Genomic DNA, 57,671 nt, shown 5'->3' with positions numbered 1-57,671 from the left:
GTTTCATCTGCCGATCGTGGCTCATGATACGCGCTCCAGTTCAGCGGCCGGGTAGAACGGGCGCGAGAGGCCGAGGCGGTCACGCAGGGTGAAACCGCTCTTCGTCTCGATCAGTCCGCGGCGCCGCAGTTCCGGCACCACGTCCGAGAAGAACAGGTTTCCGATCGCGACCGTCGGCGGCAGGATCGTGAAGCCATCCACCTGTCCGGCACCAAGCCATTGCGCAAGCGCATCGGCAATCTCGACCGGGGTCCCGACGAGGCGTGCTGCGGACAGCGGCTGCATCGCCCGATCCGCCTCGCTAAACCGAAGCGCATGACTTGCCGCCTGCGCAGCCTCCGAGCTTTCGCCGATAACCGGCACGACATTGGCGAGAATCCGAACGTCCTCCCGTCGCCGGCCGTTTGCTTCGAGCAAATGGGCGAAGTCGTCCGCTGCCTCGTTCGCGTTTTCCGGCGTCGCCTCCTGAAGCAGGATAAGTTCGGCGTGATGCGCGGCTAAAACTCTGGCTTCGCCGTTTAGAAACTGAGCGACGACCGGCCTGCCCTGCGGCGAACGATTGACGTTGAGCGGCCCACGCACCGCGAAATGCTCGCCCTTGTGCCCAAGCACGCGCATTTTGCCCGGCTCAAAGAAGCGGCCTGCGGCCTTGTCGTAGATGAAAGCATCATCCTCCCAGCTGTCCCAGAGGGCGCGGACCAGCCCGAGATATTCCGCATCGCGGCCAGGGTCGCCTGCTGTGGGAAGGGCAACCCAGCCCGTTCGCCCCCGGCTGATCTGATCCAGCGAGGCGAAACGGCGAGCGAGATTGTAAGGCTCGTGCTGGGCAGTGGCAGCCGCCGCGAGGAAACCGATCCGGCGCGCCCGTGTCGCCAAAGCTGCAACAAGCGTCGTCGGTTCAAAGGGTGTCGCAACTGGCGAGAGATCGTCGGTTGGCCGCTGGCCAAGGCGATCGGCGAGCAGGACGAAATCGAAACCCGCCTCCTCCGCTTGCTCGACCTGGGAAAGCAGTGCGTCGAAGCCGAGCTTTTCCGGCGTTCCGCCTTCGCGCCAGGCAGACGGATGATGACCGAACGGTGTGAGGGAAAAACCGAGATGCATCAGAAACTCCTGCGCTCAGATCGCGAAGATGGCGTTGCGCGTCAGGTGCCCAGTCACGATGCCGCCGGTATCGACGACCGCAAGCACGTCGCTATTGGCCGCGACCATCAGCGACAAGGCTTCGCGGAGGTTGGCGCTGGCCGCGACGCTTGCCGCCGGCGACGACGGGGCGCCCGCCAGCATCGCGTCGGCAACGGAAAACAGGCTGAGCCGCTTAATCGCCCGATCGATGCCGACGAAATTCGCGACGAACTCGTCCGCGGGATTGGAGAGGACCGCATCCGGCGTATCGTATTGCACGATCTTGCCGGCACGCATGATGGCGATACGGTCGCCAAGACGGATCGCTTCGTCGAGATCGTGGGTGACCAGCACCACCGTCTTGCGCACCCGCTTGAGGATCTGCTTGAACTCGTCCTGCAGGCGAGCCCGGGCGATCGGATCGATGGCGCCGAAAGGCTCGTCCATCAGAAGTACGGCTGGATCAGCCGCCAAGGCGCGCGCCACGCCGATGCGCTGACGCTGGCCGCCGGAAAGCTGGCGGGGATAACGCTTCAGCATCTCTTGCGGATCGAGGCCGACGAGACCCAGCAGTTCCTCGGTGCGCTTGACGATTTTGGGCTGGTCCCAGCCGAGCAGGTTCGGCACGGCAGCGATGTTTTCGGCAATCGTCATATGCGGGAAGAGCCCGACATTTTGGATGACATAACCGATATGGCGCCGAAGCTGCACGGGATCGGCCTTGGTGACGTCCTCGCCATTGACGAAAATCCGGCCTTCCGTCGGTTCGATCAGCCGGTTGATCATCCGCATCGTCGTCGTCTTGCCGCAGCCGGATGGGCCGATCAGCGCCACAGTCGAACCTTCGGGCACTTCGAGCGTCAGGTTGTCGACCGACGGCGCGGCGCCTGCATCATAGCGCTTGGTGACATTCTCCATCCGGATCATGCGGTGGTACTTTCTGCAAACAGGTGTTTTTCGACGCGCCCGAGAATCAATTCGGTGCTGAGCGCCAGGATCGCGATCGGCACGGCGCCGACGAGGAGCCGCGACGTGTCCATCATGCCAATGCCGGTCGCGATGAAATCACCGAGCCCGCCACCGCCGATAAACGGCGCCAGCGTCGCGCCGGCCAGCACTTGGACGGCAGCGGTCCGCGCGCCGGCAAACATGGCGGGAGCGGCCAGCGGAATGCGGATTTTGCGCAGGACCTGGCTGCGGCTCATGCCCATGCCGATCGCCGCCTCCACGGCATCGGCATCGACATCGCGCAGACCGACATAGGCGTTGAGCAGGATCGGCGGAAGCGCAAGCACGGTCAGCGCCACGATCGACGGCATGATGCCGATCCCGAGCAGCGGCATCATGATTGCCAGGATCGCGAGGCTCGGAATGGTCCGGAGACCATTGATGGTGTTGATGACGCCGAAGGCGAAACGTCCGTAATTGACGATGAGGACCGCGAGCGGCAGCGCGATGGCGAGCGCAATCGCCATCGACACGCCCGACATCAGGAGATGCTGGCCCAGCGCACGGAAGAACTCGGTTTGATGATCGACGACCCAGAAGAAGGCTTTGCTCAGCATGTGCGCGCCCTCAATGCCAGCGCACCAGGGCACGCTCCGCCCGGGTGAGGATGAAGTCGAAAACGATCGCCAGCAGCGCCGTCAGGAGCCCCCCGACGAGAATCTTCTCGGCATATTCCTGGTCGATACCAATCAGGATGATCGACCCGAGTCCTCCGCCATCAATGAAGGCGGCGACCGTCGCTATGCCGATGACGGTGACCAACGCAATGCGCGCACCCGAGACGATCAGCGGCAGTGCCAGCGGCAGTTCGATGCGGAACAAACGCTGCCATGGGCCGTAACCCATGCCGTCGGCTGCATCGAGCACATCCGCCGGAACTCCTCGGATGCCGGTAACGACGTTCCGCAGCAAGATCAGCAGACAATAGGAAGACAATCCGATTAGTGCCGGTTTCATGCCAAGCCCGAAGAACGGGATCAACAGGGCGAAGAGCGCGAGGCTGGGAATCACGAAAATGACGTTCGTCACGGTCAGCGCAAAGGCATAAAGGCGAGGCCGACGGGCGCACACGATGCCGAGGACCAGCGCGATCACAAGGCCGATCAGCACCGAGGAAATCGACAGCACCAGATGCTGCCAGACGGCAAGCGCGATCTCCGGAATATGCTTCGGTGCCCAGTTCAAACGCGAGGTATCCTGTCTAAGCGATCAAGACAATACGGCGAAGCTGACAGCTTCGCCGTATTTCATGGTATGGACAAGCGATGGTTTCGGCGCTCAGATGCCCTGAGCTTTTAGGAATTCCGCCGCGACTTCCGCCGGTTCCTGCTTGTCCCGATCGACCTTGGCGTTCAGCTCGCGCATGGTCTTGTTGTCCAGACGCGGGCTGATCTTGTTGAGCACCTCGGCGATCTTCGGGTTCTTGGCAAGCGCGTCCTGACGCACGACCGGAACGAGGTAATAGGGCGGGAAGAGGTCCTTGTCGTCTTCCAGAACCACGAGCTTGTTGTCGGAGATTTGCCAGTCGGTCGCAAAGCCGTAGGAGACGTCAAGATCCTTGCTGGTCAGCGCGCTGTAGCGAATGCCGAGCTTGGCGAAAATCTTGAACTCCTTGAACTCGATGCCGTAGACCTGCTTCAGGCCCGGCAAGCCGTCCTTGCGCTCGCCGAAGCCGCCTTCGGCACCGAACGTTAGGTTCTTCGAAGCGGGGCCGAGATCGCTCAGCGTCTTCAGCTTGTACTTTTCGGCCGTTTCCGGCAGCGTGATGATTGCATAGCCGTTGTTGATCTCGGTCGGCTTCAGAAGCGTCAGCTTGAGATTCTTTTCGTAATAATCCTTGACGTCCGTGTAGATCTTCTCCGCCGAGCCGGACAGATCACCCTTCACGACGGCAGCCAGCGCCGTGCCGGTATATTCCGGATAAAGGTCGATCTCGCCGTTCATCAGTGCCGTATGGGCGACGAGCGTGGCGCCGAGATTGAGGCGGCGCTGGACCTCGATGCCGGCCTTCTCGAGAGCCTGCGCATAGATTTCGGCCACGACGAACTGCTCAGTGAAATTCTTGCTGCCGATCTTGACCGCATCGGCCTTGGCAGGCATCACGGCGGCCGCAGTTATCATTGCGCCCGTAAGCACCCCGGTCAGAGATTTCCAAAACATTCCAGTCCCCTTGAACAAACATACTGCGGATTCTTAGAGTATTTCATTCTTGTCGGCGCGAAATGGCGTACCAATTTTCATCCGCTTGAGAGAATTTGCCTTCTGAATTGGGGCTGCATCTTTCTCCGGTCAAGTCCGCCCCGGCCATCTGTGGCGCCAGCGCGCGCACGGAGAGAAAAATCGAGCAAGCCATGCGACACGCTGCTTTTGAACGCGAACGATTGGCCCACGTTGGATTGACTAGGCGAAAACGGAGCGGGCGAAGGCTCGAGGAAAAGCTTGACGCTGGAAAATGCATTCTGCGTGGTCATTTTCAGACAGAGAAACAGCGGTTATCGTTGCCGCCGAATTGACATGGCATATGAACAACCCGCGGAGCGAATTTCCTGACATGGTCACGTCCCCTTTTATCGAAACCGAACAGTTATGGCATTGGCGGAGGAGGATCGCAGATCTTTACCTCGAGATCCGTTCCAACTCTAACCCCGAAGCGGCATGGGAGCTTTGGTGTGAGACCCGTTCGAAATTGTTCCGCGACCACCCGCAGTCACCAATCGAACCGGAAGACCGGGAAACATATCGCGGACCGGAAACATTTCCTTACGACCCTTCGTTGCGCATAGAGGTGGAGCTCGGTCCAGTAGAACCGGAAAAGATAACTGTCGCAACAGGAGTGGACGGCGAGCTGTCGTTGCGTTCGTTCGCCAGGACGATTGGTCTGGAAAAAAGACTTGAAGGCGAATTGACGCTTTACTGGATTGAGGGATACGGCGGTGGAGTGTTCCTTCCGTTTGTCGACGCAACTTCAGGAACGGAAACCTACGGCGGCGGCCGGTACCTGCTCGATACAATTAAAGGAGCAGATCTGGGAGCGGTGCGCCCCGACGGCTCGCTGACACTCGACTTCAACTTCTCCTACTTTCCGTCCTGTTCTTACTCTTCTCGCTACGTGTGTCCGCTCGCGCCATCAGGCAATCGTTTGAAAGGCGCGGTGAGAGCGGGCGAACGACTACCGGTCTAACGTTTTTCTTTGCCAGTATTTGAGTTGTTGGCCGATTGATCGACTACAGCATTCTTCACCGAAGTCGCTTTGGGCGAAACATTAAATCGGTGACAAATGGGAGCTGCGTCTCGGAAGGCGTTGTGTTCTGTGACAGCAGGATCGACAAAATATCGCCAATCGGTCCTGCTACTGCGTTGCAAAAAGCTTCAAAACTGGCTTTCCGCACCTAATTTCCAGGCGCAACGCCCGATGTCACACCTTCCCGCTGCTCGGTATCGACAAGAACCGCCAACATGACCTGCGCGACAGCGTCGCGAACGAATTCGCGGTAGGCGACTATGGTGGCACAAAGCTGGCAAACGCCGCCAATTCTTGGAAAGGTCGGATTCACTCCATAGTGACCTCGCTTGCCATTGCCCTCTACGCAAGGTCTTGAACTCAAGTTGGAACGGTCAATCTGGTGATAGTGACTAGTCTCTTCTGGAAATTCCTGCGGATGACGATTTCCGCGACGATAAGGTTCGGCAGCCAGCACGACCATCCCAGAAAGCCGACCATGTCGTCGTATGAGTAACCACCTACGGCGCCAAGCCCGAGCTGGATACGAAGTGTAACGCCTGCCATTGTCAACGCCGCCGAGCGGATCATCCAGCGTTGGTGATCGCTGACCCGATGCTGCATAGCGAGCATGATCCCGTAAACAGTTGCTCCGACCCAGGCGATTGCCAGAAGCGCAAAACCCCAGGCCGCGACAGTTCCGGAGTGGGTGGTGACGGCAAGCCACAGACCGGCAATACCCGCTGCAACGATCGACAGTCCATAGATGCGCCCAATCCAGCGGTGTGCCTCAAGTCGCGTCTTGCGTAGACCGTGCCAGAACTGGAAAGGCACAAGAGCAAGCGCGATCGAAGCCAGGATGATGTGACCGAAGAAGGCAATCGGGCGTAGTTCTGCATGATATACGAAGCCGTCCATCATCTCGGCGACGCCGCCGAACAGCACGCGAGCCGTCGCGAGCGCGATGAGCGGACACAAAAGCCACAGGAGGACGAACCTGCCGGCTTGCGCGATGGATTTCAACATGGCGTTCTCCGATCGTGTTGGGGTTGCGGGCGCGCTTCGTGACGATGGCTGCGGATCGGGCACGGGAAAATGTTGCGGATCAGAGCCCGCTTGGGCCATGAAGGCTGGAGCGGCACCAGCCTTCATGGCGCCTTCGCGGCGTGTTACTTTTCTGACGGGGCGATCAGAACTTGTAGCCGACAAAGAGGGATGCGGAGGGTTGGGTCTTTTCCTTCACGACAGGGCTGTCTGCAGCGTCGCCGGTAAGAAATCCGGCGCCGGCCTCGCCCCGCACCAACCAGTTTTCCGACAGCATGTACATCGCTGACACCGATACATCCACGCGCTTCAGGCCGGCCTCGGCCTTGTATTCGGGTAGGCCGGATGCCGCGGACTGTTGCCCGTTGACACCGAAATAAGCCTGCATGTGCTTGTCGTTGGCGATGATTGCCTTGGCACCCGCACCCAGGAACAGGCGCTCCGTGACCGGCGCCATATATTCGACGCCGAATGTCCCAATCAGGCTCTCGCTGCCGTCAATGGTTTGATCGACCGAGGCATAGATTTCCAGACCCCGCCATTCATAGGCGATCTTCGCACCGACGGTTGCCGCGAAATCGATATCACCGAGGCCGCGCAGGCGGTCGTCGTCCTTCTCTTTGCGGCCCGTCTCATAGCCGATCTTGCCAGACAGGGAGAACCCGTTCTGCTCGAATGGTGTGATCGTCACGCCGCGCGGATCGATTTCGAGCCAATCACCCCAGGTGAAGACGATGAATGGGACCGGAGAAACCTCGAACTCGTCACCACCTTCATAGGTGGGCTCGTAGATTCCGCCAGCACCGACGATCAAGCTCCAGTTGCGTTCCTTTGGCTCCTTTTCGAACCGCGCGTTGTCGAACGGAGCTTCAGGCACTCCCTCGGCAGCACTTGGATCTGCCGCAAAGGCATATGGTGCCGAAAAAATCGTGAAAGTGACGCTCAGCGCGCCGACCGCAAGGCGACTTCTGATCCAACTGAGACAAGACATGGATGCTCCAACTGTTCAGGCGCGGTCAAAACCTCGCCAACGTTATTCGACATCCCAGAAGTGCCACCGATGAGCAGCCGGCAGGATTACGTTGTGTTGCGATTTGTTTCGGGACGATTGTCGGCAAATAGCGAGGATTCAGCACTGCTCCGGCTTCAAGCCGACATAAAACGTAATAAATCTGTCCATGTCAGGTCCTACCGTTGGACTGGAAGAATGACTAGCATGACGTCTTTGCGCCGGCGCAGATCGATGAAGGACAGCTCATGAGACTAAGATGGCCCGCATTCCAACTGACGATCCACAGCCAGATCACCATCATCATCGTCATCTGCCTGATCATTGTCATCGTCGGAAGCGAACGGCTCGAGCAGTGGGTGAAGCAGGATTACGACATCACGGATCTGGAGGCGATTTCAAACCGCGTGGCCGCAATCGCCTCCGTCCTGGCTGTGGCCAGACCCTCCGAGATTGATGACGTGATCGAGATCGCCAACCGCGCCGACTGGCATGTTGCGCTCGCGCCGCTGGAAACGGCGAACCGGTTCACCACGACCTCACCCAACCAGTCCTATCTCGACAGGTTCGCCGACTGGCTGTCTCCACCCGACAGCTATACGGCACCCTATGGCGGCTGGCAGACGTTTCTCGATGGCCACCGCGTCGTCGCGGCAAGGATCGGCAAGTCCGACCTCCTCGTTATGGAGCGGCTGCCGGACACATTTGTCAGCAGCGACGCACTCACTTTCGGATCGAACTATCTGTTTGCGCTCATAACCCTCATCGTCATCTTTTCCACCTTTGCGATCTGGACGATCACACGGCCGCTCCGCCGGATAGCCGCTGCCGCGATGCGAGCGGACATTTCCTCCGGGCCGACACTGTTTCCGGAACAGGGAAGTCTGGAAATCGTCGCACTGGCACGCGCGTTGAATGGCATGCAGAATCGCATCTCCGGCATGGTCGAAGCCAGAACCGCGATGCTGCGCGGCATCAGCCATGACCTTCGAACGCCGCTTACCCGAATGCGGCTTCGCGCCGATCGCGTCAGCGAGACCGATGTACGTCAGGCATTGCTTGTCGATATCGGTCACGTCGACAAGCTGCTCGAGGAAAGTCTCAACTACCTTCGGGACAGCCATAGAAGCGAAAAGCCGGAGCGCGTCGATCTGGCTTCCGTCATCAAAACGATCTGTGCCGAGTTTGAAGACACCGGTCACAATATCACCTATTCCGGCCCGGACCGCCTGGTTATGAATTTCAGGCCATTGGCGATCATGCGCGCCGTCACCAATCTTTGTGAAAATGCCTCGAAGTTTGGCACGCAGATCGATGTCTCGCTGTCGGTGAATGGCGGTTTCGCGATAATTGACGTGGAGGATAACGGCCCCGGCATACCGCTGGAGCTTCGGAAAAAGGTTCTGGAGCCATTCTACAAGGTCGATGCTTCGCGCAACAGCCAGAACGCCGGTTTCGGCCTCGGACTATCGATCGTCACGGAGGTCGTGCAGTCCCATCAGGGGCGACTGGAACTCCTCGACCGCTCGCCAAACGGTCTGATCGCCAGGATCATGTTGCCGATGGGGGACTAGAATGGTTTCCGCTGAGAAATTGGACATTGGCCAAGGGAGTATGGGCTGCCCTCACGTCGTAACAAAACTACACAAATCGAAACATATGCGTCCAGGCGGCATGCCTAGTGTGAGGTTTCAACGGGGGAGCGATCATGCAGACCAACAGCGGCAGCGCAAAAATCCTTCTGGTCGAGGACGACCCGGAAATCGCCAGGATGCTCGCTCAGACGATCCAGGAGAGCGGAATGGCGCCGACCGTTGCCGAGGACGGAAAGGTCATGCAGGCGCTGCTGAGGTCCAACAACTTCGATCTCATCGTTCTCGACGTGATGCTGCCGGGTGAGGATGGCCTGAGCATCTGCAGGCGCATCCGTGCCGACAACACAATCCCGATCATACTTGTGACCGCACTCGGAGAAGAAGTGGATCGGGTCGTCGGCCTGGAGGTTGGGGCCGACGACTACATCACCAAGCCATTCAGTCCGCGCGAAGTCGTTGCACGTATCCGAAGCCTGTTGAGACGCGCGTCCTATGGCCTGGTTGCGAATACCGTGTCGCGAAAACTGAGGTTCGACGGCTGGCAGATCGATCCCGTTCGGCGCCAGTTGCATGACCCGAGCAATGCGCGCATTGCGCTGACAACGACGGAATTCGATCTTCTGCTGGCGTTCTGTCGCAATCCGGGACGCGTTATTACCAGGGAAGAGCTTCTCTCACTGACTCATGCAGGCCTCGCCGGCCCCATCGAGCGGAGCATCGATGTCCATATCAGCCGCCTGAGGCAAAAGATCGAGGCCGATCCGAGAGAGCCTCAGATGCTGCAGACGGTCCGCCTTGGTGGTTACACATTTACGGCGAATGTCGAGGAGGCATGAAGCGCTTCGGCTTTCCTGCTCATCATAGGAGTCTTTCGTGGAAAACACCTTCTCCCGCTTGTCGATCATCATATCGACGCGTCTCGGCGTGTCGCCTGAGAAAATCGTCCAAAGCGCCAGCTTCAAAGACGACCTTGGAGCCGACTCGCTTGAGATCGTCGAAATCTTTATGGCTGTCGAGGATGAGTTCGATCTGGAGATCCAGGACGAAGAGATGGATGCGATTACCACTGTCGGGGATGCGGTGAGGTTTCTCGAAAACGCAAAAACGCGGGCGGCATAGAAGCTGAACTCGACGGCCATATCGTCCGTTGACGAAAGCTGGTCTGGTCGCTCGCTGCGATGGTTCAGAACCGCATATTTCCGAGGCCTATCTCGATGATCGGCACAGGCCTTCTTCAATATCCTCGGTCGCAGGGGCTCTGCGAATGTCGAACGCCTCAATGTTTCAGCTCACCTCCCCGCCGAAGATAATCACGTTCGATTGTTATGGCACGCTCGTGCAATGGTACGAGGCGCTTGAGCGCGAGGCTGGCCCCGTGTTGTCGAAACATAGCGCGAGCGATGTCAGCGCATCTGCGATCATCGACAGTTTTCCGCGCACTCCCGGCAACTGACGGCAGAAAGACCGCACAGTCTTTACAAAGACGTCCTACGCATCGGGCTTATCGCTGCGTTCGGCGATCACGGGCTTGTTGCGACCGTAGACGAAATCGCACGTGTTGCGTCATCACCCATGACGATGGGCCCGCATCCCGATGTTCCGGATGTCCTTCGGGCGCTTCGCAAGCACTACAACTTGCCGTCTTCACCAACTCTGACGACGATCTCATTGCGCCCACAGTAGCACGTATCGGTGTCCCCTTCGACCATGTCATCACCGCCAAGCAGGCTCGCGCTTACAAACCCTCACGACAGCTTTTCGAATACGCGTACACAGCCATGGGCGTGACGCCGGAGGAAAGCGTGCATGTGGCGATGGGCATGTATTGGGACATGAAGGCCGTCCATGAAATCGACCTGCGTGGGATATGGGTGAACCGCCGAGGTGAGACCGGCAACCCGGACTGGCTTCCCTATGCGCAAGTGCCTGACCTGACTGGCGCCGCAGAATTGCTCCTGTCATGGCAGCCTTAAGACATCCCTTTTTTGAGTGGGCCGGTCCTGGACCGGCCCACTCTTCGTCTGATCGCACCGTCAAATCTCGGCCGGCTGGAGGAACGGCCTGAAGATTCGCGCGGTCCGATCTCCGAAATCCGAAAAGATCAGGTGAAGCGAGGGAATGACGACCAGAGACAGCAGCGTGGAGACCAGAAGCCCGCCGATCACCGCGATCGCCATAGGCGCACGGAACTCGCCGCCGTCTCCCACGCCGATCGCCGACGGAAGCATGCCGCCGATCATCGCAAGCGTCGTCATGATGATCGGGCGGGCTCGCTCGGCACAGGCTTCTACAATGGCATCCCGCCGCGACAGGCCGTGCTTTTCACGCTCGATCGCGAAATCGAGCAGCATGATGGCATTCTTGGTGACGATGCCCATCAGCATCAGGATGCCGATGACGACGGGGAGCGACATGGCGCTGCCGCTCAAGAGCAGGCCAGCCGCGACGCCGGCGATCGACAATGGCAGTGATGCAAGGATTGTCCACGGCGTGAGCGCACTGCCGAACAGCAGGATCAGTACGACCAGAACCAGCATGATGCCTGCCCCCATCGCCACCGCGAAACTCGCAAAGACCTCGCCTTCCGTATCGGAATCGCCGGTTGCCTGGACGCGCACGCCCTGCGGCAGGTTTCTGACGCTCTCAAGCTGCATCAGTTTCTCAAGCCCCTGACCGGATGTCAGTCCATCGGCCATATCAGCGCCGATCTCGATACGGCGCTCCCGGTCGAAACGCTCGATGGAGGACACCGCCTCGTCGAGGCTGATATCGACCAGCGCAGACAGCGGCACCGCCGACCCGTCGGCGGTTGGCACGGTCATAAGCTCCAGCGTCGCGAGATCGTCTCGAGCGCTGCGATTGAGCATGACGCGGATCGGTATCTGGCGGGAACCGTCGATGAATTTCGGCAGACGGCTATCGACATCGCCAACGGTCGATACCCTGATCGTCCGGGCGATCTCGACCGAGGAAACACCGAGTGTCGCGGCCTTATCCATTTGTACCTGCATGCGAAGTTCCGGACGGGTCGCAGCATTGTCGGCGCTCGGATCGACGAAACTCCGCTCGGATGCCAGTTGCTGAAGAATGTCGTTTGCCGTGCGCTGCGCAAGATCGCCGTCCGCGGATAGGACCGCAAACGAAAGATCCCGACCGCCGCGCGCATTCAGGAACCGCAGCCGCACATCAGCGACGGAGGCCAGAGACTGCTCAAGCGCCGCCTGGACCGCAAACGAGGATCGGTCCCTTTCCGCCTTATGGGTGAGATCGACCAGCGTCACGGCAAAGCGGGGATCCTGCTGGCCCGTCATATTCGCACCAGCCCTTGTGAAGACGCTCTCAACGGCTGGGTCCCTGCGGATCATATACGAGACCGCATCGGTCGCCTGGCGGGTTTCGGCCAGGCTTGCGCCCGGAGGCAGTTCTACCGTCAGCGTCAGCCGCCCCGTGTCCTCTTCCGGCAGGAAGCCGGTCGGCACGGAAAGGAGAGCCACGACGCACACCGCAAACAACCCCACCGCGGCGCTGACGGTCAGCCATCGCCAGCGAAGCGTGAACCGCAGAAAGCGTTCGTAGGCGACCGTAAAACGCCCCTTTGCCGCGTGCGACCCGGCCCTGCCCGTCATGAAATAAGCGGCGAGGATCGGCGTGATCAGCCGCGCCACCAGAAGCGAGAAGAACACCGCAATCGCCACCGTCAGTCCGAATTCGCGGAAATAGAGCCCAATGACACCACTCATGAAGCCGACCGGCGTGAAGACCGCAATAATCGTCGCAGAGATCGCAATCACCGCCAGCCCGATCTCGTCGGATGCATCGATTGCCGCCTGATAGGCGCGCTTCCCCATATTGCGATGGCGCACGACGTTCTCGATCTCGACGATCGCATCGTCGACGAGGATGCCGGTCACCAGCGTGATGCCGAGAAGACTGAGAATGTTAAGCGAGAAGCCCAGGAGGTCGATGACGAAAAAGGTCGGTATGATCGAAAGCGGCAATGCTACGGCCGCAACCATCGTTGCCCGCCAATCGCGCAGGAATATGAGCACGATGACGATGGACAGAGCCGCGCCCTCCAGCAGCGTGCTCATAGCCGAATGATAGTTGCCGGCGGTATAGGCGACATTGTCGTCCACCAGCCGGAAGCGTGTATCGGGATGCTGGGCGGCGAGTGCAGAGATCGCAGCCGCGACCTCGTCCGCCACGGCAAGGTCACCGGCTGTCTGTGCACGGTAGACGGAAAAACCGACGACTTCCGTCTCGCCCAGTGTCGCGAAAGACCGTTGCTCGGCGACTGTGTCCTGGACCTGGCCCAGATCGCCGACCCTGATGCTCGCCTGCTGCGAAAGCGGGATCCGGACCTCGGCAAGGTCTGTGACACTCTGCGCCACCGCGGATGATGTCAGTGCCCTCTCCCGGCCACCTAGCGTGCTGCGCCCGCCGGATCCGTCGAACTGGCTGTCGTTGAGGCTCTGGTTCACCGCATTGGCGGTCAGCGCGAATGCCTGCAACCGGTCCGGGTCGAGTTCCACATGGACTTCTCGCTCGACGCCTCCGACCCGTTCAATCCGTCCAACCCCCTTCACGCCCTGCAGGCGGCGGGAGACAACGTCATCGACAAACCAGGAAAGCTCGGCAAGCGTCATCTCCCCGCCCGTGACCGCATAGGTCACAACCGATTGCGCCTCCTCTTCCACTCTTTCGATCACCGGCTCATCGATATCATCGGGCAGATCGGAGCGGATTTTTGCGATAGCGTCGCGAATGTCGGCGATGGCCCGGTCAGGCGAAACCAATCCCAGCTCGAACTCGACATTTGTCACCGAAAGGCCCTGGCTGACGGTCGATGTCACTTCCTTGAGGTTCGGCAGGACCGCAACGGCGTCCTCGACCAGACGTGTCACCTCCGTTTCCAGTTGGTCCGGCGTGGTGCCCGATTGTTCGACGGTGATCTTGACGGCAGGCTCGATAATTGTCGGGAAATAGGTGACCGGCAGTTGCATGAAACTGTAAAGGCCGACGGCGGTCAGAACCGTGAAGAGAAGCATGGATGGAAGCGGGTTTCGGATGGCCCAGGCCGAGATGTTCGCGTTCATTGCACTAGTGCTCCGACCAGGTTTCCGGCGACTTTCGGAGTTGCCGGGCGGCTTGCCTGAAGCTCTGCGGGAATGACGAGGATCGGCGACACACGCTCTTCGGCCTTGAGGAAAGCCCCAGCCTTCAGTGCGATGGTCTCGCCGTCGCCGATACCGTCGAGGATTTCGACCAGGCCCTCTTGTGAGGCGCCGACCCGGACCGGCCGGACATCGACCACTCCGCCGGATACGACATAGACATTGCTGGTGCCGCCGGCACTGCGGATCGCAGACCCCGGCACGAGGATGTTCCGACGCTCAGCCAGTTCGATCGTCCCACGCGCGAAAATGCCGGGAACCAGCCCTTCGTTGCCCGGAAGCTCGATATGTACCGTCCCGCTTCTGGTCTTCGGGTCGAGCCGCGCGGCATTGAGCCGGATCGTGCCTGGAATCGACAGGGAACGGCCCGGCAAGGCGATTGCAGCACGCATGCCCGGCTGCAGGCGCACGAAACTCGTTTCCGTCACCTGCGCCGTGAATTCGATATCGTCGTCACCTGCAATCAGGAACAGCGGCTCACCGGAGCCTGAGGTCATCGCGCCGACGCGCGCATTACGGCTAAGAATGCGGCCGCCACCCGGCGCGCGGATCGTGCTGCGTTCGACGGTCAGCTGGATCTCCTGTCTTTCGCGGGAAATCAGCTGCTCCTCGGCCTCGGCCAGTTCCAGCGACTGGCGCGCCAGTCTCAGTTCAGCACCTGCACGGGCATAGGCGTTCTGATGCTCTTCCAGAATGTTGTCGGCTATCGCGCCTTTCGGCTGCAGCATGCGGCTTCGCTCAAGCTTCCTGCGAGCTTCTTCTTCGCCGATCAGGGCCATGTCGAGCCGGCTGCTTTCGACCGCGACACCGGCCTTCGCCCGTACCAGCGCCACTGCGTTCTTGCCGAGCATCATCTGGGCCTCTGTGGTATCGAGCAGAGCAAGGGCCTGTCCTGCGGCGACATGATCTCCCGCCTCCACGAGTATCTGGCGAATTTCCTTGCCCAGCACCATCGGATGAACTTGGATCTCCTCGCGGGCAGCCAGCGTTCCAACGACCTCGATCCGATCGATGATCGCATTCTCCCGGGCCACCATCGCGGTGACCGGCATCCCTCTCTCTTCGGCAAGCGGCGCGGTTGGCAGGCAAAAAGCGATTGCGCTCGCTCTGGCGACCCCAACGGCCGTGAACCTCAGCATGGAAAAAAGTTTGGAAGACAAAGCCATGATGGACCCTCTGTGATGGCTGGGCGAAGGCAACACCCGGCGCCTTGAGATCCAATCTAGCGAGGCCAACAGCCCGTGCTGTTTCGTCTTTTTACGAAATGTTGCGGCAAGCGGGCCGACATCAAACGCAACCAAACGCAATGCGGCGTAACGAGTATCAACACCATCCTGTCCGAAGGACTTGTAGGCGTCTTGTCGAAGTTCCAACGGAGCCGCGACATGGTTACGATCGTCTACATGAAATGGGGCAGCCAGTTCACTGCCCGACACGTCAATGCCCTTTATGCCGGCGTCTTACGCAACATGGAGGAAGCGTTCGATTTCGTGTGCCTGACCGATAATGGCCGAGATCTGGCCGCCGGTATAAAGGTACGCCCGATCCCGCCATGCGGTTTGCCGGAAGCCGACTGGCGGCGCGGATGCTGGGCAAAGCTCGGCGTATTTGCGCCGCATCTCTTTCCCTTCGAGGACGTGGTGTTGTTCCTTGATCTCGACGTGATGGTCCAGCAGTCGCTTGCGCCACTGATCAAGCTGGTGCGCCAGCGCCGCCACCTCGTGATCCAGCGAGAATGGAATCCCGACCTTTGGAAAGTCTTGCCGCAGATTTTGAGGCCCGATCGCGGCGCGCAATCGTCGGTCTTCGGCTTTTGCCCCGAAACGGTCGGAAACATCTACGGAAACTTTCTGGCCGACGCGGCCGAAATATCCGCCACCATGAAGAATGACCAGACCTATCTGACACAGGTGGTGACAGACAGGAGCTACTGGCCTGCCGGGTTTTGTGTGAGCTTCAAGAGAAGCTGCACCCGGTATTTTCCGCTCAACCTGCTTCTGCCGGCCGTCAGGCGGCCGCGAGATGCGAAGATCATCGTGTTTCATGGAAAGCCGCGCCCCTGGGACACTCTGGTCGAGGCAGGCGAACGCTGGGGCTCCAAACGTCGCTTCGGTATCGGCCCTGTTCCCTGGATCCGGCAATATTTCGACCAGGCCGACGCCATGATGGCATCGATGCAGGGAAATCCGCTGAACCAACTCTGGTTGGATGGTAGAGCAGGTTCCCGGTTCGTTAAGTGCAAGACGGACACTCTGCCTGACTGCCATTCGTCCAGGCTTGTGGGGGCTGCTGCGCCGGCCAGTCGAAGCGACTAAGGAGGGGTTTATGAGCCATCAGGCAGCTGACCGATTGCACATCCTTCTCTACGTGCCCAATTCCCATATTTCAGCGAGGCTGGCAGAAACGCTCGCCGAGGACGGTTTCGCGGTCACATCGGCTTGCGACCGGACAGAGTTTGCCTGGGCAATGCCGCTTCACCGCTATAGCGCCATCGTGACCGGCACCCCACTGATCGGGGAGGTCCGGATAAACGTGCCTGTCCCGATCATCAACTACGAGGTGTTCGTGCACAAACGGGTTCAAGTATCCAACTCCGAGATTTCCGAGAGCACCTACTTTGATGTCGATGACTTCATTGCGCGCATCCGGTTTTGCGTAAGGACAGATCGCTCGCTCGCCTCATGACGGATGCCGGATTTCCGCCAAAAGGCAGGTGCAGGCGTGCCGGCATCGATTCCTGTTCAAAATGTCGCCGCAGGACATTGCGGCACCAAAAAGAATTGTCGACGCCACGCCAAAGAGCCGAAGGGCAGGTTCAGCCCTCTGCCGATGCGACAAACCCGTCCCAGCCGGCCATGGCAATTTCGGCAACGCCTTGAAGTTCGGCTCTTTCCGCTCCGTCACGAGCTCGGATCGCCATCCCGCTTTGAACGGTCTGGATAAACCTGCCGACCTTGGCGATACCGAAAGCCGGCGGGAGTTCTCCTTCTTCGACGGCCCTTGCCAGACGTGACACGATCACGTCGAAAGCCACCGCTCGCGTGGATCGCATAAATCCGGCGAGTTTGGTGTGACCATCGCTCCCGACCGTCCCGAGCGTCGCCATGCACCCATGAGGCAGATCGCAGTCCGAACCGGTCATGGCGGCCGCCGAGTCGTGCAGATAGGCCTTCACCGCTTCCCGCACCGTGGTCGCCTCGCGGAAACGTCCCCAGACCAAATGCTCGTAATTGGCTGCGTAGTGCCGCAGTGCTTCCGCATAGAGCTCGTCCTTCGAGCCGAATGCCGCGTAGAGGCTGGTTGTCCCCACACCCATCACCTCGGTCAGGTCCGAGATCGAAGTCGCCTCGTAACCCTTTATCCAAAACAACCGCATGGCACGAGCCAAGGCCGCGTCACGGTCGAACGCGCGGGGCCGGCCACGTCCGGAACCTGTCGAGGCAGTTTTTGCCAATGTACTTTTTCGCTCTTTTTGCATCGATCATTACATAAACCCATTGACTTACGTTTTCAACGTTCATAGCTATTCTGCATCGATCACTACATAAATGGAGTTTTCATGATTGATCTGAACGGCAAGAAAGCGCTCGTAACTGGCGGTTCACGTGGGATTGGGGCGGCGATTGCGATTGCGCTTGCGGAAAACGGCGCCGACGTCGCGCTGACATTTCAAAATTCTGCCGATCGCGCCGAAGCGGTGGTGAATTCCATCGAGGCGCATGGCCGACGCGGCGTCGCGATTCAGGCTGATAGCGCCGATCCTGGCGCAATCAAGCGGTCGGTGGATGAAGCCGTAAAAGCATTGGGCGGCCTCGACATTCTCGTCAACAATGCCGCAATCGCACGCTATGACACAATCGCCAACATCAACGTCGGCGACATCGACGCGCTTCTCGCGGTGAATGTGCGCGGCCCGATCCTCGCGACGCAGGCGGCTCTTGCACATCTTAGCGCCGGAAGCCGCGTCATCACGATCGGCTCCGCCGGGGCGGACCGGATCGTCGGGGCAACAGGCACGGTTTACTTCATGACCAAATCCGCGCTGCAGTCTTTCACTCGCGGCCTGGCGCATGAACTTGGACCGCGCGACATCACCGCCAACCTGATCCAGCCTGGTTCGACCGATACCGAAATGAACCCGGCGGACGGCGAATATTCCGAATTCCAGCGCAACCTCATCCCGTTGGGCCGGTATGGCACACCCGCGGACATCGCGGCGACCGTTGCGTTCCTCGCAAGTCCCGCCGCCCGCCAGATCAACGGAACCATCGTCAACGTCGATGGCGGCATGCTGGCGTAAATTCGAAAATGTATTCCAGAAGGTCAGGATCTGTGCAGGATCCTGACCTTCGGCAACTCGACGACCGCCACATTGCCGTTCTCAATTCACGCGATTGCGCGGCTGATGGGAACAGATCCTGGTGATCAACGATGCGGAGATGAATGACCGTGCGTCCGCTCCGGACCTGTGGCCTGAAGATCATCGATGAGCGCTTGGGGTGCTGCATTTCTTAACATCGTAAAAAGGGCGTGGTCGATGCGTGGATCCGGAAATCTCTGTCGCCTGCGCAGAAGAAGACGTGAGTGAGATCCTCGGCAATCTGATCGACAATGCGTCCAATTGGGCTACCGGCGTGATCGCCATCTCGGCGAGGATTGAAGGCAGCACGGTTGCGATTGTCGTCGAAGACGACGGACCTAGCATCGCACCGGCGACGATCTCGGACGCCTTCCTCCCGGGAAAGCGCCTGGACGAGACCGTTCCGGGTGACGGTTTCGGATTGTCAATTGCAGGCGAACTCGCCCAGCTCTATGGCGGATCGATCCGCCATTCGAAAGCCGCGACCAGCGGGCCGCGGTGTTAGGTTTCCTTGCCACGCGCGCTTCCGCCATCGACATGATCTACGCTGGCAGGCAGCCGGATGTCTGGTAGACCTGCCAGTGGACGTCGATAGCGGTCGGCCGAGGAACTCTCATGCCAAAACATATCAAGAAAGCGGATTTACCGACAAAGCCTTGCGCTGCTTGCGGCCTGCCCTTCACATGGCGACGGAAGTGGGCGAAAAACTGGGACGAGGTAAAATCTGTTCGGAGCGATGTCGCAACGCAAAGCCAGCAATTAAATGAGGCGTGCCTCCACCTTGATGAACCGACCGCCACATGCTGCGCCAGAAAAGCTGTTTTGAAACAGGCGCCGGGATCCGCCAATGACTGAAATGTCTTCACTTCCCCAGGGATACGTCGCCCTGTTGATCGGCGCGAGCGGCGGGATCGGTTCGGCGATGAAGCGGATCTTGCGCAATGATCCGCGTTGCGGCGATCTGACCGCGCTGTCACGCAGAGACGACGGACTGGATATAACCGAAGAAGCATCCGTAACGGCTTTTGCGGAGAAGCTTCGGGGCAAAAAATTCCATCTGCTCGTCTGCGCAACAGGTGCTCTGACAATCGACGGCGTCGGGCCTGAGAAAACGATCCGCCAACTCGATCCCGACGTCATGGCGGCACAATTCCGATTGAATGCCATCGGGCCTGCGCTGCTGATGAAGCACTTCCTGCCGCTTCTTCATCGAGAGGAGCGGACAATTTCTGCGTTCCTCTCTGCAAGGGTTGGATCGATCGGTGACAACCGTCTCGGAGGGTGGATCTCCTATCGCTCGTCGAAGGCAGCACTGAACCAGATCATCCGCACTGCTTCCATCGAGTTCAAGCGCACGCATCCCAACGCCGTCCTTGTTGGCATCCACCCTGGAACAGTCGAAACCGGTCTATCCGAACCATTTTCGCGTGGTCGCGAACGAATGCGACCGGAAGATGCTGCGTCGCGGATGATGGAAACGCTCGATGCACTCTCCAATGCGCAGACCGGAAGTTTTGTCGCGTATGACGGTTCGTCAATCGAATGGTAGAAGCCTAGGTCAAAACACGTCACCACGAAATCAGCGGCGATCGATGCTGCCAGGTATCGTTGCCCACTTGGTCGAGTACGAATTTTGCAACGTCCTGCCGCGATATCGTCCCACCATGGAAATGGGAGAGATCCGTCAGCGCGCGGATCGTGTCGCGCCCGGGCTTGTTGTTCAGGACCGACGGACGGACGATGGTCCAGTCGAGGTCGCTGTCCCTGATGATCGCTTCCTGCCGGTTCTTGTCGGCATAGACCTTTCGCAGAAGCAGCGGAAAAATCAGCTTGTCGAACACGAAGCCGCCATGCCCGGCGCTGTCGCCGGCACCAAGCCCGGTTATGGCGATCAGGCGCGTAACCTTTTCCGCCTTCATCGCGGTAACGAGGGAGCGCGTTGCATTGGACAAAAGAGTGACTTCACTGAACGGGCTGGCAGGCGTTCCGATTGCGCTGATGACCGCGTCGCGGCCCTTGAGAGCCTGGATCAGGGCTTTCTCATCGCGGGCATCGCCGACGACGAGCTTTGCGCCCTTGAGATCGGCGGTCTTTTCCGGTGAACGCACCAGAACGGTGACATCATGGCCTCGGCTCACGGCCTGGCTGACGAGATGGCGGCCGGTCGGCCCGGTGGCGCCCAGGATCAAGATCTTTGGTGCAACAGTCGGGTTTGTTTCAGTGACGGAGGTTGTCATGGTTTTGTCCTCTTCAGGATAGGCGCCTTTCAGAGGCCGCCCTGTCGCAGTTGATTTTTGATGATGATCAGAGCCGGCCTTCGACAACCAGCTCGCGGGTGCGCTTCAAGGTGGACAGCAAGGCGGCCTTGTAGCCCTTGTCGCTGTCGAACTGAGCTTTCTCCGCTTGTTCTTCAGGGCCATTTGACTGTTTGCCGCGAAGGCCGATGTAGCAATAGAATTTCAGCTGCAGCTCGCCGGCTTCGTCTTCGAACAGCTCGTTGACAATGGCGCCCTCGCGGGGACCGGTCGCCTGGAAAAAGGTGACCTTGCTCTGGACTTCCAGCGTGATGATCTCGCGAAGGTCGGATCCGGCAATTGTGGCTTCGCGCACGAAATGGGTGGCGCTTTCCTCCACCACGTCGCAGCGGGTGCAGAGGCCGGGCGGGAGAAACAGGCGGGCGTCTCGCGCCTTGAGCTCCAGGCCCTTCCAGACCTGGTCGCGGGTCAGCCTGGTTTCGCCTTCCGGATTCACCGGAACGGTTGCAGTCGAGTAAATCATGATACTGGTCCTTTTCTGAATTTGAGAGACTTCCTCGCCTTACGCGGCGGCGACTTCCGATATAAAGTTGCGGTAAGAGCGCAGCGGCCGCCCGAGCATTGCCGTCAGCCGCTCGGCGTCGCCGGCTTCAGGAAGCATCCCGTCTGTCAGGAAACGCTCGCCCATCATGCGCATGTCGTATGCCATCCATGGCGGCATGAACTGCCTGAGGTTCTGTTCGAAGGCCGACATATCGCCGCCGGCATAGTGGATCGGGCGGGAAAGGGCTTCCGACCAGATGGCGGCGATATCGCTTCCCTTTAAAGTGTCGGGGCCGACCAGGTTAATGCGGTCCAGGGGAGGCGGCCCATCGGCCTGGTCGCGGCGCAGCAGCTCAAGGGCGGCGATTTCGGCAATGTCGCGCACGTCGATCATGGCGAGGCCCTTGTCGCCGACCGGCATCGGATAGACACCGTAGCCCGTGATTGCGTCCTTGATCATCAGGTCGTTCTGAATGAAGTAGGCAGGGCGCAGGATGGTCGCCGCCAGCCCCATTTGCTCGATCATCCGCTCGACGCCAAACTTGCCAGCGAAGTGCGGAACATTCACGTAGACGTCGGGATGGATGACCGACAGATAGACGATCCTCTCGATGCCAGCAGCGCGGGCAACATTGAGGGCGATCAGCGCCTGGGTGAACTCGTCGGGCGCGACGGCATTCAGCACGAAGAGGGTCGACACACCGTCAAAGGCGGCGCGAAGGGAATCGACGTCGAGAAAGTCACCTTTGACGACATCAACGCCGGCTGGGAAAGCGACTTTCGCAGGATCGCGAACGAAGGCACGAACATCAGCGCCGCGGTCGACGAGGTTCTGAACAACCTGGACGCCGATATTGCCTGTGGCGCCGGTAACAAGAATGGTCATTGGGGGTATCTCCTGATGTGTTTGCTTGACACCCCGAACATGATTGGTTCATTGGCGGTCCAATAGACCATCAATTTAGACAGACCGTCTCAATAGTGGAACGAATATGGACCTGATCGCACTCGCCGATTTCAATCTCGTTGCCCGCCATGGCGGCTTCGGCAAAGCCGCACGCGCCACGGGGAGACCGAAGGCGACCCTGTCGCGACGCGTCATGGAATTGGAGGCTGCACTTGAAATCCGGCTGTTCGAGCGCGGCGCGCGCAATCTGAAACTCACCGAGGAAGGGCGCGCCCTTCACGAGCGAACGGTCGTTCTCCTTATGGAACTCGACGAAACCGCGGCCAGCATCGCATCCCGCTCAGAAAAACCGCGCGGCAGGTTACGGATCAGCGCGCCACTCCTTCTGTCACAGACGGCCATGGGCAAGATTGCGGCAGGATTTGCGTTGAAGTATCCGGACGTGAGGCTTGAAATCACCACGGATAAGGTCTCGCAGAAAGCTATACTCTTCTGGAGTAAAACTCCACTCTGCTTTTAAGCGTTGTCCGCTGTTTGGATCTAGGTATTGTGCTCTTCCTGTAATCCACGGAGAAACGTCGGCTGGCACAACACGAACCTGACCACTATCCTTAACGACTGCGCGCGGGTCGGAGGAGAGCACTTCCGGCTCGAAGCTACCAGGAAGTTCCCGGGTAACGAATTTGACGGAAAGCGTTCCAAAGCCGACTTGGAGACGGCTGGCTTCAACGATGGAATGAGCGGGAGGACGTCCCAACCAGTCTTTCAGGCCTACGTTTGTGAGGATGTGATCACGTCCCTTCGGAACGGCGGGCTTCTCGGCTGTAATGCGGAAGGGTTCGTATTCGGCGTCAAGCTGATCCTTTGTGACGATGGCTGGCGATCCGTCTTCGATGGAGTGGTTCCAGCCGAGAGCCTCCAGACTGCGGACGAGCTCAAGTGCGTCGGCAGCGGAGAGCTTACCCACAACGATGTCACCCGCGTGCTCCGTGATCAGCGCCCGGCCTTCGAGCGCCCAAGCGTCAAGCGCCTCGGCCAGCCCCTTTTCCGGCGAAATCATCTTCGACTAGAGCTTCTGATGTTTTGAACGTGATAACCCATCCGCCTCGCTCGTCCTTTGTCCGCGTGACCGCACGGTCTTCCTGCTCGCCTGCATATTCGATTAGGACGTCTTCAGCAGTCCTGACCTTGATACGCGGCGCGCGTCTAAGCGTTCTAGGATCCGGCTTGAAAGACACGCCTGTCAACTTCTGGCTCTTGAGGTGCCGTTCGAGCGACTTGTCGATCTCTGCCCTAATATCTTCAGCGGGCCGACCCGCGGCAACGAAGATTGCTTCCCTGATCGCTTCGTCATCTACCGTATCGCGGCCACTCAGCGATTCCTTGGTGACGTTCAGCGCCAGCTTCGCGTCATTCCCCGGCAGATGCTTCTTGCAGTCGCGTAGGGTGTCGCGGAGAACGGCACTCAACCTATCGCTCAGCTCCTTACTATCGCGATCACGTCGGACTTCCAAGAATTTCTGGAAGTAGTCAGTAAGATCTGGGGCTTCGCCCGTTCTATCGAACGCCGATACCTCACCATCGACGACACCATCCCTCACGCGGATGAGGCAGGATTTCTGGATCGCGCGCTTTTCCTTGATGAAAGCCTGCACGATCTGCCGGAAGGCATTCTTGCCGTCTTTTGCGTACAGTTCGACGGCCTCACGGTAGTCGTATTTGATAAGACTATAGAAGGACGTCTTTGGATCGTTCGTGCCAAGCTGGAAAACGAAAAAGGCACCGCCACTGCTCGATCCCACGTGGTCCAACTTGAAGCGACGCGCAAGTTCTTTTCCGCCCTCTTCGAACGTTCTATCGCCTGTTGCCATCTCTTTCAAAAGGGCGCTGATCGCAGATTTATCATCGAATTTGTGAACTGGGCTTACCGCAGCGTCGACGATGCGTGCAAGGAAGAAGGCAATATGCGGGTCCTCGTCAACTGGAAGCGCGGGCTGTGGAGCGAAGTCTTGCTTTCCACCTACCACATGCACGATCATCTTCTTGATCGCGATGCTTTCGAATTTGGCATCATTAAAAAACTCAAGAACGTCCTCCCGTAAATATCCGCCACTCAAAGTAAAAGACGCGGCAATGCTTTGTATACACGTGCTTCGTTCGTGTGTTTCACTACCTTGGATATCCGTTAGGTTTTCGAAACCCCCCGCATGGGTTGGCCGGGAAACCAATCGGCGGCTGAATTGTCCGGCAGCAGCCTAAAGCACTATCGAGGTTATAACGGACATGGCGGTCAGCGGGGCGGCGATAGACTCGCGGCCATTACCCAGGAAGATTGATAAGATGGCTCCTCGCCCGGCAGATGCGAATGGCTTGATCCCCTCAGTCGAATAGCGATGGTTTTGTAGTTCCCGCCGCATCGGACAACAAGCCCAGTTCTGGCGCTTCACTCAAGGCGCAGCAGATGAGCTTTCTGGCGGAAACACAACCGTGCTAGTCGTCCGAGATCAAGGCGCAAAGCGTTCCTTTGCGGCGTGACCGGAAGCCTGAACCCAATCAAATACCCGAAGGTCCATTCCCCAGACTGATCAGGTCAGCCATCACAGCCCGGATTTGCGGCCACGGGAATTCGTGGCGTGAGCCGTCTTCCTCTGCCATAGTAACCAAGGCATGGAGTTTTGCCGCTGCACCGGCAACCGAGTGAGCCGGGTGCATAAATAGGACTTCCAATCGTTCCGCCCGCATCGCAAACGCTTCTTCTTCCGCCTGCTTGGCGCGACTGTATCCGAGCCCCTCGTCAAGCGAGTCCCAGGCGGCTTGCCGCTCTGCAAAAACCGCTTTCGCACGCATCTTTGCATCGCGGTATTCCGGCGCATCGCCAAATCGGTGGTCGATCTCCTTCACTGAGAAAGCCGCGACCACGCATTCCTGGTCGGGCACGGCAAGATCAACTTGGGGGAACCCGACAGCCGCGATCAGAGCAGTTTCCAGTCGCTGCTGCCTTCGGCAGAACTTCTCGACCTGCTCATGGGCCGCGCTCCACTCCCGCCACAACATCAGCGTTTGATCGCCACCGTCAGGCGGGTCGTATGCGGGATGAAGCGCCGCATTGTCATCCCCAACCTGCGCCGCTAGCCACGCCGCCGACGTGGAAAGCAATCTCCGCCGCGTGACGATAGGCAAAGTTCTGCTATTGTCGGAATCAGCCATGATCCGAGTTCCCTATAACTTGGTTATGGTCAGGCTGTGCTGGGTGTTACGAGCACCTCGTACAGCCGCAGTGTCTTGGCCGTGGCAGAACTGGCAGCCAAACAACACTGAACCAATAAATACCATATGAACCAGAAACATTCAAACTGAAACGGACAAGATGAAACCGATAACAGGGGCTCAAATACGGGCCGCGCGGGGATTGATCCGGTGGACAGCACAAGACCTTGCCCAAGCCGCAGTGGTCGGAATCTCCACTGTTCGTCGCGCTGAAGCGGAAGACACGGCACCAACGATTACCGCCGCAAATCTTAAAGCCCTTCAGTCAGCGCTGGAAAATGCAGGGATCGAGTTTATCCCGGAAAATGGCGGCGGTGCCGGAGTTCGTTTCGCGAAGCCATCAAACGAGTAGCAGGACAGCCGAGCTGAACTATAGACCCAACCCCCGCTTCCTCGCGAAACTCCAATCAACCCCACCGCCGTCTCTCACCACTCCGCTGATGTGTTGACCGATCCCTTGGTCGAGCGCCGGTTGCCACGGCACAAGCTGGAAGCCAATGCCATCATCAAGCATGGCAAATCGCCCGCTGGCGAGAGTGACGCTGCCATTCAGTGATCCGCTGACATATTCCGCCGCCTGGCTCGGTGCGTAGGACAGACCCCGCTCCGCCGCCATCTGCCGGCCACGCGGTCGATCTCGGTTCGCTCCAGTCGCTGCAGCAGATCCTTGGGCGCTACAAGCTCCCGGTCCAGCCATGTCGCGCCGTCGCTGCCGACCTGTCTGTTGAGGTCGAGGGTAGACAACGTGCAAACGGTAAAGTCCTTGGCCTGGTCTCTGGCGTCATAGGCCATGCCGCGTTCGGGGAGATCACCGGGGACCTTCCAGTGATCGGCATCGATCCGCTCGACATGACCGGCACGGCGGAGTGCTTCCAGACAACGGACATGGGAGCGGATGAAGGCGTCGGGATCACCGCCGAGCTTCTCGATCTTTGCCCTTGCCTGCTCCAGATGTTCGCCCGGGCGGTAGATACCGTCGTTGTTGGCGGCCATGTCGCGGATGTTGATGTCCGATGCCCTGGGTTCGGTCTTCGGCGGGACCGGGTCGAGGGAGATGATGGCCGCGATGGAGATCGTCGAGCCGGCCGATATCTCCCGTCTCGACATAATGGGTATGTCCGTCCACGCCGTCGATGACCAGATGCAGACGGTCGCTCATCTCGTCGCCTGCCAGTCCCTTGGCAAGAACCCGCCCGACAATTGGCTCGGTGATGCTTTTACCGTGGGTGATGTAATCGCGGGCACCACGCTCATCGGCAAGACCGTGATCCTCCAGCGCCCGGTGCATGGTCTTGATTATATCGCCGCGCTCACCAAGGGCTCGTAGCGTCTGTTCCGCGTTGTTGCAGATTGCCCATCGTCCAGTTTCGATCTCATCGGCCAAGCCATATCGCTTCAGGCGCTTCGCCCGTCAATCAGCAGCGATCGGTTGGACCGGACGGTGTAGCTGTCGGAGGCATCGGGACGGAGGTCGATGACACCGTGTTCCTGGCTTTCCGCCATCAACATCCTGTCGAGACGGGTCAAACGTTCGGCCTCCACCTCATGGCGCAGTTTCGCCGCGACCTCCAACTCGCTCTCCTGGCCCAGTTCCAGCGTCACCAGCTCTTGTGCCCGGTGGCGGACCCCATGGGCGATATAGTCGCCGGCAATGTTGAGGATGCGGCCATCCTCAAGCACCCACGGACGATGACATGGGTGTGGGGATGACCGGTATTGTGGTGATCGACGGCTACCCAATCCAGCTTCGTACCGAGATCGCTTTCCATCTGCCTCATGAGGTCACGGGTGAAGGAACGCATGTCCGCCATGTCGGCTGCATCTTCGGGGGCGACGATGAACCGGAACTGATGCCGGTCGTCGCGTCCCCGCTCCACGAACGCCTTGCCGTCGGCTTCGTCCTCGATGGCGGAATACACCCTGCCCTTCTCGCCATCCTTCGTCACGCCATCGCGTTCCAGATAGCGCAGGTGCGCATCGACCGCTTTTGCCGAAGTCGAGCGGAATTTCGAGCCACGCGACTGCCCCCGCTGCGGGGCAAGTTTGACCACCCGTGCCTTGACGACGACACGCCGTGAACGGAACCGGGTGCCGCTGCCATCGCGAGTCCATCCGCCACCGTCTTTTGGAAAGGACGGCACCAGTTTCGCACTACGGCCTCGGGAATTGAACCGCCCGCTCCCCTGCCTCAACTCCCTGCCAATCCTGTTCGGGTTTCCGCCTGCCTTACGCACGGCGATATTCACCTGCGTGATGAATGGCTTCGAGTGTAGGTTGGCGGCACCACCTCGGCTTTTCGGTCGGCCTAGTCTGATGCGGAAATTGTTGTCTTCACGGTCGGCCATATCGGCAGATATGACGCCCATCGTCGGCCTGGCAAGCAGGAAATTGCTGTCATCGCAGGCGGGCGCAAAAAGACTTGGACCCGCGTAGATCGGCGTAGCGCACCTCGCGGCAGATGCCCGCTAACCTCCAATACCAAAGAGGATATCAGTCGGATCTGAAATTCGTCGCACATCGCTGATTGCGATGCTTCCCCGTTTTCAGGCACGGATAATAATGTGCAGACAACAGCTTACGAGTAAAGCGAGCGCGAACCCCCGGTTCGCTTTATCTTGCCTCACTTCCCACCCCGGTTGTCCCTCCCCTCCTGGATAAGCCTGAAGGTCAGCGCTCAGCCTAAATGTGCCCCCGCCGCCGCTCCGATGTCGCTGCATCCCCGTCATCAAAGCCGAGGGAACGGGTATTTCTAGGCACTCCGTTCAAGGGAAGATCGTAGCAATTCGACCAGGGCTGAACGTTGGTCCGGGTTGAGTTTGCCGAGATTGCGTTGGCGCCAACGGATGGCGGGAAGCTCCGCCACGTGGCCAATCTTCAGCAAGGACCAGTCCGGTTGCCCGCGCTCGAAGCCGATCAGAAAATCCCGGTGGTGATCCGGCATTCCGCCGACCAACACCTCGATCATTTCATGCTGGGTTTGGACCAGTTCATCGATTGCGACAGTCTCCTCGGTCATGCCTTCGAAGCCATTGCTGTATTCGTTTGCGAGGTCCTTGACGCGGCCCGAAAGCACTTCACCCATGGGGCGGTTGTGACTGAGTAGGTAAACTATGAACGCTTCTCGGAGGTCGCTGCTCAGACCTTCATGGGCAAGCAAGCCTTGCACATCGAAGAGGTCACGCGGATGCTGCCGGTCCAGCGCTGCAACAAGCTTGCCGGCAAACAGGTCTTCGAAGGATACGACGCTGGTCTCCGCAAAGCCGAACGCCTCTTCGACTGCTTCGGTGACCGGAATGGTGGAGGGCTCATGGACCACACCGCGCAATACGGGAGAGACTTCGATCTTGACCTGTGTGCTTTCCGCAATCACGAGAAGGCGAAGGATTGCACCATCGTGAATGTTTTCGGTGATGCGCGAGCCAGGCAGCTCCGCCAATGCTGCGGCCTTGATGCGCTTCATCGCGGCATCGATCCCAGCCAAAGCCTCCGGCCTGTCATGGATCGGCAGATACATCAGATCGATATCGACCGAGAGACGCGGCATGTTGCGCACAAAGAGGTTGATCGCCGTTCCGCCCTTGAGCGCGAAACAGGCTTCGCGCGCTACGATGGGAAGAAGGCGCATGAGCAGCCGAACCTGGGCCTGGTACTGGTCACGAAACGGCATCAAGGTCCTCCGGCGCGGTTATCAGATAGACCGGATCGAGCCTGCCTCCGGGGACGAGCATGCGTTTGCCCTTGCCCAGATCGATCGCCGTCTTGTCCAGACGCTTGAGCCACGCATGGCGGTGACGATCCGCAAAGAGGAAAAACAGGCGTTTCACCTTGACGCTGTCACAGTCTACCAGCAGCTTTTGCAGCCGTCTCGGGCTGAAATTTGAGGCACTTTGCATGATCATGTCGGCCTGATGGAAACTCTCATGGCGCGGCAGCTCGTCGAGCATTTCGAGATAGGCGCGCTCGGGCTGTGAAAGGGTCAGGGGCCAGTCCCATTGTCCCCATGGAAGTGACGTCAGACTGCCGCCTTGGAAGCGGCTGAGATCGCGCGGCGATCCATCCCCAATGTTCCAGCCAAGGCTACCTAGATCTTGCATGATGGGATCGTTGCGAAACAGGGTTGCGCTGTTGTGATAGACAAAGCGTTGCGGAAGGTTCAGCTTGTCCAACCATGTCGGCGGCTTATTCGGCCCATAGAGATGAACGGTCTTGGTCTCGTGCGAGAGGTAATGGGCAAAACCCTGAAGCTCCAGCGCGGTGCGCCCGCCAACATAGAGCGGCGTTCGCAAGAGCAGGGTCTGCAGCGATATGACGACTTGCTGCCAGCTCAGCGTGCCACGCGGCCTTTTATAGACGCTGCGCACCGGCTGTTCCAGCCAACCGGCCTTGACGTAGTAAGCACGCAGATTGCTGGCGATACCGTGATCTTCCAGCCAAGCGGCATCCACGACCAGCCCTTCGGGGAGGTCTTTCTCCAGTCGGTTTAACGGTGATGCAGATGGCTCAGCCATGCTGAGTATATTACCCGATTCTCAAACCATTATCAAGTTTAACAATATCGCAGAATACTCAACAGAGTTGATCATATTCGATCATCGTCAAACCTCATATATCCAGCGCCCGCCCCTGGCGGGCGCAAAATTTCCCCACCGACAGAAAGGGAACCGCCGCTCACGCGGCGGCTCCTTCCTTCGTGTCCGCAACGCTTTGCAGACCGTGCAGGAAATCGGCGGCGCGCTGCGCATGGGCCGCTGCGCTGAAGATTGCACGCTTGTCTTCCTTCAACTGTGTTTCGGCGTGCAAAATTGGGTCTGACGCAATCTCGATGACATCAGGGGGCCCCGACGATACGCGCCTCAAGCAAATCGAGCTTCCCGCGCCCATACATCTGGCGCTTGATGAGTTTGAGTTTGGTGATCTGACCCTCGGTCTGGCCGTTCGACCAAACTGAATTGATTGCATTCTGAACCGCTGCTCTGTCGCGGATGATGCCGTTGGCGAATGACGCAACCAAACTTGCTGCTGCACGGTCGATCCACCTGTCGAGATCATCTTTAGACCTACGCCGCAGTAGATCGTGGAAGCTCTCCACGACGTCTCTTGCCTCGACAAGGTCAGGTAGTTGCTCTTCGATCGCGGCGACCGTCATCGTTTGCGCCTTGGTCAAATTGTTACGCTCAAGGGTCATTAGGCGGACGATGGTGCGTACCGCCGGCGCGTGGCCAAGCCCGTTCTCGGCCTTTTCAGCCCTTCTTCGTCGTGTTGCCCATTCCGTGACAACGCGGAGACCGCCGCCAAAACCAGCCAACCGAAGCTGTCGCCAGAGTTCAGCACCGTTTCGTAATCCAGCATCCCATTGCGCTTGGAGCCACGGGAGGTGTGGTTCGAGCGAAGTTTGCCGGACGCGAAAGATATCGGTCCTTTGACCACGGACGACGCCGCGAACTAGCTTTCGGCTATGCCCGGTTCTGCGCACGATCTCCTTGATGGACACGCCTTCGCCTACGAGTCCACGAATGACAGAGTTTGTCTCTTCACGCCGCAGATATCCGTCATATTGCAAGCGTTCGGCGGCAGTCAGAAGTTTGGGATTTACGGTTGCTGTACCGACTGCCACGCGCACCTGCCGCATTGACTTGCGAACGGCGTCAAGAAAGGCGTGGCTAGCCTTTTCCATGAGATGCCAGCGGTCGGCGACCTGTTCGGCGTGTGGCAGGGCTCGTGCAGCGGCCTGCGCATACCCGCCGCCGCGATCTCTTGCCACGATTTCGATTTGCGGCTGTTGGACCAGCCAGGCCTTAGCCGTCGCCGGTTCTCGGTCAGGCAGTAGGGCGATCGTCTTTCGCCGCTCAAGGTCGCAGATGATCGTGCCATATCGATGATTGCGACGCCACGCTCAGTCATCGATGCCGATAACGCTCGGCGGCGTTGGTGGTGGTCGATCATATCGACGAACGGTTCGAAGCAGCGTGTCGTTGCTAACCGGAAACCCGAGACGATCTGCGAACCGTGCTGCCGGGCGACCACCCAATGCCAAAGCCAAATGGTGCACCAAGGTGTCCAGGCGTGCTGTCCTGCGGGCCATGGGTCGAACTATGTCATCACCGAAACGCTCGGCGAAAATCTTTCGGCAGCAATGGACGGCGCTACAGACGAAGCGTCGGACAGTCAGATGCAGTTCTATGCTCCGGCCTGCACAAGGCAGATCGGCGATCATCCGAGGGTAGCGGCTGTGAACACGATGGGAGATCGTACCGCATTCGGGACACCTGCAATCTCGGGACTGACCATGTGCGGCGACGACGATCACATCTGCGCTGTGGTGCACTGCCTTTACGTTCAACTCGGCAGGGATCAGATCGGAAAGCCGAAAATGGGCTCGCATGGCACTGATTCTCCATTGGAAACCAGACCAGTAGAATCCGAAACATCATCGAGAATGAGTCAGACCCAACATTGGACGCCGATATGGGGTCAAGTTTGCGTGCCGATTGACACCCATAGGCCATCTCTTCGGTGAAGCGGGAGTGGGCCGTGCGCTCTTAAGCTGTGTATTGTGCTCACAACCCGAGGATTGCCCCAGGATGCCAAGTGCGTGGCGATTGCTGAAGCAATTCCGTCGCCTAAATGCCCTGCGAGCCCTTGGGCAACGACAATACTTTGCGCTCTGGAGCCACCTCCTTGATTTCCAGGGCAGGCTCGCCACGCTTAGACTAGAAGAACGAACTATCGTATCGAGCGTCTTAAGTTTTTCCATGTGATCTGTCTTGAAGAAGAACGGTCTGACAGTCTCTAGCTTTCGCTCAGGGGTTCCCCAGATGCGGTACAGAACTTGGACTGGAAGCATAGTCTCGGAAACATCCGTTTCGACGGCGATGTCCTCGATGATGCCAATCGGCGAGTGGCTGCTTGCGAATTCTTTCATTAGCTTCAAATCGATGACTACGTTCATCTCGTTGTTCACGCGCTCCAACCGGCAGCACTTCACAAAAAGCCAAAGCGCGAAATCTTCATCCCGCTGAACATACACGAGGGCATACTTTCCCTTGCCCTTTGTTTTCGCGAATGCCTTCTCGAAAAGATCAAAGGAAAGCCAGTTGGCCAACCAAACGGTAGCATACTGGGACTCAGCCTGATCCCGCTTCGCTCGCAGCACCGATGCGAGAAGCGTCAGCGCCGCGGCTTGTCTTGGACTGTCGTATCTCGCAATGTCACTTACGTAATCCGACAGAAAGCGCTGGGCATTGCTCTTTGCCAATTCATGCGGGTTATGTGAGTCTGACTTAAGATCGTAAGAAACGCCACCATTACTCATGAAGAAGCTTATCCAGCGATGCCATGGGTCGTCGGGACTGAGGCGTGTCTTTGATGCGCCCTCCATGCGAAGCTGGGTCAGTAGCCGTAACGCTACGACCGACAACTGCCCCTCCAAGCCGATCAAGGCAGTAAACCACCGGTCCAGAACAGTGCGGAGGACGTCGGACTCGCAGTACCCTCCGAGCAGAAAGTTGGCGATTTCCGCGTTCAACAGGCGTAGGCAATCTAGCAAATTTGATGATTGGAATGAAGGGACAGATGAGATTTCTACAATAGCGTTCGCCACAAGGAACTCCTGCAACGAGCGGTGATTGAAAAACACGGTAGTACCGTTTTTGTCGACAAGGCAACCCTGCGTCAATTCTCGACGCAATCCCGGATCGTCATAGTCATGCTGTACTCCTTCCGCTGCGGTTGCAAACAGGGAGTTCGGGATGTGTGATATGCTGACCGTAGAGGCCCCACCCTGGCGCCAAAGCCATGCGGCAACCGATGCATTGAATCGGCGCCTGACTGGTAAGCTAAACCGGCCGTCTCGGCCGCGCTTTCTGACTTCTCGATCTAGTAGGAAGTGCACGAATTGGTCAAATAGGCCATACTTGGAAATCTGGTGAAGTTCAATCTCTGGATTGGTCGCAATCTGGCATAGCATCCGTGCGTGCACAGGTCGAACGATGAGCTCATCAAATTCGCCACTTGTTAACCTCGCGACACGTCTACTGATCCATGTAAAAATCGAAGAGACTGTGCCGGTAATGCCGGCTATGAGACGGAATGCATCCAACGCGCTTCGGACCGGAGCACCAAGATGGTCCTAACCTGTAGACAAAAGCCCCATAACGCAAAAACCGCCCCTGCGATACAGAGGCGGTGCGAGACATTGGCGGCTAACCGCCTGTTATATCGGTGTAATGAGCGAGTTATGTAAGAACTGGTTGCGGGGGCAGGATTTCATCTTAACTTGCGATCATCGCTACCGCCCAGTGGCCTGCTAGAGGCTCTTCTTACCGTCAGCCGTAGAGGCCTATTTCGTACAGCGGCGTAGGATGACTCCCAGCAAACTCCGGTTGTAGGTTTGCATGTTCCTATGCAACGATAGCGCCATGGCCGATCTTGCGATTTTACCGATTTCACTGACGCGCTTCAACGCCCTAGGAGGTTACGCCCGCCAGCCAAGTACCTTGCTGTATCTCGAAGAGCTGGAATATTTCGAGGTGGAAGGCGCTGGCGTTATCGGCATTGCGACCAAAGACATCACTGATCAGGATTTCGGCGGCATAGTCATGGCGCAGGATCGCAACCTCCGTTTCCGAGGTGTCAACGTCACGGATTTCTGCCCTACGCCCGAAGCGGCTAAGGAGGCGCTGTTTGCCGGCATGCGTGCAGCGGCCAGAGCGCAGGTAAACGACCACTATCAGGGTGATGAAACAGGCGAGCCGGTGGATTTCTTCACGCATCGCCATGAAGTGTCGCGACACAATCCGTCCTTCGTCCAGCTGACAACCAATAAAGGATACTCACCTGCTCGCTCAATCATCGAGCCGATGATGCGCTGGTATCAGGATGCGGACGGAAATTTCATCGAGCAGTTCCAGACCACCGGCTTCGATCAACGCATCTGGGAGCTCTATCTGTTCGCTATGCTGATCGAGGCGGGCTTTCTACTCAATCGAGACTATCAGGTTCCTGACTTCTGCGGTTCGGGTTTGTTGGGTGAGCTTTATGTTGAAGCCGTGACTGTCGGGCCGACGATTAAGGATGGCCAGATCGTGCCACCGCCTCCGATGGATACGCCGGAAGCACGGGAAGCCTATCTCAAAGAGTATATGCCGATCAAATTCGGCAGCCCCCTATTCTCAAAGCTGAACAAAAAATACTGGACGCAGCCGCATGTCGTGGGGAAGCCGCTCGTGTTCGCGGTTGCCGATTTCTCGGCACCGATGTCGATGGTGCATTCGCAGCCGGCCTTGGAGCGGTATCTGTGGGGATATGAGCATACTGGTGCGCTCGATGCGAATGGCGAGTTGGTGATATCACCGGTACGTATTGAACAGCATCAATGGGACAAGAAGGTCATTCCGTCGGGCTTCTTCCGCTCACCTGAATCCGAGCATGTCAGTGCCGTCATCAGCACTAATGCCGGCACGATCGCCAAATTCAACCGCATGGGCATTCTGGGAAAATTCGGCTCGAAGCAAGTTTTGCTGGTGCGTGAAGGCCGAATGGTCGATCACAATCCCAATGCGATGCACAACAAACTCTTCCGCGTTTTCGTCAATTCCGCCGGCTATTCGGAGGAATGGATCGAGGGGCTAAACGTTTATCATAACCCCTACGCCAGAATCCCGCTTCCCATGGAAATGCTGCCAGGTGCCGCCCATCATTTCTGTGATGAGACTGGTCAGGTGATAAGCCATACCCCTCACTTCCATCCGACATCATCCGTGACACACCACCACTGCCCCGTCGACGTGGACGCGGTCTTGGCCGAGATTGGCGACAAAACCCATATGGTCTGGACGCTCAAACCTGGCGAAGCTGTGCCCGACCAATCTGCATAACAGTCACCAAAGGGGACCCGCAACGCAGCTGGAATGACGGATCTGTTATGGATCGCAAGGTTCTAAAGGCCGCGGTGAAGATGCTGGCGATATGAGTTGCAGTACCGGGGGGCGGCAGACAACGGCCGCCAGCAGTCTGGTTTCACAAATCGCGCACCACCAAAACCTGGTTCAGGAAAAATGGTCGAGGACTTTTTCGAACGCAGCTTTTCGAGGCGCGGCCCCGGCGGCGTCGGAAGGTGCGAAATCGAAAAGAGAAAGGCTGTAGGAGAATATGGAAATGACCTGTTGTGCCTCATCAGCGGTCCTGAACTGACCAGCACCCGATGGAGTAAACGCGGTCTCGTACATATCGAGTGCGAAACTGACCAGCGGGTCTTCCTCGGCTGAGCGAGGCTCGGCAATAGGGCCAGGTGAGCCCGGGATGAGCGACAGGCCGATAACGCGCGGATTGAGGAGTGGGACCGCGTTAGCAGCTTTCGTCTTTGGAGGCGGGACATCAAAGGCGTGAATCGGAATGTTGTTCAGGAAACCACCATCGATCCAGTAGCCGCGCAGGTCACCCAGGACCGCATCCTTGGGATGAGCGTCGATCCATACCGGTTTGAACATGATTGGAAAGCAGGACGAAATACCGACAGCTTCAACGACCGAAAATTCTGGAGTGAGGGCAGCAGAGAAGTAGACGGACTTCCGCTGTGTAAGATTGGTTCCGACGACAACGAGATCGACGTTCGTCAGGCGTTTTAGCGCTGCAAACGATATTTCCGCGGGATCCCCGAAGCTCTTGTTCCATTTAGGATGTTTCACGAGGATACGGCGAGCAATTGATCGAAGGAAATCTCTGACTGCGAAGCCTGGGAAAATGCCTCGGTCATAAAGGATGTTCGAGGCATAAGCTGATGCGTCTTTCAGGATGGGACCAAGAAACGGATAGTCCTTAACCAGTCCCTTTAAATCGGTCATGGACCGTCCTGCCGGCGTGAGCGCCAACCAGACTGCGAAGAACATTGAGCCCTGAAGACGGGTTGAGGCAGAGCCTAAGCGACTATAGAGCGCGTCTGCACTGGCGTAGGCTTCCTCAAGTACCTTGGCAACCGCTGTCACATATGTTCGGGCGTTTGCCAGTTCCTTGATTGACCATGCTTCGCGCACGACTTTCTTTGCCTGCCAATCTCCAGAGCGAATTGCACGCACTTCGCCGCTGCGCGGAGCATCGAAGAAGCGGAGGAACTCATCGTTGCTTTTGAAGATGTCAAGCAGTTCCTTCGACGTGCAGCCCATTGTCAGCAGGAAAGCCATGATTGCTCCGGCCGAGGATCCACTGAAGCCGCGGATTGTGCCTCCAACACCATCCTTTTTGGGGAGGACCCCGAGGCGTTCGAATGCCTCGATAGCTCCAATGTAGGCAAAGCCCTTCCCGCCTCCTCCCTGGAATGCGAGATACTCGACGTCAGTCGGCTTGCGGATTTTTGCCATGGAAGGGCTAGGCCGGCTTGGGCCATTTGCCCGCAGCATTCATCGCGACAGCTGCGGTTAATGCCCTTAGGGAGCATGGGCCAAGGACGCCATCGATACCCAGGGGCCTGCCGATCAACGCCGGTATGCCTGCATCATTGGCGTTCATCTGGAATGCTCGCACGACACGTTTACCGTCTAGCGAACCCAGATAGGCAAGCGCGTTGTTGTCAACGACAACCTGGTAGCCGAGAGTTTTCAGGGCTTGAACGACGGTCTTGCGGTCGTCTGTCCATTGTGCGGCATTGTAGGGGATACCGTTGCAGAGTTCCTTCGACGGGAGAAACTCGCCCGTGGCGGTTCCTGTGTCGATTTCCCAACTTGGCAGCTTCAGATCTCTAGTTTCGAGGCAGACGAGGTTTGTCGGTACCGTTTGTTTCCATGGAGATCCCTCTGCAATCCCCGTCGTCTGCCCCTCGTCACTGTCGCGAGCTTCGACTTCGGACAACAACGACAGGTAAAACTTGTCTGTGACGACCGGCGCGCCGTCACCCTGCCAAAGTGTCCCGGTTTCCAGATAGTAGAGGAGCACGCGCTCGCGGCCTCGTCGAACGGGGACGAGGACTTTGGCAAATCCGGCGCGCAGGAATTTTGCAAAAATGGGATCCATGTCGGAAAATCCGAGCTTCTCCAGCCAGGTGTCCTTGTTGCCCCAGAAATAGGGGAGAAACTCGTAGACAATCTCGTCCCATTCAAATGCCGACTCGAAAAAATTTGCATATTGCCCTTCAATCACGGCCTCGGTCGGATCCATGAGCGGCGCCGCGTTCGCGGGTCTCTTCACGGCGTCGAACAATGAGAAATCCTGCCCCGTCAGCAGTTGGAGGCTGGACCGCTTGAGCTCAGCCTTTTCAATCGAACGGTATTCAGCCTCGGTTCGCGCTGTTACGGGCGCTCCTCGGCGTGCCTGCAGTGCCGCAAGTTTTCGCTCATAGTCCGACTTCAATGCGACGTAAGCCTCTTGAATCGCGTTGAAGGTGGTCATCTTCCAACGATCCAGTGCGTCGCTCGTGCGTGAGAGCAGCAGTTTGATGCTTACCGCATAATGCTCGACGTAGACCCCGTTGAAAGCAACCTGGGCTTCGCCTCGGACGCCGGGATAGAAGGAGCCCGGGCCCCACGAACCGACGCTGGAATCCCAGAGATGCGGAGAGATCAGCACGGTATACGAAGCGCGCCCGTTGCCTACGATCCGACATGAGGCAACGGGTGCCGCCATGACCATCTCATAGTCTTCATCTATCGTGAATTTGCCGGCGTTACTGTCGGTGTCGCCTGCACCTTGCAAGGCCATGACTTGCGATAGGCGATACGCGGGAGAAGGTGCAGACACTGCGGCACCATACCGCGCGGCCAGGGCAAAATAATTGGACTCGTCGATATCCTTGGCCGTGAAGTTTGGCTCTTCAGGCGCCTTGAACTGCGCCTCTCCGCGCGGTTTGTTGTCTACGGCATATGCGTAGAACGCGGCCGGTTCGGGCACCATCACCTCGAACATGACGCGAGCGCCATAGTTGAACGTCTGGCACCAATATTCCTTTTCTACCCACCGATAGATCCCGACCGCGTCTTTATCCTTTGCGGTGAAGGAATGCTGGTTTTCCTCCTTCAACTCGAAGGTGGTTGTGATGGTCTGCTGTTTCCGAACCCGTTTCTGGAGTTTTTCGGCTGCTTTGGAAATCGTCTCGCGTGTGTACTTACGCGCGTTCCGCTCCGCCTCCTGGACGGATCCCTCAGTGGAAAGGCCCGCATGCGCTGCCATTGTCACGGCGCCGTAACTTGCCGATACGTTGATGCCTGCGTCGGTTTTCCGGCTCTCACTCTGCTGGCGGTCGATCTCCTGCGAGAGCTCGAACCGTTCCGTGGTCTGCAGATCCTTTTCTGACGAGGCTGTTTCTTCCTCTTCATAGGTATACTGCTGTTCGACCCGTTCTGACCGTACATGGTTTCTTGCCCGCACTTCGCCAGTGAGGACGTTTTCGATATATGCGATCTCGCCGAGAGCATACCTCTGCAGCTGTTGGCGAACGACTTTGAGATCTCCGACGCCAGTCGGCTGAATAATCCCCTTGCCCCCGGGCACTTGTCCGCTGCTTTTGGATATCTGCAATGGAGAATAGGAAGAGAGCTGCAGAAACGAATCGAGGTTTTCGATAACCTTCTGGCTGTACTCCTGTGCGACGCGGTCGAGCGCTCGTGAAAACGCGACGATCCGCCCGGTTTGTACCCCGCCGAGCGCGGTAGTCACATGATCACGGAGATCGACGGAGACCCGCTCGGTCAGTCGGATGATGTCGGCCAGATTAAGGTCATCGATGGCATATTGCGTTTTGAGATAGTCTGCGACGCTCGCCGGCAGCCTTTTTGACCAGTCGATGGTCGCGACAACAGAGGCATCAGCGGATTGGTGTCTAGAGATGAGTTTCTCGTCTTCATCGCCGGCTGCGACCATGGCAGCCGGTGCTGCTGGTGGCGGGTCAGCTTCCACTTTCAGCTCGTTCTTTTGCCTGAGCTCTCTCAACAGATTGTCTGCTACACGCAGATAAACAAGCTTGCGAAAAAAGTCGGTGGCGGGATTGTTGTTGTCCTGAATTTCCGGAGCAACTGCCTTTTCACGTAAGACATCCTCGCGCTCAACGAGAAACATTGGCCTCGAGAGATCGTCTGGCGACAGGACATCGCTTTCGGGCGTTTCCTGCAGAGCATTATAGAGCCATAGATTTTGTAGGATCTTAGCGAGTGCAGGTAGGTCACCAGGAGATGAAATCCCGGAAAGGAGATAGAGATCTCCTGCGATTGCCTGAAGCTCTGCTACCTTTTCGGTATCGCTGATCCCACCAAGAAGCGACTGTAAAACATCGACCTTGATGCCAGACTGCGTGTCCAGTGCATCGAACTTCTCGCGGAATTCCTCGAGTTCCTGTGCAGCTTGCTTGTGGACAGGTTTTTCGAGGTGCTTCTGAAGCTCTGAAATTCGAGCGGTATTGAGCGCTGGATCGGCGGAGGCGAGTGCTTGCTTCGTCTCTTGGCTCGGCGTTATTCTGATTGCGAGTTTCGACGCTTCCGTAGAAGCCTCTGCTCGTGGAGAGCGCACCAACAAATAGCGTGTGACGTCCCCGACCGGCGCTGGATTTCCCATGTTGCCACTCCTTGCCCTACCGAGCAAATAACAACTTAAGGTTTTGTGCATGTCAATATGGGGCGGATGCAAGCAAGCAAATAATCTTGCGCGCCGCCCAAGGAAGTATTCAACGATGGCCCCCTGTCAGGAACGCCGACTGTTGCTGACGTTTTCCAAGGGTCGCGCGACGTGGCGGCAATGCTTGGCCGGAAACTTCATAGCGACCGAAAAGCCTTCCGCCTCGGCAATCAAGAAGAGCTGCTCTGTGGTCTTCCCGACGTGAGGAGGCTGACGCCTTTTCCGCGTTCGAGAGTTCCTGACGGGGCCTAACTTCCAAACGGACAAGAAGCTCGCGGAAAGAACCTGCGAGATCCTCAGCGCAAAGAGTGGTCATCCGCGCCAGGGCGAAGTCGTAGAGGTCCAGCGGCTGCTCTGAGGAGGCCGCCTCGAAGGTCTTGTCTGTCTTTGGCCGCTCCTGTCGTTTGCCAAAGGCCGGTCGCGGTGGTGGCGATGCATGCTCGCAGGTTCCTTTGCGACCGAAATGCCATGCGTGCCGGTTCATGTATCGGCCACCACGAACAGGAACAAAAAGCACAGAAGTGCGGAGACGACAACAAGCGCGCTTGCCAGAGATTAGTCCGCGTTCAGAAAACTTCCGAAGATCCCGAATACCCCGGAGATTGCGAGAAGAGCGACGACCGGAACGACGAGCTCCTCACGACCAGCTCCGGCAATTTCGACGACGTCCGCCGCCCCTCCAGTTTCGGTCCATAATCGTTTTCGCAAGCGTCAGCCGGTCATGTTCTTTCATGCCGATCTCGGCGGTCGCCAGAAGGCCGTGGACGATGGCCAGCAGCCGCGTCTCGCGATCGCGGCTCCGCCGCCGGTCGACCGAATGGTTTTGAGGCAGAGATTCATGGCGGCAAGATGAGCGCCGGTGGTGATCCCGGCTTCCCGCAGGATCGACGCGGCATGCAACCGGCCAAGCCAGCGCATGTGCTGCAGGACGGAAATCTCGTTCCAAGTATCGCGGGCGACGGTCGCCTGCAGCACCGCCGACAGGTTTTCGGCCTGGCGCAATCGAGAGGCGGCGTTTGGCATACTGCGACGTTGTATGTACCTCGAACATATGGCATGGACGCTGCCATGGCCCGGCCAGTCGCAAGGTTGTATCGTCACACCGTCCGAATTCGGGCTTTTTCGAGCAGTTGCATGAGGCCTCTCTGAATAGTTGCTCACGGCTTCAGTCATCACCAATAGTCGAATGTGCGCTGGGCGCAGGCCATTCCAGCCGACCATATAGGTTGACCCATGAAAAATTGCGTCAGGGAATCGCGATCATTTGGAACCGCTCGAAGACCTGTGTTCTCTTTTCGGTCTTTCGCTTTTCGCCACATGCCATCAATTTCGGCAAAGCTCAACTTCGTGTCGGCGAATGCGAGAAAATTCCATTGATAGTATTCAAGATCGACACCAAACTCGAAAACCACGAGCCGGTTGAGTAGCGATGACCAGACCTCCGGCGGCTGTCCTCGACCGAAGCCTAACTCCTCCGTTAACGCACGCCTGGCCACTGCTTGGACATCGATTTTTCCCTCTGCAACATCCGCGGTTGGTCGGATACCTTCGACGACAGCGATATCGAATTCGCCCTTGCGGAAGGTTTCATTGAGCGATCGTCTACCAACAACAATCGAGGCCCCATTGTCGCAAACCACATTGATGCAGATGCCGACGCCGGAAGCAAGATGTGGCACTGGCGTCGGTGGAAAGGACAGTTTCTGGAGAGTATTCCACCGCTCGGATGCACCAGCTTCCTGCTTTGCGATGACGTTGTAGCGATAGGTAGATTTTTTTAGATGAAGCGTCATGGTCAAGCGCTCGTCCCGATCCTCTGCGATACTATCGACAACGGATGTAGGTTGGACCTCGAACACTTCAGTGGCGCTATCATCCGGAATCTCGGCTAAGCACAGGGTCGGGTTATCTGACCAGACCCCACCGGCACCCGCTTTGCGGCGCTCCTCGTTTTGTTGGGCGGCCAAGGTGGCAAGCCTTTTGAAGTTCTTTGGCGGATTCACCTCTTCATCTTTCACGATGACTTCCACTTCGTGCGGTTCGAAGCCGCCTTCATCAGCCTTGCGAACCTCTACCCAAGTGGTCATCCAGTCGGATCCTATCCGTTCAGCGTTCGCAACTTGAGGGCCAAATTCAGCTACCGCCAAGATTGCGCCAGCACCTGTCGCGGAATGCAAATGAGGGTTTCCCGCCTTTTGACCTGAGATCAAATATTCTGCAACGTCTGCGGCTTCGGCATCGGTTAGACCATAAGCCAAGAACATCGCTTTCAGCAGTTCCGGTCGCGGGGCTTTGATTTTTGACCCCACCTCAATCCGCTTGATCGTCTCATGAGACGTTTGATAGCCCCCAACCTCACGGACAAGTACGGCCGCAAGTTCACGGCTTACAGGATCGTCGCCGATTTGAATTCGTCGAACCAACTCTTTCAAGTCATCCGGGTCGATATCGGGCGAGCTGGATTGGCCGTCTTTGGCGCTTGATAAAAGCTGACGAAACGATGGCTTCCTTTCGAGCATCGACCGGCGTTCATGCAGTGATACCCGTAACGCCAGCATCAAACGACCAAGTCGTGTTGGTGGAGTTCGAGAGGGTCTTCCTGGCCCAGATGACATCGCTTTACCCCGTGACCTTTATTGATGCCCTGTGATCGACGTCGAAAAAAATGAGATGAATTTTGTGCCCGCTAACGAAGAGGAAAATGAGATGATGTCTCGATTTCGCGCTTCCGCGTTTGCGGCATTCTGGGTATTTATCGGTATCTATAGTGCCGTGAATGCGGTGAAATACTGGTCCAATGTGTCGGGGATTGAAATATTCCGACTGCTTGAAGTGCCCTACTACTGCTCTATCAGCTTTCTTGCCTTGTATTACATTTACAAGGGCGCCCACTATCTCGACCGTTCTGGCTAGTACGACTGAATAGCAACTTATGATATGCACTACCACGAAGGTTGGCAACGGGCTCGAGAGCAAATCTCGAGCCCGTTTTTATGCTTGGGGTCGCCTGCCTCTCAAAAATATCGTGGAGTCCCTTCCCGTTTTACTGCCCAGCGGCGCAGTGTTAGCAAAGGACAGTGAGAAGGACTCATGTCAGACGAGGTCGAAAATCTTTCACGTGAGGAAGTCGCCCGGTTGCTGCACCGTCAGCGGCAGGCCGATATCGTGCGCTTGGCGGCGATCGCCGAGACTTGGGTGCGTGGCGTGCCCCGCCGTGATGCTTCCGACCTATTGAATGAGGCCTTGGCGCGAGTCCTGTCGGGGGATCGGCCATGGCCGGCTGACCTTAGCCTCCACCCCTTCCTGTCACAGGTGATGCGTAGCATCGCAAGCCAATGGCGTCGCGAGGACATGCGCGAGCCGCTCATCGGCGATGACGATGAGAAAACCAGTGAGACGGCGGGACACCTGGATTTCGATTTCAGTGATCTCGCTACTCGCATGCGCGCGGCACTTGTAGACGATCCGCCGGCTCTCGGCGTCTTCGACCATATCCTAACGCAAACCAGCCGGAAGCAAGCCTTCGACCAGCTTGGCCTTGACGCAACCGGCTACGACACGGCTCGCCGCCGTATGACCCGAACGCTTCGACGCCAATTCAAGACTGGATGGACAAAATGACGACACCCCTTGAATCCGACCAGATCCTCGCACTGATTGCAGAAGGCATCCTCGACGCCAGCGACGAAGAGATAGTTGAAACCGCGCGAGCCAATGGCGTCGATGTAGATGCTCTCGAGAAGAAGGTGCGCGAGCTTATCGCCGCCCGCGTCTCAGGAATGGAGACTGCTCAACCGCTTCGGATCGGCGAAACCGTTGCTTTGCGCTCCGATACCGCGCGGATCGGTGTCATTACAGGCATCACGCCGAGCAACCGCGAAACCCGCCTGAGCGTCTTCATCGACGGTCGCCTAGAGACACTCTACCTCAGCCAGGTTGTCCGCGCCGACCTCACCCCCGGTGCCGTGCGCGCGACCTTAGACGAGTTTAACGCGCGCTTGACCGCACTCCAGCTAGCCGAACCGAGCATCGCCAATCTCTACTCATTGCAGGCTGGGCGTATCGACTTCATACCCTATCAATTTCGGCCAGTGCTCAAGTTTATCCGCGCCGACCGGCCGCGTTTGCTGGTTGCCGACGAGGTGGGTGTCGGGAAGACCATTGAAGCTGGCTTGCTGTTGAGAGAATTGCAGGCGCGTCGTCCCTTGCGCTCTGTTCTGATCGTTTGCTCGAAGGCTCTAGTCGCCGAGGAGAAATGGCATCGTGAAATGCGGCGCTTTGATGAGGAGTTTGTAACGCTGGGCAGCGATGAGTTGCGCTACTGCCTCGATCAGACCGATCTTGAGGGCGAATGGCCCGACCGCTATTCTCGCGCGATCCTTCCGTTCTCGCTTGTTAATGATAATCTCCTGCAGGGCTATCCTCAGCGGGGCGCCGATCGAGGGCCCGGTCTAAGCACTCTAGACACGCCGCCTCGGTTCGACCTCCTGATCGTGGATGAGGCGCACAACGCACGTAATAGCGATACCGGGCTTCACCAGGGATTGAGGATTCTCGCTGACGAAGCAGAAGCGGTCGTGCTCATTACCGCGACGCCGGTGCAGCTCGGGACCGGTGACCTGTTCTCCCTTTTGAATCTACTTCGCCCCGACCTTGTCATCGACCGTCCGACATTCGAGCGGATGGCCGAACCAAACGAAACGATCAACGCCGCCATCGCCGCGATCCGGGGCGCAGCTCCCGGCTGGCAGAATGAGGTTATTGCGCATCTGGGCGAGGCTGCCGCCACTGCTTGGGGCCGTGTCATGCTTGCGCCGTCGCCGGAGTACCGTAACCTGGTGTCCTCCACACGAACTGCGGCGACAGATGATGATAGGGTTCGCCTCATCCGCCCAGCAGAAGGTCTCCACAGCTTTTCGACTATGATCAGCCGCACCCGGCGACGCGATATCGGCAACTTCACCAGCCGCAAGGCGCGCACTGTCGAGGTTCCGTTCACCCCGGAGCAGCAGGGCGTTCACGACGACCTGTTGGCATTGCAGCGCTCCATCTATCTGCGCACCCACGGCGCCGGTCCCCTCGGCTTTCTCATGACCACAATTCGGCGACAAGCGGCGAGTTCACTGCATGGGCTTGCACCCTTTCTGGAAGATATTTTGTCTCGCCGACTGAGCGACCTCGAACTTGCTGAGATCGATAGCGACGCTTTAGATCATGGCGACGATGACGTTGCGTCCGTTCGCTCCGAAATTGCTGCGCTGGTTGCGCGAGCGAAGAACTTGTCGGATGAGGACCCCAAGCTCGCCGCTTTCCTCAACATCGTCGGTCAGAAGGCCGGTATGCCCAATCGGCGCCTGCTAGCGTTCAGCTCATTCCGGCACACGCTGGCTTATCTTGACGAGGCTTTGCGCTCCCGAGGCGTGCGGATAGGCCTAATTCATGGCGGCATCCCCGACGACGAGCGGCGATCTTTGCGTAAGGCGTTCGCGCTTGCCCCTGAGCATCCGGATGCGATCGATGTCCTCCTTTCATCCGAGGTCGGATCCGAGGGCCTGGATTTCCAGTTCTGCGACGCGATCGTTAATTTTGACATCCCTTGGAATCCTATGCGGATCGAGCAGCGGATCGGTCGAATTGATCGTTACGGCCAGAAGAGCCAAACGGTTGCGATCTACAACTTCGTCACGCCAGGTACGGTCGATTTCGATATCTTCCAACGCTGCCTATTGCGGATAGGCGTTTTCGAACGGGCCATCGGCGGTAGTGAGGCGATCCTTGGCGAGATCGCCGGTCGTTTACAAGCGGTGGCAGACGACTTCCGGCTGACCGACGAGGAGCGCCAGGCGCGCTTGCAGCAGCTTGCAGATAACGAGATCCGCCAGATTATCGAAACCGATGCACTTGAGGAGCGAGAAGCTGAGTTGTTTGGTGTCCGTATCGAGCGCACCCGTATGAACGACGAGATTGCTGAGGCATCAAGCCGCTGGCTCGAGCCGGCAGCGATTGAGCGCTTAGTCGGGCTTCATCTCGAGCGCGAACTTGATGTCGGTCGCAATCCCATCAGCGGACAGGGGCCCATCAAGAGCCTGCGACTGTCGGCAGATGCCCGCCGTCGGCTTGTACCGCCACGCACCCGTGGAACGCGTCTTAGCCTTGCCGAACGCGAATGGGAAACATGGTTGCGAGGTGACCAACAGACGCTCGCTCTTACATTCGACCGTGAGGCCGCCAACGAAGACCGGTCGCTTTCCTTCATCACACCGGTTCACCCACTAACCCAGGCGGCGGCGCGGTCGTTTGCCAGTGACGAGGAGGTTCTCGTGACCTTGCGAATAACTGACGCCGCATTGCCTGCAGGGGAACACCCCTTCGCAATCTATCAGTGGCAAATGCGCGGGCTTCGCGAAGACGCGATGCTGGTCCCTGTCGTCGAGGATCCGCGGGTCGCGGCGGCATTTATGGACGTTTTCACAAGGGCTCACGATGCCTCGGACGTCGCGCCGCCAAGCAGTTCAGAAATCGAAGGTCTTGAAGGCTGGCACCACGAGATGTGGACACGGCGCCGAGCAACCCACATTGCTGAAGCAAGTGAGATCGCGCGCTTCCGGCGAGATAGCTTGGAAGCGAGCCACCGAGCCCGCGTGGCAATTCTTGAAGAGCAACTTGCCGCCGCATCGGAAGAGCGGATTCGACGTATGCGGACGGGCCAGCTGGCACGGGCAAATGCAGATTGCCGCGAGTCGCTCGATAGTCTCACCATGGCAGAACGGCGGGCGGATATCTTGCCGCGTCGCGTCGCCTCGGGAACGTTGCGAGTGGAGCATTGATATGACTGATACTTTCCAGGATTGGTTGGGTAACTTGCAGGCTAAACGCCAGCGTTGGGTCGACGCTAGCCATGAAAATGATTTCGATCGCGGCATTTGGAACGCGACCGTCGACAAGTACGCGGACCCCAGCCACTTCATCTTTGAACTACTACAAAACGCCGAAGATGCTGCGGCGTCGTGGGTCCGCTTCGAGCTGCAGCCCGACCGTATCATCTTCGAGCATGATGGGCGGCCCTTCAACCGTTACGATATTGAGGGAATTACCGGCATCGGCAACACTACCAAGCTGGACGACGGTCACAAGATCGGCTGCTTCGGCATCGGCTTCAAATCCGTATACGTCGTCACCGAGCGCCCCGAGGTTCATTCGACGATCGAAGGCTGCCCGCTCGCGTTCGCCATCGACAAGCTAGTTGTTCCAAGGCTCATCGGTTCGAACCACGTCGAGCCGACTACGCAGATTGTGCTTCCCCTCCGAGCGGACCGCGCGGCGTTGGCGATAGATCGGGCTCGGGACGGCCTAATCGCGTCAGGTGCCCGATCACTCCTATTCCTCCGCCATATCCAGCAACTTGAATGGATAGACGGCGAGCGACGCGGGACTGCAAAAGTCGTCGATTCCGGCGGTTCGATCCGTTCAATCGAGTCGACAATGCCAGATGGGCGCCCAAAACTGGATCGCTATCTGGTGCTGGCGCGCGGGGTCGAGCACGAGGTCAATCGCAAGCAATATGAGGTAAAGGCAGCATTCAAGCTGAACGGTTCCGGGGATCTTGTTGCGGAGGAAGCACCGACCCGGCTGATGGTATTCTTCGAGACGGAGGAACTTACGGGTCTGCATTTCACGATCCATGGCCCTTTTCAGCTCACGGACAATCGCGGCAATATCAAGCGCGACGATCCCTGGAACACTGAGCTCGTGGACGCAATCGCCAACATGGTGGCTGATGCGCTTCCTGACTTGCGCGAGCGTGGGATGCTTAAACGCGGCGTACTCGATCTCCTGCCCAACGCAGTAGACGAGTTGCCACCTACCTTCGCGCCAATGCTCGCGACGATCACGAAGAAGTTCGCCGAGGAGGACCTGATTCCGGTCCATGGTGGCGGCTTTACCAAAATACGGAACGCTATCCGCGGACCAGCCGACCTTCGCGACCTGCTCGGCGAGATGGGATTAGCCGAGTTCTGTAACCGAGCAAATCGGCGATGGATTGTCGTCGCCCTGCGCAACAGTCGAGCAGATCATTTTATCAGCACACTGAAGATCGAGGACTTCAGCCCGGCGGATTTCTTCGCATCCTTTCGTCATGTCTTTGGAGCCCAGACCCTATTTGCAGAGAGCGACAAGCTCTGGCGCAGCTGCGGCCTGAAATGGTTCGGCCAACGCAGCGACGAGCAGGTCCAGTTGTTCTACCTGGCACTAGACGCCGCACAGAAAGCGCAGCGGCCTTCAATATCGATCTCAGACATATCGTTCGTTCGTCTCGAAGATGGTCGTTATTACTCGCCACGACATGCGGTGTTTGCTCCGCCCGACAGTGATCTGGAGTCAGAAGTCGACCAAGGCGAGTTGTACCTCGTCAAGAAATCTTTGATCAGGCTGGGTCGCGGGCGGGGCAAAGAGGTCGAGCAATTTCTGCGGCGTGTGGGTGTCCGAGACATCGACGAGCGCGCGTTCCTAAACGCGATTCTCCGAACACGATACCGGGATGAAAGCCCGCGCCCTAACCGGGAGCAGCACCTTCAGCATATGCGCCGTTTTCTTCGATGGTGGAAGGAAACCAAAGATATCGGCCTCTTCAACGGTCTCTCATTTATCCGCGCCGGCGTCGAGGCAGGTTACTACAAGCCACACGGTGTATACTTCGGATCGCCCTATCAGGACTCGCCACTGTCGAAAGTATATGACGGGACGATTGCTGATCGAAATCGCGCTGCACTGTGGGAAGGATACAGGTCGTTATCCCGCATTGACCTAATGGCGTTTCTTGAGGCTTGCGGCGTCGAGCGGCAGTTGATGGTACTTTCGTCACGCATATCCTACGGTCATCCGAATTTCAGCTATCTGCGCCATAACTGGGGCGGCGCACGGCACACCGGGACAGGCGTCGACGTAGACTACCGTATTGACCAGTTGGCTGCTCTTTTGAAGAGGCGAGACCCGCAGATCTCAAAGCTGGTCTGGGAGGCGTCTCGTCAAGGTGGGGCCACAGCCATGGTAGCCCGGTATTCCCCAAATCAGCAATATGCGGCCCACAAGGCGCCCTCATCCATGGGCCATATTCTCCGGGAAGTGCCTTGGATTCCTACCAAAGATGGGTCTCTACGAAAGCCAAATGAGATTACATCCGTCGACCTTGCGAAAGGTTTTTCCGTCGGCGGCAACGAAGATTGGCTCCGTGCGATCGGCTTCGGCGAACAGGAACGCCTGCGTAGCGAGCACGGTAAAGCGCGGCGCGAAGCGGGTGAGCTTATAGGGCTGGCACCGGAACTCATCGATCGGCTGAACGGTCTCTCGCCAGAGGCTCTCGCAACGTTGAGCGCGGATATGATGCGCACCATCGACAGCGGCATGCTCGAACCGGTTGAATTTCCCGTGCGCGAGACCGGAAATGCCAGCCGGCGCACCGAACGCCTTTCTGCGCGCGCCAAGGCCGCGCCGGCCAAGACTTACGAAGTCCGCGCGCGATCAGTGCGAACAAGCAACGCGGAGAGCCACAAGGTAGCTCGCACTTATCTGGAAGATCAATACACCAATCCGCTAGAAGAGATGGTGTGCCAGGGGTGTCACGACAAAATGCCGTTCAACCGCCCAGATGGTTCGCCATACTTTGAGGCCGTCGAGTGCCTCGATTCCCTCCCGCAAGAACAACCGGAGAATCATTTGGCCCTATGTCCGACCTGCTCAGCGAAGTGGCGACATGCGAATCCAATCACCGACGCCAAGCTGCGTGAGAAGATCGCCGCGGCAGAAGCGCCAGAAATCTCAGTGGAGCTTGCAGGCGAATCCGTGCGGCTACGTTTCACGCAGGTTCATTTGAATGATCTTCGAACAATCGGGGACATTCTGTCATTGACGTCAAGAAGCCGCTGAAATTTACCGACTACAGTGTCCATCAATAGGTCGCCTGGAGGTGACACCTAGGGATGAACTGTTAAAATGGCTGGCGTCTTGCGTTGTTTGCTCTAGAGGCCCGAAACGCCGACCGGCAGCCCCACTCTCTTTTTTGATGAAAAATTAAATCTGGAGTTGCGATGGCCGAATCGTGCTACGCTCAGGTGACGGCGCGTCAGTCGTTTATCCTCGACGTAGATGATACGAAACGATAAGAAGCTCACCATGACCAGCGCTCGACAAATCATCGCTATGATCCGTAGCCACGCAGCGGGCGATAACGAGAAATTTCTCGCCATTGCCGAGACAATTGCAGCTGACGCAGGCAAATCGGGTAAGTCAAAGGTGGCTGACGATATTCGTTCAGTGATCACTGACGCTCGTCAGTCACCAGAACCTCGTCACACTTCGCATCCGGTTCCTATCACAGCGCCCCGTGGCGAGTTGGCGGGCCTCGTCCGAGCATCCTACCCAGAAACTTATCTCGCCGATCTCGTTTTAAATGGTGACTTGATGCGCCGCATAAATCGAGCAGTGCGCGAGCACAGAGAACGTGATATTCTAACAAGGAATGGCCTAACACCTCGAAGGAAGTACCTTTTTTCCGGGCCACCTGGAACGGGAAAGGGAATGACTGCAGCGGCGGTTGCTTCGGAGCTAAATCTTCCTCTGTTTACCATTCTTCTCGATGGTGTGATCACAAAATTCATGGGAGAAACCGCGTCCAAGCTTAGGCTGGTCTTCGACTCGATGAGGGTTCACCGTGGCGTTTATTTCTTCGACGAGGTAGACGCGCTTGCGTCCCGCCGCGACGCCGACAACGACATTGGCGAAGCGCGGCGAATGCTCAACTCCTTCCTGCAGTTTTTGGAAGATGATCAGTCATCGAGCGTAATCATCGCGGCAACAAACCACAAGGTTTTGCTGGATCATGCAATCTTCAGACGCTTCGACGCGTCGTTCCAATATTCGAAACCATCACCTGAAGAAGCGCAGCGTGTTTTGAAGTTCAATCTGACGCAATTCGACCATAAGGATATTGATTGGGACCGAGTTGTCGACATAGCAATGGGGCTCAGCCAAGCAGATCTGGTTGCGGTGGCAGCAGATGCCGCCCGCGATGCCGTATTGGATAACGATGGCCGTTTGACTGCTGATATATTATTTCACGCTATAACCGACCGAAATACTATTCACCCTGATTGACAATTTCGTAGTGACCATTGAACTCTTGCCTGTAATTCAATCAGGCGTTGATTCCACATGGCAAACTACAGACACCTCCACATTCGTGGGATTGGTAAGGCCCCCACAACGTTTAGGGCTAAGAGTGGAGGAAGCTCGAAGTTTCCTCCGGCAATCGTTGATCGGGCGCAACATGCTGCTATCCTCCTAAAGGAATTGGACCAAGCAACCCGTAACATTTCTGTAGTGGCTGCAGAACAAGCCGAGCGGGGAGTACCGAAAAACAAGCGCGGGATGGTGTTGGCGGTAGAGGGACGCCCTGATGTGGGGATACAACCGGGCAATAGTCGTGCCAGCAGCCCCGGTCTGAAGCTATACACGTTGCAGCGCGCCGTAGCAGCAGACTCGTCCAACTTACCTTCCGATCGCGCGACTTTCTTTGTCACCTCAAAGACTGTCGAAACCTTGAGCAATAATCTCGAAGCTTACAGCGAATACGATGGAAGCGACGACGACCTGACGTTGGACACGGATGACGAGGAATCCGGGCGACGCCCAAGGAACTTCAGGCTCTTCGAAAGTATCAAATCTATTCGACCTGCGCGGGTACGAGATTTTTGGACGGATCCCATTGAAGGTTTCCCTTCCAATAATAAGACCGCAAAATGGGAGGTTTGGCTCCGGAGAGATCTGAAGGATCAGTTTCTCTCGGCCGCGCGTGAGATCGGCATAAAGGCGGACCCAACGTCCACCGAGTTTATCGAGGTTTCCATTCACAACGTCACGGCCTCACCAGGCGACATGGCAAAGCTCATAAACGCGAGCCCCGCAATTATTGAACTGCGTAGCGCCTCATCCCTGAATGTCGATTTCTTACGGCAAGCACCTAACGCCAGAGCTGCGCAGGTATCGACACTCGCCTCTCGTATTCGTGGACCGGCTGCAAACGCTCCGCGAGTAGCGTTGCTAGACACTGGCGTAAATCCCTCCCATCCGCTTTTACGAACGTCTATCAATCCCGCAAGGTGCCTGTCCGCCAGCACAAGATGGCCCGTACTCGACCACTCGGACCACGGCACCAAAATGGCGGGTGTGGTCCAATATTTCGATCTTGACTACGCGCTGAATTCCCGTGAGCCCTTCCAGTTATGGACGGCATTGGAGTCTGTGGTTGTGAGCGCACCAGCTGGACAGCCGAGGCTCGCGGCCAGAGTGGCTATTCAGCGTGCAGTGACCCTTCTAGAGAAGGAAGACGCGACACGGGTATTTTGCCTGGCGCAGACCGCAAGTGGCGAAAGCCGGAACGGAAAAGTTACAGCCACATCGGCCGCATTGGATCTGCTCGCATACGGGGATGGCATCAGGCCGAGATTGTTCTGTGTAGCGGCGGGAAATGTGCCTACATCCGCCTCAGAACGATACCAGATCGATGACTACACAGATCGCAATAGCCGTTTCGAGTTGGAAGCTCCGGGACAGGCGGCTAATGTTATTACAGTCGGCGCGATGACTTTTAAGGCATCCAGGGAAGGCGTGGTTGCCCCTGTCGGAGATATGGCTCCAACTTCCCGCTCTGCAGAAAGTTGGACTGAAGACCACCCAAACAAGCCCGATGTCGTAATGGAAGGTGGAAATTTCGAAACAGATCCAGACGGCGTGTATGCGCAACCCTCGCCGAATGATCTCATCCTGACAACCTCAGGAGCCTCGCCGGACAAACCTTTCGGCCTGACAGGCGAAACAAGCGCCGCTACAGCGCGTGCATCGGGTCTGCTGGGACGTCTGCACGTCTCATATCCCAGTATGCGTGCTGAAACATTGCGTGGCCTGATTGTTCACTCAGCCGAATGGACGCCTGCAATGCTCGCCCAGCAAAGAGAGCTTAGTCAGTACAACGGCAACTCAGAAGCATGGAGGCTACTGATATCACGATATGGTTGGGGCGTACCTGACGATGCACGTGCCTACTACAGCACTGAAAATGCGTTCTGCATGGTAATCGAAGACGATATTATTCCGTTCGAAAAAAACGGAAGTGCCGGCAGGATCAAGGAGATGAAATATTTCAAGCTGCCTTGGCCAAAACAAATCTTGCGCGCCCTTGGGCAGACCGAAGTGGAAATGCGCTGCACACTCTCGTATTTCATCGAACCTGATCCACTCGCGGTATCCAGAGATCGATATGATCGGTACCGATCTTTTGGACTACGCTTTGATGTGAAGCGCTTCGACGAAGACGACCGAAGCGCTCAGGCTTCCTTCAACGCAAATGTGGATGCCCAAGGTCGCTCCCCTGATAGCGGCTGGACAGTAGGAAACAAATTATCCTCGCGAGGGACGTTGCAGCAGGACATATGGCGCGGCCCTGCTTACCAGCTCGCAGACAGAGACGGCATTTCTGTATCCCCGACAAAAGGCTGGTGGGCGGAGATCGCAAAAGCAGACAGATTTGACCGCCGGGTTAATTTCTCCCTAATCGTGAGCCTCAAAGCTCCCGCCGGGAATAACCTTTTTGCAGAAGTGGCAAGGAATGCTGCAACTGTTCTGGTCGAGCAGCCTGTAACGGTCTAAGGCAACGTCAGGTATTTACGTGGGCCATTACGTCGCCGTGAAGTACGTAAGAAAACGCTGCTGCCGACTTGTCTCTGTTTTCCCTGCGTGCTTCAGTGACCGCTGAGCCTAATGAATTGCCCGTTCCGTATAGCTCAGCGACAGCTCTCTTCATCACTTTGCAGGCTGTTTCATCCTGTACCGCCCACAGTGGAGCGATAACAGCTCCGAAACCAACCTTGATGAATGCCGCAGGCCAGCCATGCACCGCACCAAGCACGCTTGTCTGGCTGCCTGCGTGGCAGGCGTTGACAACGACCAGGCTGCGATCCCGGTTTCCAAGTTTCACCGCACTGTTGATCTCCTCAATGGAAACCCAGCCATCTGTCATCCGTAAGCCTCGTTGCCTCGGGTCGGCCTCTTCCCCTGCACCGTGACCGGCAAAGTGCAAGACTGCGACCGGCTCGGAAACCGGGACGTTTAGGCATTGCGTAAAAGCTGCATAAGTGGGCGTGCACGCGGTAGCACCGTATGTCGTGCAAAGCCATCTCCCCTCCTCCAACGCCGCGGGCAACGATCCGTCGGGATAGTCTGGCACAAAAGACACGATACCACCTTTGGGAATGGTGGATACCAGGGCCCTGGTCATGGTCCAACGGGCAATAGGATGCCTCATGCATAGGTGATCTGGATCGTTCGTGTCGCTGGCAGTCGGATGCATAAGCTCCCAGGGCACATAGGGTTCGTCCGAGAATATCTGTATTGGGAAAGCATTTCCAATCTTCTGCGTCATTGCCAAGTATAGACGATGAAATTGGACTGGAGCAGCTCCCCAAATTTCCTCCCCGATACCCCTCAGGATACCTTGATGCTTCCCATCTTGAAGCGTTTTCACCTGCATAAACTTATCTTGGAAGTACGCTTTCGCGGACGTTCCAAGGTTAATTTGATGAAAGGAGTAGGCTTCCACCATGTCTCTGAAACCAGGTGCTTCGAAAGACCAAGTGCATTCGCCAGGTGAATGCGGATTGTGCTGTATCTTGACGGTTAAGCTCGGCGCTGGGGAGGCGTCGTGCACAAAATCCCCTATGGTCCCGGGCGCAGTCAGTATTTTCGGGCCAGGGTTCACGCCTTGAGCAATGGGAATAATGTCAAACCGCCGAGAGGCGAAGCCCCTCACTCGATCAGCGGTCGAGAAGATTGCCTTTACATTCGCCGCTCCTATTGAAGACGCTTCAGCTTTAACTTTTGCCGCGAACCGAGCAGGCTTTGAATTTCCACCTCGGAAGAGCGTGATGTTGCGCCTTGCATCCTCTGGCTCTATCTCCAGTTCATAGGAGCTAAACTCTACGGTGACCAGCAAGCTTTCCCAGTTTGGATCCTCTGGTGTCAGTTCTATCGGCGCACCAACTGTTTCTTGGTCTGGATCTAATGATAGATCAACCTCAAACACATATGATCTACCGAGATACAATTCATGCTCGCAGGAGATACGAGGGTGGCGAACAACCGTCGCTGCCGCCTCAAAGTTCACGTCCACGCCCACGTCTATATCGAAGTGGTTTTGGTTAGCCGGATAGAGCGGCGAAGTCGCAAGGATTTCATTGAAAATAACGGCGTTCGGGAAGGTAACGCTGACGATTTCGACGATTGCCTCTTTGACGTCTTCAGAAACAACTTGACCGCGAACAGTTATGCCATTTGCGTCTTCGGCAATTTGCAGCCAGAATAGATCCTCGGCAAACCGATCCTCAAGGGCTAGCCGCAATGCCGCCCACACCTCCCCTGCCGGGACTGCGATGCCTTCAAGCTCTGACATGCTGCTCGCTCGTCCTACACATCCAAGACCCAAAAGATGTCGCTCACTTCTCGCCCCAATAGGCTTATAGTCGAACGATAAAATCCAGCCTGCAATTTTGCGCGCCCAACGAATTCATCACCATTTCGATAGAGCGTCATTCGAGCCACTTCTGTGCCCCTGTCGGGGTTCGTGATGGCTGCTGTAAGTGTTTGCTCGCTTACCGACGATTTGGCTCTAATCTCAACCGGCTCCAGGCCCGAATAAGAATCGGCAACTTCCAGACTCAGCTTCGGGGCCACGTCGTCGCGGTAAGCGTTGAGATCGACATTCGCGCCCATTAGGTATGAGCGAATGTGGTGCAAGCTCACTTTGTCACCAGCAATTGCGGCGTGGGAGTTACAAACAAATGTTGCGACCTCTTCGCCGAACCCTGGAGGTATCGCCGATACCCGCGGTACAGTACCATCACCAGAAAGATTAACATCTTTGAAGTCACGACGGTTACTCATAACTAACCGCCCAGTCTCGTCAATCATCGCAGATTGAAAAGTCGGCTGATCCGTGCCTACAACCACACTTAAACGTGGCGATGCGATCCTATAATGGCTGTCTTTTAGGTTAGATGCTCGCGCCTGTTCAATCTCACTATGAAAATTAGCAGCGTTGATGGCTCTAGCCTGATCAATGCCAGCGATGCTGACATCATGCACTTTATGGGCCCCTTCAGCGTCTACGATAAATGGGTAGATAGGCAGGAGTTGATAGACCGAATCAAAGTTCCGCGCTGTTTGCAAGCCCGGTAGAAAACGCTCAACTAGTCTAGGATCGATGCCCTTATTCAAAAAGTCAGCCGCTTTGCCTGAACCCCTGTGCGGAGTGCCGATAGTAATCAGCGAGCGAACGTCTTTCCAGCCCTCAAGGCATTCAAGGAAGTATCGCGCGACGAGCCCACCCATCGAGTGAGCAACAATCCATATTTTCGCCTCGGCGTTACCGCTCAAAGTTCGCCATTGCGTCAACCACCCTCGGGCGTCAACCGCTAGCTGTGAGGACGCTACTCGATTGTCGCGGCGCCAATCGTAAGGAAATTCCCGGTAGTTCTCCCCAACGCGAAGCGCCAAGTCAGAAACGAGTCTTTGTCGTAACCTAGAATATCCCCCTAGCTTCCAAAGACCGGGAATGCCGCCCAAATTATCAACGACCCGGACGGCTTTAATTCCGTCGTCGATGTCCTCATCACGAGAACTCGGAGCATCAAGCAGCAGCTCGGAGAAACGTGTACCGGCATAGGCGCCTCGCACTGACAGGTCCCACACCGTCTTACCATTCTTCTCAAGAACTGACCCGAGGATGCCGGGAATGAAAATTACGAGATCTTGAAACCCTGCCATCCCCACTCCTTCAGCCTAGGATTGCATCTTTATATCGATTCGAGCCAAAACCCATATATGTTGATGTCGACCACTTCCGAAGTAATATGCACGTGGAAAATATCCAGCTTATCTCGACCACAGTTTTTGTAGGAACACTGGCGTTTTTTTGCAGATGGGGCGAAATTTACGGCCGCCCCCGCTTTGCACCTGTTGGTTTGGGAATTTGTGTTTGACGGTGGGGATTTAGGGCCGACGAACATAGATTTTTAGCGTACTGGATCGCAGTTTTGGGCTATTGTGGGATAGCGTAGCGTAGGATTGGTTGCGGGGGCAGGATTTGAACCTGCGGCCTTCAGGTTATGAGCCTGACGAGCTACCGGGCTGCTCCACCCCGCGTTAAGCGCAAAACCCTTTGGGTTTTGTCGCGACGGCGTAACCGCGAAGCGGTTATGCCTGCCTGCGAGCAACTTGGCGAAGCCGAGTTGTCTCGAAGTAAGGGACGCACCGAAGTTTGCCCCGTATTCATTTCAAGTTCTGCAACGACAAAAGGCCGCTTTGGGTGCGGCCCTTGGGTATCGGCCAGGGGCCGTTTGGTTTCGTTATGAGAAGATTGTTTTCATCTTGCGATGACATTGCCCTTAAAAGACCTGGCAGCGACCTACTCTCCCGCGTCTTAAGACGAAGTACCATTGGCGCAGGGGTGTTTCACGGCCGTGTTCGG

Annotated in this window: 48 protein-coding genes, 1 tRNA gene, 1 rRNA gene and 5 pseudogenes (1 of these 55 running past the window's edge); 21 read left to right on the top strand and 34 right to left on the bottom strand. The window is 57.5% G+C overall.

The features are described from left to right. The 6 genes from KX729_RS22415 to KX729_RS22390 form a co-directional block, all read right to left on the bottom strand. Positions 1-25, bottom strand: the 5' end (the start) of a protein-coding gene (locus tag KX729_RS22415; RefSeq protein WP_219744722.1) for an LLM class flavin-dependent oxidoreductase. It extends 1,304 nt beyond the left edge of the window; the window shows 25 of its 1,329 coding nt (coding positions 1-25); it begins with the start codon at positions 23-25; the stop codon falls past the left edge of the window. Further along, the gene (locus KX729_RS22410) at positions 22-1,101 is read right to left on the bottom strand and encodes an LLM class flavin-dependent oxidoreductase (protein ID WP_219744721.1); all 1,080 of its coding nucleotides are present in this window, start codon (positions 1,099-1,101) and stop codon (positions 22-24) included. The genes KX729_RS22415 and KX729_RS22410 overlap by 4 nt, the downstream gene beginning before the upstream one ends. 15 nt (positions 1,102-1,116) lie before the next feature. Beyond that, positions 1,117-2,049, bottom strand: a complete 933-nt coding sequence (locus tag KX729_RS22405) for an ABC transporter ATP-binding protein (protein ID WP_219744720.1) — start codon at positions 2,047-2,049, stop codon at positions 1,117-1,119. Then, positions 2,046-2,687, bottom strand: a complete 642-nt coding sequence (locus KX729_RS22400) for an ABC transporter permease (protein WP_219744719.1) — start codon at positions 2,685-2,687, stop codon at positions 2,046-2,048. Before KX729_RS22400 ends, KX729_RS22405 begins: the two co-directional genes overlap by 4 nt. 10 nt (positions 2,688-2,697) lie before the next feature. Beyond that, positions 2,698-3,315, bottom strand: coding sequence for an ABC transporter permease (locus KX729_RS22395; protein ID WP_219744718.1), 618 nt, complete (start codon positions 3,313-3,315; stop codon positions 2,698-2,700). 93 nt (positions 3,316-3,408) lie between these two features. Beyond that, a complete protein-coding gene (locus KX729_RS22390; RefSeq protein ID WP_219744717.1) occupies positions 3,409-4,290 on the bottom strand; it encodes a glycine betaine ABC transporter substrate-binding protein in 882 nt (293 codons plus the stop codon). 391 nt (positions 4,291-4,681) lie between these two features. Here KX729_RS22390 and KX729_RS22385 point away from each other — a divergent pair, with 391 nt between their 5' ends. Continuing rightward, on the top strand, positions 4,682-5,311 hold the full coding sequence (locus KX729_RS22385) for a DUF1684 domain-containing protein (RefSeq protein WP_219744716.1): 630 nt from the start codon (positions 4,682-4,684) through the stop codon (positions 5,309-5,311). Between the two features lie 420 nt (positions 5,312-5,731). Here KX729_RS22385 and KX729_RS22380 read toward each other — a convergent pair whose 3' ends face one another. Further along, complete coding sequence (locus tag KX729_RS22380) at positions 5,732-6,376, bottom strand: DUF2306 domain-containing protein (RefSeq protein ID WP_219744715.1); 645 nt, start codon at positions 6,374-6,376, stop codon at positions 5,732-5,734. Between the two features lie 163 nt (positions 6,377-6,539). Next, positions 6,540-7,271, bottom strand: coding sequence for a MipA/OmpV family protein (locus KX729_RS22375; RefSeq protein WP_312991716.1), 732 nt, complete (start codon positions 7,269-7,271; stop codon positions 6,540-6,542). Between the two features lie 380 nt (positions 7,272-7,651). On the opposite strand from KX729_RS22375, the gene KX729_RS22370 reads away from it, so the two are divergent. From KX729_RS22370 to KX729_RS34570, 5 genes are all read left to right on the top strand, one after another. Continuing rightward, positions 7,652-8,977 (top strand): ATP-binding protein, encoded by a 1,326-nt coding sequence (locus KX729_RS22370; protein ID WP_219744713.1) that lies wholly within the window; start codon positions 7,652-7,654, stop codon positions 8,975-8,977. Between the two features lie 134 nt (positions 8,978-9,111). Then, positions 9,112-9,834 carry a response regulator transcription factor gene (locus KX729_RS22365; RefSeq protein WP_219744712.1) on the top strand — a complete coding sequence of 241 codons (723 nt, stop codon included), beginning with the start codon at positions 9,112-9,114 and terminating at the stop codon, positions 9,832-9,834. A gap of 37 nt (positions 9,835-9,871) precedes the next feature. Continuing rightward, entirely contained in the window at positions 9,872-10,117 is a 246-nt protein-coding gene (gene acpP / locus KX729_RS22360) for an acyl carrier protein (protein ID WP_219744711.1), read from the top strand. Between the two features lie 145 nt (positions 10,118-10,262). Continuing rightward, the gene (locus KX729_RS33590; RefSeq protein ID WP_246617770.1) at positions 10,263-10,451 is read left to right on the top strand and encodes a hypothetical protein; all 189 of its coding nucleotides are present in this window, start codon (positions 10,263-10,265) and stop codon (positions 10,449-10,451) included. A 325-nt stretch (positions 10,452-10,776) separates the two neighbouring features. After that, positions 10,777-10,971, top strand: coding sequence for an HAD family hydrolase (locus KX729_RS34570; RefSeq protein ID WP_376776040.1), 195 nt, complete (start codon positions 10,777-10,779; stop codon positions 10,969-10,971). A gap of 60 nt (positions 10,972-11,031) precedes the next feature. On the opposite strand, the gene KX729_RS22350 is transcribed toward KX729_RS34570, so the two are convergent. Both KX729_RS22350 and KX729_RS22345 read right to left on the bottom strand, forming a co-directional pair. Continuing rightward, positions 11,032-14,094, bottom strand: coding sequence for an efflux RND transporter permease subunit (locus tag KX729_RS22350; protein WP_219744710.1), 3,063 nt, complete (start codon positions 14,092-14,094; stop codon positions 11,032-11,034). Continuing rightward, on the bottom strand, positions 14,091-15,224 hold the full coding sequence (locus KX729_RS22345) for an efflux RND transporter periplasmic adaptor subunit (protein WP_219744709.1): 1,134 nt from the start codon (positions 15,222-15,224) through the stop codon (positions 14,091-14,093). Before KX729_RS22345 ends, KX729_RS22350 begins: the two co-directional genes overlap by 4 nt. 189 nt (positions 15,225-15,413) lie before the next feature. Here KX729_RS22345 and KX729_RS22340 point away from each other — a divergent pair, with 189 nt between their 5' ends. After that, positions 15,414-16,487, top strand: a complete 1,074-nt coding sequence (locus KX729_RS22340; protein WP_219744708.1) for a hypothetical protein — start codon at positions 15,414-15,416, stop codon at positions 16,485-16,487. 10 nt (positions 16,488-16,497) lie between these two features. Next, on the top strand, positions 16,498-16,857 hold the full coding sequence (locus KX729_RS22335; RefSeq protein ID WP_219744707.1) for a hypothetical protein: 360 nt from the start codon (positions 16,498-16,500) through the stop codon (positions 16,855-16,857). A 130-nt stretch (positions 16,858-16,987) separates the two neighbouring features. Here the strand turns inward: KX729_RS22335 and KX729_RS22330 are convergent, their stop codons facing one another. Beyond that, positions 16,988-17,548 carry a TetR/AcrR family transcriptional regulator gene (locus KX729_RS22330; protein WP_246617768.1) on the bottom strand — a complete coding sequence of 187 codons (561 nt, stop codon included), beginning with the start codon at positions 17,546-17,548 and terminating at the stop codon, positions 16,988-16,990. A gap of 183 nt (positions 17,549-17,731) precedes the next feature. Between KX729_RS22330 and KX729_RS22325 the strand changes: the two genes are divergently transcribed. The 4 genes from KX729_RS22325 to KX729_RS22310 all read left to right on the top strand — a co-directional run bounded on the left by KX729_RS22325 (position 17,732) and on the right by KX729_RS22310 (position 20,081). Then, a complete protein-coding gene (locus KX729_RS22325; protein WP_219744705.1) occupies positions 17,732-18,472 on the top strand; it encodes an SDR family NAD(P)-dependent oxidoreductase in 741 nt (246 codons plus the stop codon). A 280-nt stretch (positions 18,473-18,752) separates the two neighbouring features. Next, positions 18,753-19,037, top strand: a complete 285-nt coding sequence (locus KX729_RS22320) for an ATP-binding protein (protein WP_312991713.1) — start codon at positions 18,753-18,755, stop codon at positions 19,035-19,037. Positions 19,038-19,147: 110 nt separating this feature from the next. Further along, a complete protein-coding gene (locus KX729_RS34565) occupies positions 19,148-19,387 on the top strand; it encodes a DUF2256 domain-containing protein (protein WP_376776039.1) in 240 nt (79 codons plus the stop codon). Position 19,388: 1 nt separating this feature from the next. Further along, a complete protein-coding gene (locus KX729_RS22310) occupies positions 19,389-20,081 on the top strand; it encodes an SDR family NAD(P)-dependent oxidoreductase (protein WP_219744893.1) in 693 nt (230 codons plus the stop codon). 19 nt (positions 20,082-20,100) lie between these two features. On the opposite strand, the gene KX729_RS22305 is transcribed toward KX729_RS22310, so the two are convergent. From KX729_RS22305 to KX729_RS22295, 3 genes are all read right to left on the bottom strand, one after another. Next, positions 20,101-20,769, bottom strand: a complete 669-nt coding sequence (locus tag KX729_RS22305; protein WP_219744703.1) for an NAD(P)-dependent oxidoreductase — start codon at positions 20,767-20,769, stop codon at positions 20,101-20,103. Positions 20,770-20,836: 67 nt separating this feature from the next. Then, on the bottom strand, positions 20,837-21,310 hold the full coding sequence (locus KX729_RS22300; protein WP_219744702.1) for an AtaL-like protein: 474 nt from the start codon (positions 21,308-21,310) through the stop codon (positions 20,837-20,839). A 39-nt stretch (positions 21,311-21,349) separates the two neighbouring features. Then, positions 21,350-22,216, bottom strand: coding sequence for an SDR family oxidoreductase (locus KX729_RS22295; RefSeq protein WP_219744701.1), 867 nt, complete (start codon positions 22,214-22,216; stop codon positions 21,350-21,352). 106 nt (positions 22,217-22,322) lie between these two features. On the opposite strand from KX729_RS22295, the pseudogene KX729_RS22290 reads away from it, so the two are divergent. Then, positions 22,323-22,703 (top strand): annotated as a pseudogene (locus KX729_RS22290) (LysR family transcriptional regulator); the annotation flags it as partial. Here the strand turns inward: KX729_RS22290 and KX729_RS22285 are convergent. The 3 genes from KX729_RS22285 to KX729_RS22275 all read right to left on the bottom strand — a co-directional run bounded on the left by KX729_RS22285 (position 22,626) and on the right by KX729_RS22275 (position 25,444). After that, positions 22,626-23,297: a hypothetical protein gene (locus KX729_RS22285; protein WP_219744914.1), complete on the bottom strand. Its 672-nt coding sequence runs from the start codon at positions 23,295-23,297 to the stop codon at positions 22,626-22,628. The pseudogene KX729_RS22290 and the gene KX729_RS22285 sit on opposite strands and share 78 nt — an antisense overlap. Further along, positions 23,260-24,354, bottom strand: a complete 1,095-nt coding sequence (locus KX729_RS22280) for a nucleoid-associated protein (RefSeq protein ID WP_219744700.1) — start codon at positions 24,352-24,354, stop codon at positions 23,260-23,262. Before KX729_RS22280 ends, KX729_RS22285 begins: the two co-directional genes overlap by 38 nt. A 436-nt stretch (positions 24,355-24,790) precedes the next feature. Then, positions 24,791-25,444, bottom strand: coding sequence for a hypothetical protein (locus KX729_RS22275; protein WP_219744699.1), 654 nt, complete (start codon positions 25,442-25,444; stop codon positions 24,791-24,793). A gap of 160 nt (positions 25,445-25,604) precedes the next feature. Between KX729_RS22275 and KX729_RS33585 the strand changes: the two genes are divergently transcribed. Continuing rightward, complete coding sequence (locus tag KX729_RS33585) at positions 25,605-25,856, top strand: helix-turn-helix domain-containing protein (RefSeq protein ID WP_246617766.1); 252 nt, start codon at positions 25,605-25,607, stop codon at positions 25,854-25,856. Between the two features lie 18 nt (positions 25,857-25,874). Here the strand turns inward: KX729_RS33585 and KX729_RS33580 are convergent, their stop codons facing one another. From KX729_RS33580 to KX729_RS22245, 9 genes and pseudogenes are all read right to left on the bottom strand, one after another. Continuing rightward, a complete protein-coding gene (locus KX729_RS33580) occupies positions 25,875-26,120 on the bottom strand; it encodes a DUF3363 domain-containing protein (RefSeq protein WP_246617765.1) in 246 nt (81 codons plus the stop codon). After that, positions 26,054-26,888 (bottom strand): annotated as a pseudogene (locus KX729_RS33575) (DUF3363 domain-containing protein). The gene KX729_RS33580 and the pseudogene KX729_RS33575 overlap by 67 nt, the downstream one beginning before the upstream one ends. 11 nt (positions 26,889-26,899) lie before the next feature. Next, on the bottom strand, positions 26,900-27,106 hold the full coding sequence (locus KX729_RS33570; RefSeq protein ID WP_246617764.1) for a hypothetical protein: 207 nt from the start codon (positions 27,104-27,106) through the stop codon (positions 26,900-26,902). Then, on the bottom strand, positions 27,103-27,555 hold the full coding sequence (locus tag KX729_RS33565) for a relaxase/mobilization nuclease domain-containing protein (protein WP_246617763.1): 453 nt from the start codon (positions 27,553-27,555) through the stop codon (positions 27,103-27,105). The genes KX729_RS33570 and KX729_RS33565 overlap by 4 nt, the downstream gene beginning before the upstream one ends. A gap of 698 nt (positions 27,556-28,253) precedes the next feature. After that, positions 28,254-29,171: a nucleotidyl transferase AbiEii/AbiGii toxin family protein gene (locus KX729_RS22265; protein WP_219744698.1), complete on the bottom strand. Its 918-nt coding sequence runs from the start codon at positions 29,169-29,171 to the stop codon at positions 28,254-28,256. Next, positions 29,158-30,012 (bottom strand): type IV toxin-antitoxin system AbiEi family antitoxin domain-containing protein, encoded by an 855-nt coding sequence (locus tag KX729_RS22260; protein WP_219744697.1) that lies wholly within the window; start codon positions 30,010-30,012, stop codon positions 29,158-29,160. Before KX729_RS22260 ends, KX729_RS22265 begins: the two co-directional genes overlap by 14 nt. Positions 30,013-30,172: 160 nt before the next feature. Further along, positions 30,173-30,286: pseudogene (locus KX729_RS34845) on the bottom strand (zincin-like metallopeptidase domain-containing protein); the annotation flags it as partial. Between the two features lie 46 nt (positions 30,287-30,332). Next, positions 30,333-31,886, bottom strand: a pseudogene (locus KX729_RS22250) (ISL3 family transposase). A 45-nt stretch (positions 31,887-31,931) separates the two neighbouring features. Further along, a complete protein-coding gene (locus KX729_RS22245) occupies positions 31,932-33,602 on the bottom strand; it encodes an NACHT domain-containing protein (protein ID WP_219744696.1) in 1,671 nt (556 codons plus the stop codon). Between the two features lie 319 nt (positions 33,603-33,921). Here KX729_RS22245 and KX729_RS22240 point away from each other — a divergent pair, with 319 nt between their 5' ends. Beyond that, a complete protein-coding gene (locus KX729_RS22240) occupies positions 33,922-35,379 on the top strand; it encodes a hypothetical protein (protein ID WP_219744695.1) in 1,458 nt (485 codons plus the stop codon). A 171-nt stretch (positions 35,380-35,550) separates the two neighbouring features. Here KX729_RS22240 and KX729_RS22235 read toward each other — a convergent pair whose 3' ends face one another. The 4 genes and pseudogenes from KX729_RS22235 to KX729_RS22220 form a co-directional block, all read right to left on the bottom strand. Further along, a complete protein-coding gene (locus KX729_RS22235) occupies positions 35,551-36,858 on the bottom strand; it encodes a patatin-like phospholipase family protein (protein ID WP_219744694.1) in 1,308 nt (435 codons plus the stop codon). 7 nt (positions 36,859-36,865) lie between these two features. After that, positions 36,866-40,036 carry a hypothetical protein gene (locus tag KX729_RS22230; RefSeq protein WP_219744693.1) on the bottom strand — a complete coding sequence of 1,057 codons (3,171 nt, stop codon included), beginning with the start codon at positions 40,034-40,036 and terminating at the stop codon, positions 36,866-36,868. A 701-nt stretch (positions 40,037-40,737) separates the two neighbouring features. Next, a pseudogene (locus tag KX729_RS22225) lies at positions 40,738-41,098 on the bottom strand (DUF1612 domain-containing protein); the annotation flags it as partial. Positions 41,099-41,268: 170 nt separating this feature from the next. Then, positions 41,269-42,615, bottom strand: a complete 1,347-nt coding sequence (locus KX729_RS22220) for a hypothetical protein (RefSeq protein ID WP_219744692.1) — start codon at positions 42,613-42,615, stop codon at positions 41,269-41,271. A 127-nt stretch (positions 42,616-42,742) separates the two neighbouring features. On the opposite strand from KX729_RS22220, the gene KX729_RS22215 reads away from it, so the two are divergent. The 6 genes from KX729_RS22215 (at position 42,743) to KX729_RS22190 (ending at position 53,797) form a co-directional block, all read left to right on the top strand. Then, on the top strand, positions 42,743-43,009 hold the full coding sequence (locus KX729_RS22215; RefSeq protein WP_156638536.1) for a hypothetical protein: 267 nt from the start codon (positions 42,743-42,745) through the stop codon (positions 43,007-43,009). Between the two features lie 177 nt (positions 43,010-43,186). Then, entirely contained in the window at positions 43,187-43,717 is a 531-nt protein-coding gene (locus KX729_RS22210) for a hypothetical protein (RefSeq protein ID WP_219744691.1), read from the top strand. Beyond that, the gene (locus KX729_RS22205) at positions 43,714-46,923 is read left to right on the top strand and encodes a DEAD/DEAH box helicase (protein WP_219744690.1); all 3,210 of its coding nucleotides are present in this window, start codon (positions 43,714-43,716) and stop codon (positions 46,921-46,923) included. Before KX729_RS22210 ends, KX729_RS22205 begins: the two co-directional genes overlap by 4 nt. A gap of 1 nt (position 46,924) precedes the next feature. Beyond that, entirely contained in the window at positions 46,925-50,020 is a 3,096-nt protein-coding gene (locus KX729_RS22200; RefSeq protein WP_219744689.1) for a sacsin N-terminal ATP-binding-like domain-containing protein, read from the top strand. A 246-nt stretch (positions 50,021-50,266) separates the two neighbouring features. Next, on the top strand, positions 50,267-51,247 hold the full coding sequence (locus KX729_RS22195; protein ID WP_219744688.1) for an AAA family ATPase: 981 nt from the start codon (positions 50,267-50,269) through the stop codon (positions 51,245-51,247). 57 nt (positions 51,248-51,304) lie between these two features. Then, complete coding sequence (locus tag KX729_RS22190; RefSeq protein ID WP_219744687.1) at positions 51,305-53,797, top strand: S8 family peptidase; 2,493 nt, start codon at positions 51,305-51,307, stop codon at positions 53,795-53,797. A gap of 7 nt (positions 53,798-53,804) precedes the next feature. On the opposite strand, the gene KX729_RS22185 is transcribed toward KX729_RS22190, so the two are convergent. From KX729_RS22185 to rrf, 4 genes are all read right to left on the bottom strand, one after another. Continuing rightward, the gene (locus KX729_RS22185; RefSeq protein ID WP_219744686.1) at positions 53,805-55,595 is read right to left on the bottom strand and encodes a CHAT domain-containing protein; all 1,791 of its coding nucleotides are present in this window, start codon (positions 55,593-55,595) and stop codon (positions 53,805-53,807) included. Between the two features lie 14 nt (positions 55,596-55,609). Beyond that, a complete protein-coding gene (locus tag KX729_RS22180) occupies positions 55,610-56,968 on the bottom strand; it encodes an alpha/beta hydrolase (protein ID WP_219744685.1) in 1,359 nt (452 codons plus the stop codon). 301 nt (positions 56,969-57,269) lie between these two features. Next, a tRNA-Met gene (locus KX729_RS22175) sits at positions 57,270-57,346 on the bottom strand. A 249-nt stretch (positions 57,347-57,595) separates the two neighbouring features. After that, positions 57,596-57,671: ribosomal RNA gene (gene rrf, locus KX729_RS34840) — 5S ribosomal RNA — on the bottom strand; the annotation flags it as partial.

The organism is Neorhizobium populisoli, from assembly GCF_019430945.1.
GTDB lineage: Bacteria > Pseudomonadota > Alphaproteobacteria > Rhizobiales > Rhizobiaceae > Neorhizobium > Neorhizobium populisoli.
This window is presented reverse-complemented; position numbering and strand designations above follow the sequence as displayed.

Coding starts and splice junctions, on each gene's coding strand:
- KX729_RS22240 (WP_219744695.1), top strand. CDS start 33,922: ATGGCCGATCTTGCGATTTTACCGATTTCACTGACGCGCTTCAACGCC.
- KX729_RS22210 (WP_219744691.1), top strand. CDS start 43,187: ATGTCAGACGAGGTCGAAAATCTTTCACGTGAGGAAGTCGCCCGGTTG.
- KX729_RS22330 (WP_246617768.1), bottom strand. CDS start 17,548: ATGCGGTTGTTTTGGATAAAGGGTTACGAGGCGACTTCGATCTCGGAC.
- KX729_RS22335 (WP_219744707.1), top strand. CDS start 16,498: ATGAGCCATCAGGCAGCTGACCGATTGCACATCCTTCTCTACGTGCCC.
- KX729_RS22230 (WP_219744693.1), bottom strand. CDS start 40,036: ATGGGAAATCCAGCGCCGGTCGGGGACGTCACACGCTATTTGTTGGTG.
- KX729_RS22200 (WP_219744689.1), top strand. CDS start 46,925: ATGACTGATACTTTCCAGGATTGGTTGGGTAACTTGCAGGCTAAACGC.
- KX729_RS22405 (WP_219744720.1), bottom strand. CDS start 2,049: ATGATCCGGATGGAGAATGTCACCAAGCGCTATGATGCAGGCGCCGCG.
- KX729_RS33585 (WP_246617766.1), top strand. CDS start 25,605: ATGAAACCGATAACAGGGGCTCAAATACGGGCCGCGCGGGGATTGATC.
- KX729_RS22300 (WP_219744702.1), bottom strand. CDS start 21,310: ATGATTTACTCGACTGCAACCGTTCCGGTGAATCCGGAAGGCGAAACC.
- KX729_RS22205 (WP_219744690.1), top strand. CDS start 43,714: ATGACGACACCCCTTGAATCCGACCAGATCCTCGCACTGATTGCAGAA.
- KX729_RS22295 (WP_219744701.1), bottom strand. CDS start 22,216: ATGACCATTCTTGTTACCGGCGCCACAGGCAATATCGGCGTCCAGGTT.
- KX729_RS34565 (WP_376776039.1), top strand. CDS start 19,148: ATGCCAAAACATATCAAGAAAGCGGATTTACCGACAAAGCCTTGCGCT.
- KX729_RS22275 (WP_219744699.1), bottom strand. CDS start 25,444: ATGGCTGATTCCGACAATAGCAGAACTTTGCCTATCGTCACGCGGCGG.
- KX729_RS22400 (WP_219744719.1), bottom strand. CDS start 2,687: ATGCTGAGCAAAGCCTTCTTCTGGGTCGTCGATCATCAAACCGAGTTC.
- KX729_RS22410 (WP_219744721.1), bottom strand. CDS start 1,101: ATGCATCTCGGTTTTTCCCTCACACCGTTCGGTCATCATCCGTCTGCC.
- KX729_RS22385 (WP_219744716.1), top strand. CDS start 4,682: ATGGTCACGTCCCCTTTTATCGAAACCGAACAGTTATGGCATTGGCGG.
- KX729_RS22260 (WP_219744697.1), bottom strand. CDS start 30,012: ATGGCTGAGCCATCTGCATCACCGTTAAACCGACTGGAGAAAGACCTC.
- KX729_RS22325 (WP_219744705.1), top strand. CDS start 17,732: ATGATTGATCTGAACGGCAAGAAAGCGCTCGTAACTGGCGGTTCACGT.
- KX729_RS22390 (WP_219744717.1), bottom strand. CDS start 4,290: ATGTTTTGGAAATCTCTGACCGGGGTGCTTACGGGCGCAATGATAACT.
- KX729_RS22195 (WP_219744688.1), top strand. CDS start 50,267: ATGACCAGCGCTCGACAAATCATCGCTATGATCCGTAGCCACGCAGCG.
- KX729_RS22185 (WP_219744686.1), bottom strand. CDS start 55,595: ATGTCAGAGCTTGAAGGCATCGCAGTCCCGGCAGGGGAGGTGTGGGCG.
- KX729_RS22305 (WP_219744703.1), bottom strand. CDS start 20,769: ATGACAACCTCCGTCACTGAAACAAACCCGACTGTTGCACCAAAGATC.
- KX729_RS22350 (WP_219744710.1), bottom strand. CDS start 14,094: ATGAACGCGAACATCTCGGCCTGGGCCATCCGAAACCCGCTTCCATCC.
- KX729_RS33590 (WP_246617770.1), top strand. CDS start 10,263: ATGTCGAACGCCTCAATGTTTCAGCTCACCTCCCCGCCGAAGATAATC.
- KX729_RS22380 (WP_219744715.1), bottom strand. CDS start 6,376: ATGTTGAAATCCATCGCGCAAGCCGGCAGGTTCGTCCTCCTGTGGCTT.
- KX729_RS22310 (WP_219744893.1), top strand. CDS start 19,389: ATGTCTTCACTTCCCCAGGGATACGTCGCCCTGTTGATCGGCGCGAGC.
- KX729_RS22370 (WP_219744713.1), top strand. CDS start 7,652: ATGAGACTAAGATGGCCCGCATTCCAACTGACGATCCACAGCCAGATC.
- KX729_RS22345 (WP_219744709.1), bottom strand. CDS start 15,224: ATGCCGGTCACCGCGATGGTGGCCCGGGAGAATGCGATCATCGATCGG.
- KX729_RS22265 (WP_219744698.1), bottom strand. CDS start 29,171: ATGCCGTTTCGTGACCAGTACCAGGCCCAGGTTCGGCTGCTCATGCGC.
- KX729_RS22180 (WP_219744685.1), bottom strand. CDS start 56,968: ATGGCAGGGTTTCAAGATCTCGTAATTTTCATTCCCGGCATCCTCGGG.
- KX729_RS34570 (WP_376776040.1), top strand. CDS start 10,777: ATGGGCGTGACGCCGGAGGAAAGCGTGCATGTGGCGATGGGCATGTAT.
- KX729_RS22220 (WP_219744692.1), bottom strand. CDS start 42,615: ATGCTCGAAAGGAAGCCATCGTTTCGTCAGCTTTTATCAAGCGCCAAA.
- KX729_RS22285 (WP_219744914.1), bottom strand. CDS start 23,297: ATGATTTCGCCGGAAAAGGGGCTGGCCGAGGCGCTTGACGCTTGGGCG.
- KX729_RS22365 (WP_219744712.1), top strand. CDS start 9,112: ATGCAGACCAACAGCGGCAGCGCAAAAATCCTTCTGGTCGAGGACGAC.
- KX729_RS22190 (WP_219744687.1), top strand. CDS start 51,305: ATGGCAAACTACAGACACCTCCACATTCGTGGGATTGGTAAGGCCCCC.
- KX729_RS33580 (WP_246617765.1), bottom strand. CDS start 26,120: ATGGCGGCGGAGCGGGGTCTGTCCTACGCACCGAGCCAGGCGGCGGAA.
- KX729_RS22235 (WP_219744694.1), bottom strand. CDS start 36,858: ATGGCAAAAATCCGCAAGCCGACTGACGTCGAGTATCTCGCATTCCAG.